Raw genomic sequence first — 57,671 nt, 5'->3', positions numbered from 1 at the left:
GCGGCCGGTCCTCGCCGCGGCTGAGGAGTTCGATCATGGTGGTGGTGGAGGCGATGGTTTCTAGGCAGCCGCGGTTGCCACATCGGCATACGAGGCCCTGTTCGTGGATGGTTGCATGGCCGATTTCACCGGTGATGCCGACGTTCCCGTAGTAGGGGGCGCCGTTGAGGATCAAGCCCGCACCGATGCCCGATCCGATCTTTAAAAACAGCAGGTTGCTGACCCCGGTGTGCTGCCCCCAGGTCACCTCGGACCACGCGCCCAGGTTGGCGTCGTTGTCAATAAACACAGGGATTCTCAAGGTTTCCTCAAGGTACTGGAGGATGTTGATCCCCACCCACTCAGGAAGGATGGCACCCTGCGCAACCGTCCCCGTCCGCCTGTCGATCGGCCCGGGAATTCCGACGCCGGCACCCACCACGGCTGACCGGTCAATGCCACTTTCGCGCAGCAGTTTGTCCAGCAGGACCACCGATGCCTGGATGCCCTCCTCTGCCTGGTGGCCGAGGGGGAGCATGACGGATTCCTCCGCAATGACGTGGTAGCTCAGGGAAGCCAGCACCACCCGGAGGTGGCGCCGGCCGAAGTCGATTCCCACAGCCACCGCCCCGTTGCTGTTGAGCCTGACGTTGAGTGCCCTCCGGCCCGAGCTGGTGATCGGTTCGGTGGAGGCCAGTCCGGAATCCAGCATGATTTTGACGATGTTGGAGACGGTGGCGGTGGAGAGTCCCGTCTGCCTGGCCAGCTCGGCCTGGGTGGAGGGTCCGCCCATGAGGGTCTCGATAATCCGTTGCTGGTTCAGCTGCCGCAAGGCGGACTGTGAACCGGGATTTTTCGGCTTGCTCCTCGTTGAGCGCGGGGTTGCGGACATGCTAAGAAGATTGCCCTATCGCTCACCTTGGAGTCAAGAAGTTAACGCATAAGGCATGCCAGGGCCGGTGATGGACGCCGGGACAATGTGGCCAGCTATTCGGCAAGTGAGGTGCAAATGGCCCCGAAAAGCGTCGCGGCCGCTGGCTACGCTGGTTGTAGGGCCCCGGCGAGGGGCCGCCCCAACGACGGAAGGTGGTAGCAGTGCTGCTGGCACTCCTGCAGGCGAACGCCGCGGTCCTTGATCCCGAAGCCAATTGTTCCGTCATTGACGCCGCTGCCCGCTCCGCGTCAGCGGCCGGCGCTGAAGTCCTGGTAACCCCGGAGCTCTTCCCGGTGGGATACGCTCCGCGCCGCGTCCGGGCCGGGCTGGATCCGGCACTCCTGCCGGTGCTCCACGAACGGCTCGCGGACATCGCCCGCCGAAACAGCATCGCGCTGGTGTACAGCCTTCCCCGCATCACCCCTGAGGGGGACTGGCAGATCAGCGCCACTCTTGTGGATACCGATGGCAGTAGCCTGTTCAGCTACGGCAAGGTTCACCTGTTTGGCCCGGATGAAAGGGCAGCCTTTACTCCGGCAACGGAACGCCCCGCTGTCGTGCACTTCCATGGGATACCGACGTCGATGGTGATTTGTTATGACGTGGAGTTTCCCGAAGCCGTGCGTGCCGCGGCTGCGGGCGGCGCTGAACTGCTGCTGGTCCCCACAGCCCTGGCCCACGGATTCGACGACGTTCCCCAGGTGCTGCTGCGGGCCAGGGCACTCGAAAGCCAGCTGACCATCGCCTACGCCAACCACTCAGGGATTGAGGATGACTGCCGTTTTCTGGGCGGCAGCGTGATCGCCGGTCCGGACGGGAAGCTGCTGGCCGCAGCCGGGGAAGCGCCTGAGCTGCTCTTCGCCGAGGTGGACCCGGATGCCGCCCGGCGTGAGCGGACCACCGTGCCGTACCTGGCCGAGCGCCGCCCGGACCTCTACCGGTCCTGGGACGCCTGACCGCCGCCCGCCACCTCATCCGAAGGCGCTGCGGCGTCGACAAACTGCAGGGCAATCCACAACTCGGCGCGGGCTGACGCCTGCCCCAGGTCCATGTCCAGGAGCTCCGCCAAGGCGTTGATCTGGCGGCGGACGCTGTTCCGGTGCAGGCCCAGGTCCTTTGCCGTGGCGTCCCAGTTACCGTTGGCGGCCAGCCAGGACCGGAGGACCTGGAGCTGGGAGTCCCGACGGTCGGGCTCCTGGTCCAGAACCGGTGCCAGGAGCCGGGCGGCCAGCATGGCGCCGGCATCGCCGCCCAGTAAGCCAGTGACGGACCACGTCAGTTCCTCTTCCCGCACAGACTTGCCGGTAGCCGAGACCCTGGGGCGCAGCGCCGTGGCACTGCGGTAGGCCGCGGCAAGACCCGGGAGTTCCGCGGGCTGCCCGACCACGAGCCGCCAGCCCAGCTGCTCCACCTCCGCCAGCAGCTGCTCATCCACCTTCAGCCGCGTTACCGCAGCGAACCCGTACCCCGTCAGCTCCACCATCTTCGTGTCGAACAGCCGCCGCCACTGGAGCAGCTCCCGGACCGGCCCGTCGGCGGCAGCTGCAGGATCAGTCCGAATGCCCTGCACCACCCGGACCGGCCCGGTCCGGGTTCCGGAAACACTTTGCGCCAACAGATCCCTCATGGCGTTCAGCTCCCTGTTGTTGCCCCCGGCCAGGCTTTCGGGGTGCAGCAGCAAGGCGGTGGCCAGCTGGCTCGGCGCCAGCGAACCGCTGGTCCGCTGCCGGACCAGGAGTTCCAACAGGCCAACCACAGAGGAGACCACGTTGTTTTGGGCGGGGGTGAGCGGCTTGTCCGCGCCCAGCACCAGGCCGCCGAGCGTTGCGTCCCTGCTGCTCCGCAGGGGATGGCCGAACACCAGCGCCGAGCCGGGTATATCGAATGCCTCTGTTTCCACGCGCGGGCCGCTTCCCGCCAGGAGCCTCTTGAGCAGGGGCTGGAGTGCGGAAAGTTCGACGGCGGCACCCGCCCGGGCGCGCGCCCTTCCGTCGGCGCCGGCCAGGACAGCCCACACCGGAACCCGCTGGGTCAGGGCCGCCAGCAGCTCATGCTCGGGCCGGGCCGAAAGGACGGCCCGCATCAGGTGCCGGTTGGTTTCTGCCAACTGCCTGAACACCTGGGCGTTGCCGGATTCCAACAGCTTGGAGAACTCGAGCCCCAGGGCGGCGAACGGGACGCTGGCGGGCACTTCGACCAGGGTGAGGCCATGCTCCCGGCACGCGGCCACAAGATCGCCGGGCACAGCATCGTAGTAAGGTTCCAGGCCGAACCCCAGTGCCGCAACCCCGGCAGCGACAAGCCGGCGGACGTAGGCGTCGGCCCCGCTGGCGCGGCTCCTGCCGCGGTCACTGCCGGCGGTGCCGCCGCCGTCGTTCCTTCCATTGCTGCCGCCGCGGAAAGGCAGGCCGGCGGTCAGCACAAACTCCCCATCCAGCAGGTACGGCGTGGGATCTTCCAGCTCGCTCGGCTCCACCCAGCGCAGGGGAGTGTGGCCGTTGCCGGCATCGTGCACCACGGCCACCGCCGGAGGCAGCGCGGCCAGGAACTGTCCCAGTGTCACTGCATCCAGCTGAGGGGCCGAATCATCGGCGGGGGCACTGATGGCTGGTGCATTGCGTCTCATGACCAATGACTATAGGTCACTTTGCACACCTCTGAGATACGGCTCACACCCCTACGCTGGGGGAGGGGAAACCAGTTCAACCACTCACCGACACGAACGGACGTCAACGATGACTGTGCCTACACTCTCCGGCCAGGCTCCGGCCCGCCCGGCCGGCCGTCCCACCCTCGGCGCTCAGTTGCTGCGCCGCAAACCGATCGCCCAAATGGTCAGCGAGGCTGAGTCCAGCCAGGGCGGGCCCCGCCTGGTCCGGAGCTTTGGCGTCCTGCAGCTGACCATGATCTCCGTGGGTGCGACGCTGGGCACCGGCATCCTGGTGATCCTGGGCGAATCCGTCCCGCTGGCGGGACCTGCCATCTGGATCTCCTTCGCCATCGCCGGCCTCGCTGCCCTGCTGTCAGCGGTCTCCTACGCCGAGATGGCGGGCCTGGTTCCGGTGTCGGGCTCAAGCTACTCCTACACCTACGCCACCATGGGCGAGGGGATGGCATGGATCTGCGGCTGGTGCCTGGTGCTGGAATACGCCGTGTCCGTTGCGGCCGTTGCAGTCGGCGCCGGACAGTACGTGAACGAAGCCCTGTCCGTGTTCGGCTCGGTGCTGCCGGACGCCTTCTCCCAGCCCCCGGGCGACGGCGGAATGGTCAACATCCCCGCCATGGTGATCGTGGTGCTTGCCACCGTCCTCCTGGTCCGGGGCGCCAAGGAAAGCGCCTGGATCAACACCTCCATCGTGGTGGTCAAGGTAGGAATCCTGCTCTTCTTCTGCGCCGTCGCCTTCAGCGCCTTCAACGCCGGAAACTTCGAGCCGCTGCTTCCCATGGGAGCCGCCGGCGTCTCGGCCGCAGCTTCACGCGTTTTCTTCTCCTACATCGGCTTCGACGCCGCCTCCACCGCGGGCGAAGAAGCACGCAACCCCAAGCGGGACCTGCCGCGCGCCATCATGCTCTCCATGCTGATCGTCACCACCATCTACGTCCTGGTGGCCGTGGCCGCGATCGGCGCCCGCCCCTGGGGCTGGTTCGACGGAACCGAAGCGGCCCTGGTGAAGATCCTGGAAGAGACCACCGGACAGCCCTGGATTGCCCTGGTCTTCGCGGTCGGCGCCGTCCTCGCCATCGCCAGCATCGTCCTGACGGTCCTCTACGGCCAGACCCGCATCCTGTTGTCCATGGCCCGCGACGGCCTCATCCCCGCGATCTTCGGCCGCGTCTCCCGCCGGACCGGCACCCCGGTGGCCGGCACGCTCCTGGTGGGAACCGCCGTCGCGCTCACCGCCGGACTGGTCCCGCTGGGCGCACTGGCGGATGCCACCAGCATCGGCACCCTGTTCGCGTTCGCGCTGGTGAATGTTGCGGTCATCTACCTCCGCCGGACGCGTCCGGAACTGGAGCGGACCTTCCGGGTGCCGTTCTTCCCGCTCACGCCGATTCTCGGCGCCCTGATGTGCGGCTACCTCATGGCAAACCTGGGAGCCGACACCTGGATGACCTTCGCCGTCTGGATGCTGGTGGGCCTGGCCGCCTACTTCGGCTACGGACGCCGCAACTCCAGGGTGGCGGCGCTGGGCAACGAGGAATACCTTGAGTTGTCCGCCCGGTCCGCCACGACCCAACCCGCCACGCCCCAAGCCTCCAAGTCCTGACCCTCCGCAGCAACCCATCGACGCCCCGAACCAACAAAGGCAGACATCTCCATGACCATCGCCACCGAACTTCCGGCCTCCGACCCGTCCAGCACCTCCACCCTGGCGCCGGGCGCGCCTGGCCGGCGTCCCGGAGAGCAGACGGCGCCCATCACCATGCTCAACCCGGACTTCCCGTTCAGCTACGACCACTACCTGGCACACCCGGACGGGCTGGGCTCGCTGCCGGACGACATGCTCGGAACCGAGGTTGCCGTTATTGGTGCGGGACTGTCCGGCCTGGTCACGGCGTATGAACTGATGAAGCTGGGACTGCGGCCGGTTGTGTATGAAGCCGACCGGATCGGCGGGCGCCTCCGTACAGCCGCCTTCCCCGCCGCGCCGGGCGTGGTGGCGGATCTGGGCGGCATGCGCTTCCCGGTCTCCGGCAGGGCCTTCTACCACTATGTGGACCTGCTGGGCCTGGACACCCAGGAATTCCCCAACCCGCTCGCCGACGCCACCTCCAGTACCGTGATCGAACTGGCCGGGCAGAAGCACTATGCGGAAAAGCCGAGCGACCTTCCGCCGTTCTTCCGCGAGGTTGCGGACGCCTGGAAGGCGGCCGTCAATGACGGCGCCAAATTCGCGGAGATGCAGGATGCCATCCGTGCCCGGGACGCAGGCCGGATCAAGGAACTCTGGAACGAACTGCTGCCGCTGATGGACGAGCAGACCTTCTACGGGTTCATCGCTGCCAGCGAGTCCTTTAAGAAGGCGGGGTTTGCGCACCGCGAAGCGTTCGGACAGGTTGGCTTCGGCACCGGCGGATGGGACACCGACTTCCCCAACTCCATCCTGGAGATCCTGCGCGTGGTCTACACGGATGCAGACGACCAGCACCGCCTCATCAGCGGGGGAGCGCAAAGGCTGCCCGAGGCACTCTGGCAGCACTCGCCGTCGGACATGCGCCACTGGCCGGAGGGAACGTCCCTGTCCTCACTGCACTCCGGGTCACCCCGCGGCGCCGTCGGGAAAATCAGCCGGGACCCGGACGGGAACCTGCGGGTCCGTGAACGCTGGGGCCGCGAAGCCAGCTACCCCGCTGTGGTGACAACGTGCCAGTCCTGGCTGCTGTCCACCCGGATCCACACCGAGGAAGCACTCTTCCCGGCCGAGCTGTGGACCGCCATCGAGCGCTCGCACTACATGCAGTCCTCCAAGACCTTCGTGATGGTGGACCGGCCGTTCTGGAAGGACATCGATCCGGAGACCGGCAACGAGGTCCTGTCCATGACCCTGACGGACCGCCTGAACCGGGCGACGTACCTGCTGGACAACGGACCGGACCAGCCCGCCGTCATCCTGCTGTCCTACACGTGGAACGACGACGCCCTGAAGTGGCTGGCGCTGGACGCCGATGAGCGCGTTGAACTGATGCTGCACTCGCTCGAGCAGATCTACCCCGGCGTGGACATCGCCAGCCACATCGTGGGCCAGCCCATCACCGTGTCCTGGGAAGCGGATCCCAACTTCATGGGCGCCTTCAAGGCCAACCTGCCGGGGCACTACCGCTACCAGCAGCGGCTCTTCACGCACTTCAAGCAGGATGCCCTGCCCGAATCCCAGCGTGGCATCTTCCTGGCCGGCGACGACGTGTCCTTCACCGCCGGCTGGGCCGAAGGGGCAGTGACCACCGGGCTGAACGCGGTGTGGGGCGTCGTGAACCACCTGGGCGGCTCTTCCGCGCCGGGCAATCCGGGACCGGGCGACCTGCTGGACGCGATCGGGCCTATCAGCCTCGATTAAGCGTGGAGCTCCCGGTGCGCTGCGGCCAGCTCAACGTACCGGGAAGCGTTGGCGCGCACGCCGTCGTACTCCTCGTCGGTCAGTTCGCGGCGCACCTTGCCGGGAACGCCGGCCACCAGTGAGCGGGGCGGCACAACCGTGCCCTCAAGGACGACGGCGCCGGCCGCCACGAGCGAGCCGGTGCCGATCACTGCGCCGTTGAGGACGGTTGCGCCCATGCCGATGAGGCAGTCGTCCTCCACCGTGCAGCCATGCACGACGGCGGCGTGCCCGACGCTGACCCGTTCGCCCACCGTGCAGGGGAAGCCGGGATCAGCGTGCAGCACCACGTTGTCCTGCAGGTTGCTGCCAGCCCCGACGGTGATGGCCGCGGTGTCGGCCCGGACGGAGACGCCGTAGAAGGCGCTCGATTCGGGGCCCAGGGTGGCGTTGCCGATGATCGAGGCAGTGGGCGCGACGAAAGCTGAATCGTGGACGGCCGGCGAGTTGCCGGCGAAGGGGTACAGGGGAGCCATGGGCCCAGCCTAGGGCATCCCCGCGCAGACCCAACTAGGTAGCGCTAACTGTCGTTGTGGGGTGTCTAAACGACACTTTGCGCTACTTACTTGGGTTTGGGGTTCGCAAGACAAGGAACTGGTAATGCTGCTTCCAGGCGCCCCGGCCCGGGCCTGACTCGTCACCGGTACCCTCCGGCCAGGTCTGGAAGTGCTCCACCTCGCCGTGTTCGCCGAAGATCCGCCGGACGGTCTCATCACTGCGACGGCTGAAAAACCGGCGCGGCTCCTCGTCGTCCTCCGGGTTCAGGACTTCCTCATCGTTCCCGGACCACAGTCCGACGGCGATCGGCGCGCCCGGTGCGCTGACCCGCACCAACTCGCTGACGACGTCGTGGATCCGGCCGTTGGGAACGTGCAGGAGCGTGCTCATGGTCCACGCCGCGGAAAACGAGTTGGCCGGGAAGGGCAGGCTCCGGCCGCTGGCCACGCTTACGTCGAGGCCCCTGCCGCGTGCCAGACGGACGCTCTCACTTGACAGGTCAACCCCGGTGTAATGCAGGCCGGCACGCACGAACTCCAGGCCTTCAACGCCGGTGCCGCACCCGAGCTCGAACAGCGAGTGCCGGTGTTCATTCTTCAGGAGTCGGATGAACCGGTCGCGGCACTGGACACGGTGCGGGGTCATGGCCCGGGTACTGCCAGCAGCTGCCGCCCGGTCATAGAACACGGCGAGGTCGGCCTCGTGGTCGGCGTGCTCCGGAATGCCCTGCATGATGTCCGCCCCCGGCTCCCGGTTGCTGGAGTGCTAGTTGAAGACCACTGTCCGGTTGCCGTCCAGCAGCACCCGGTGCTCCGCGTGCCACTGCACGGCCTGGACCAGCGTGCGGCCCTCCACATCGCGGCCCATCTGGACGAACTGCTCAGGAGTCCGGGCGTGGTCAACGCGGATGACTTCCTGCTCGATGATGGGGCCCTCGTCCAGCGCCGCCGTCACGTAGTGGGCCGTGGCGCCGATCAGCTTCACGCCGCGGGCGTGCGCCTGGTGGTACGGCTTGGCGCCCTTGAAGGACGGCAGGAATGAGTGGTGGATGTTGATGGCCTTGCCGGTCAGCTCGGTGCAGAGCTCGTCGGACAGGATCTGCATGTACCGGGCCAGGACCGTCAGCTCAATGTCGTGTTCGGCAATGATGGCGCGCAGCTTGTCCTCAGCCTGGACCTTGGTGTCTTTGGTCACGGGGATGTAATGGAACGGGATGCCGTAGAACTCGGCCAGCCCGGCCAGGTCCTGGTGGTTGGACACGATGGCAGGAATCTCAACGGGCAACGTGCCGGAGCGCTGCTGGAACAGCAGGTCGTTCAGGCAGTGGGCGGAGGTGCTGGCCATCACCAGGGTCCGTACTTTCTGGCCTACGGCGTTGAGGCTCCACTGCATGCTGAAGGCCTCGGCCACGGGCTCCAGGGCCCCGCGAAGCTCGGACGCGGAGGCAGGCGTGGTCACTTCCACCCGCATGAAGAAGTTGCCCGTGGCGGGGCTGCCGTACTGCTGCGAGTCCGTAATGTTGCAGCCTGCCACCAGCAGGGCACCGGCCACCGCGTGGACAATTCCGGGACGGTCCGGGCAGGACAGGGTTACTACGTACGCTTGGTTCAGCAGCTCTTCGTTCACGCGTACAAGCCTACCCGCGCACCGGGCGCCGGTTTTGATACGCTGGAAGCGTCGCAACTGGCGTTGGGTGGCTAACCACCAGGGAGCGGCAATCACGAAGACCACGGATCGTACGCCTGGGCCGAGGGTCATGTCTTGCCGGAAGTGGGGCTGCACTGCGTCAGTGCTGCAGCGCCATGCCCTGCGCTTTCACGCCCTGTCACCAACGCGGTACGAAAGTGCGCCAGCCGGTAGCCTGACCTAAGCAGTGCCCGCATCCCTAGCCAGGAGTTTTCCGTGACTACTACAGCCACCTCAACCACCGCCGTCAGCAACCAGCCGCTGGCCGAGCTCGACCCCGAAATCGCCGCAGTCCTCAACCAGGAGCTCGGCCGCCAGCGCGGCACCCTGGAAATGATTGCCTCCGAAAACTTCGCGCCCCGCGCCGTGATGGAAGCCCAGGGCTCCGTCCTCACCAACAAGTACGCCGAGGGCTACCCGGGCCGCCGCTACTACGGCGGCTGCGAGTACGTGGACGTCGCAGAGCAGCTGGCCATTGACCGGGTCAAGGCACTCTTCGGCGCCGAGTACGCCAACGTCCAGCCGCACTCCGGCGCGCAGGCCAACGCCGCAGCCCTCTCCGCCATGATCACCCCCGGCGACAAGATCCTGGGCCTGTCCCTGGCCCATGGCGGCCACCTGACCCACGGCATGAAGCTGAACTTCTCCGGCAAGCTCTACAACGTGGCTGCCTACCAGGTGGAAGAAGACACCTTCCGCGTGGACATGGACAAGCTCCGCGAGCAGGCCATCGCCGAGAAGCCCCAGGTCATCATCGCCGGCTGGTCCGCCTACCCGCGCCACCTGGACTTCGCAGCCTTCCGCTCCATCGCCGATGAAGTGGGCGCCCTCCTGTGGACGGACATGGCACACTTCGCGGGCCTGGTGGCCGCAGGCCTGCACCCCAGCCCGGTCCCGCACTCCGACGTCGTCACCTCCACCGTGCACAAGACCCTCGCAGGTCCCCGTTCCGGTGTGATCCTGGCCAAGCAGGAGTGGGCCAAGAAGCTGAACTCCAACGTGTTCCCGGGCCAGCAGGGCGGCCCGCTCATGCACGTCATCGCCGCCAAGGCAGTGGCCTTCAAGATCGCCGGCACCCAGGAATTCAAGGAGCGCCAGGAGCGCGTCCTGGAAGGCGCAAAGATCATCGCCGACCGCCTGAACCAGGCCGACGTCGCGGAGGCCGGCGTCTCGGTGCTCACCGGCGGCACCGACGTGCACCTGGTCCTTGTTGACCTGCGCAACTCCCAGCTGGACGGCCAGCAGGCCGAGGACCTCCTGCACTCCGTGGGCATCACCGTCAACCGCAACGCCGTGCCGTTCGACCCCCGCCCGCCGATGGTCACCTCCGGCCTGCGCATCGGCACCCCGGCCCTGGCCACCCGCGGATTCGGCGCCGCCGAGTTCACCGAGGTCGCCGAGATCATTGCCACCGCCCTCAAGGCAGGCAGCAGCGCCGACGTCGAGTCCCTGCAGGCACGCGTGGACAAGCTGGCCGCCGACTTCCCGCTGTACCCGCAGCACGAGCAGTGGTAATTCGTGACTGAAACCACGCAGACCGCAAAGATCCTTGACGGCAGGGCAGCAGCTGCCGCCATCAAGTCCGAGCTGAAAGACCGTGTCGCAGCCCTGAAGGCCCGCGGCGTCACGCCCGGGATCGCCACCGTGCTCGTGGGGGCGGACCCCGCCTCCCAGCTGTATGTGTCCATGAAGCACAAGCAGTCCGTGGAGATCGGGATGAACTCGATCCAGCGCGAGCTGCCTGCAGATGCCACCCAGGCGCAGGTCGAGGACCTCATTGACGAACTCAATGCGGACCCCGCCTGCCACGGGTACATCGTGCAGCTGCCGCTGCCCAAGCACCTGGATACCGACGCCATCCTCGAGCGGATTGACCCCGCCAAGGATGCCGACGGCCTGCACCCGACCAACCTCGGCCGCCTGGTGCTCAACGTCAACGGGGAGATCACCTCGCCGCTGCCGTGCACGCCCCGCGGCGTCATCGAGCTCCTGGAGCGCAACGGCTACAGCCTTTCAGGCAAGCATGTTGTGGTGGTAGGCCGTGGGGTTACCATCGGCCGCTCCATCGGGCTGCTGCTCACGCGGCGGGCCGTGAACGCCACCGTGACCCTGACGCACACCGGCACGAAAAACCTCTCCGAGCTGCTCCGGCAGGCGGACGTTATTGTGGGCGCGGCCGGTGCCAAGCACATCGTGAAGGCTTCGGACGTGAAGCCCGGCGCTGCCCTGCTGGACGTCGGAGTCACCCGGGAAACCGACCCGGAGACGGGCAAGAGCAGGGTCCATGGCGACATCGAACCGGCCGCTGCCGAGGTAGCCGGCTGGGTTTCGCCGAACCCCGGGGGCGTCGGCCCCATGACCGTGGCGCTGCTGATGACCAACGTGGTCGAAGCGGCCGAACGCCAGGCCGGCATCACCGGCTAGTCTCTCTCACGCCCGACGGCGGCACGCACCTTGCGCACGCAAGGGGCGGGCCGCCGTCGGACTTTAAGCGCGGAACGGAAGGAGCCCTTCCACAAGCCCGGCACCTCCATTAGTCTGCGGAGGGTGCACAACGAAGCCATCTTGCCCGCCGGCACCCGGCCAGGCAGCCCGCCGCCGTCCGGCACCGTCATTACGGCAGGGAACCTGACCAAGACGTATGGCGGGGTGGCAGCCGTGGACGGCATCTCGTTCACGGTTCCGGCGGGGGAGTCTTTCGGCCTGCTGGGGCCCAACGGCGCGGGGAAGTCCACCACGATGAAGATGATCGGCGGTGTCACCCGGCGCACGTCCGGCAGCCTGAGCATCATGGGGCTCGACCCGGACCAGCACGGTCCTGAGGTGCGTGCCCACCTGGGCGTGGTGCCGCAGCAGGACAACCTGGACGAGGAGCTGCGCGTCCGGGACAACCTCCTGGTGTACGGGCGCTACTTCGGCCTGCCGATGAGCTACCTGAAGCCCAAAGCCGATGAGCTGCTGGAATTCGCGCAGCTGACGGACAAGGCAAAGTCCAAGGTCGACGCCCTCTCCGGCGGCATGAAGCGGCGGCTGACCATCGCCAGGTCGCTGATCAACGAACCGCGCATCCTGCTGCTGGACGAGCCCACCACGGGACTTGACCCACAGGCACGGCACATCCTGTGGGACCGGCTGTTCCGGCTCAAGGAACAGGGCGTCACGCTGATCCTCACCACGCACTACATGGACGAGGCCGAGCAGCTGTGCGACCGGCTGATCGTGGTGGACAAGGGCCGGATCATGGCTGAGGGTTCCCCGGCGCAGCTGATCCGTGAACACTCGACCCGCGAGGTGGTGGAACTCCGGTTCGGTTCCGAACGGAACACCACCATCGCAACCGAACTGGGGGGCATAGGCGAGCGGCTGGAGGTCCTGCCGGACCGGGTGCTGATCTACGCGCACGACGGCGAGGGCGCACTTGAGCAGGTGGCGTCCCGCGGCCTGCGGCCACTGACATCGCTGGTCCGGAGGTCCTCGCTGGAGGACGTCTTCCTACGGCTGACAGGCAGGAGCCTCGTTGACTGAGCAGCGGGCGCCGCGGCCGGCCGGGGCGTTGCATGCCCACAGCCCGCAGGTGGCAGCCGCAAAGGCCCGGCGCTGGGGAGCATTCTACCACGCGGAGCAGGTGCTCCGGGTGATGAAGAACTACAGCTGGTCCATCCTGATGTACAGCGTGGGCCAGCCCGTGGCATACCTCTTCGCCATGGGGATCGGCCTGGCTTCCCTGGTGGACAGCCAGGGGGCAGCGGCTTTCGGCGGCGTCAGTTACCTGGCCTTCATTGCGCCGGCGCTGCTGGTGTCCGCCGCCGTGATGACCGCCGCCAACGAATTCACGTTTCCGGTGATGGCCGGCTTCAAATGGCGACGGACCTACTATGGTCCGCATGCCACGCCGCTGACACCGGAGCAAATCGCGGCCGGGCACATCATGGCCGTGACGCTGCGGCTGCTGGTGCAGTCAGCCATCTACTTCGCAGCCGTGGCCGTTTTTGGTGCGTCCTCAGGAAGCTGGGCGTGGGCCGGCATCCTGGTGGCCACCCTGGCGGGGCTGTCGTTTGGCCTGCCGCTCATGGCCTACTCGGCCTCAATCACCGAGGACAAGGGGCAGTTCGCCCTGGTAATGCGGCTCGTCGTCATGCCGCTGTTCCTGTTCTCCGGGACCTTCTTCCCGCTGGACACGCTTCCGCCGGGCGTCCGGTGGATCGGCTGGATCTCGCCCATCTGGCACGGCACCGAACTGGGCAGGGTGGTCAGCTACGGATACCAGGAGCCGCTGCTCCTCACCCTCGTCCACGTCGCCGTCCTGGCCGGGCTCGCCGTCCTGGGCTGGAACCTGACCCAGCGCCGCTTCACCAAAAGGATGGGGCAATGAGCTGGACCATCCGGCAGGGCGCCACCGAGGATGCACGGAACAGGACCTTCGGACCGCTGTACTCGCGCAACGCGAGGGCAGTGATCTCGCGCGGCCTGAAGGCCACGTTGGGCGGCCACTGGCTGGTGATGCTGTCCGGCTTCTTCGAGCCTGTCCTGTTCCTGGTGTCCATGGGTGTGGGCATGGGGGCGATTGTGGGTGCCGTGGAAGGGCCCGGCGGCACGCCCATCAGCTACGCCGCCTACATCGCGCCGGCCCTCCTTGCCGTCTCGGCGATGAACGGGGCGGTGTACGACTCAACCTGGAACGTCTTTTTCAAGATGCATTTCGGCAAGCTGTACCAGGGCATGCTGTACACGTCCCTGGGACCGCTGGACATCGCGCTGGGCGAGATTTTCCTGGCACTCCTGCGCGGGATGCTGTACGCCGCGGGCTTTACGGCCGTCATGGGGATGATGGGACTCATCACCACGCCGTGGGCGCTGTTGATGATCCCCGGCTCGGTGCTGATCGCCTTCGGCTTCGCGAGTATTGGAATGGCGATCACCAGCTTCATGAAGACGTTCCAGCAGATGGACTGGATCACCTTCATGATGCTTCCGATGTTCCTGTTCAGTGCCACGTTCTACCCGCTGAGCGTCTATCCGCAGTACATCCAGTGGCTCATCCAGGCCATGCCGCTGTGGCACGGGGTGGAACTGCTGCGCCAGATCAGCGTGGGAACCTTCACTGCGGCAACGCCCCTGCACATCGGCTACTACCTGGTGATGACCGCCGCCGGCATGCTGCTGACCACCATGCGGCTGCGGCAGCTGTTCCTGAAGTAGCGCCGACCCAACCAGGTAGCAGTAACTGCCGTTTTGAGGCCCCAGAGTGACACTTGGCGCTACCTGGTTGGGTGTTCGCCGCCGGTGGAAGCGGCGGGAGCATACACCGGGGTTTGAGACAATGGCTTCATGCAATCTCTGGGCAGCTCCAAGTCATCCTCCAAACCCGCCAGGGGCGGTTTCTCCATGTTCCGCATCAGCGGTCCGGGACTGATGGTCCTCGTGACGGCGTTTGTTGTCGCCGTCATCTTCGCCGCCAACCAGAATGACGTGGTGGGTTGGGTTGTGGCCGTCATCGCCCTCTTCTGGCTGCTGCTTGCCTGCTTTGTGGTCTTCAGCATCCAGAAGGCGGCCAAGAAAGCCGGCGCCAAGCTGAGCGAAGCCCAGAACGCCTTCACCACGGCTGCCGGCCGCGGACCGTCGTCCTCCGCTGACCACGGCGGCACGCGGGTGGTTTCCGAGCGGAGCCAGGCGGACGAAGTCCGCGACCTCAAGCTGGACCACTCCTTCAAGATTGTCCAGGTGCAGATCCGCGTGGTGGAGGAGGAGCGCGCCAAGGGAGCTGCCGCGAACCAGGACACCATCAACCGTGCCCTTGAAACCATCGAGATTACCGCCACCAATGCGAGGGACATGATCAAGTCCTCAGGCGGCAGCGGGGAGCCGGTCACCGGAACCATCATCGACTAGAGTGGAGCGGGTGAGCTCGGCATTGAAGAAGGACCACCTTCGCATCGCAACCGTCAACGTTAATGGCCTTCGGGCTGCCTACAAGAACGGTATGGCGGCATGGCTGGAGCCGCGCGAGGTGGATATCCTCTGCCTCCAGGAAGTCCGCGCCCCTGATGCCATTGTCCGGCAGCTGCTGGGCGACGGCTGGCACATCCTGCATGCGGAGGCCGAAGCCAAAGGCCGCGCCGGTGTGGCCATCGCATCGCGGGAAGAGCCACTGGCCACCCGCAACGGCATCGGTGATGACTACTTCGCCACGGCAGGCCGCTGGGTGGAAGCGGATTTCCGGTTCGCTGACGCTGCCGGGCATCCTGTCCAGCTGACCGTCGCAAGCGCCTACGTCCACTCCGGTGAGGTGGGCACGCCAAAGCAGGACGATAAATTCCGTTTCCTGGACGTCATGAGCACCCGGCTGCCTGAGCTGACCAAACACAGCGACCACGCACTGGTGGTGGGTGACCTTAATGTCGCCCACACTCCACTGGACATCCGGAACTGGAAGGGCAACGTCAAAAAGGCAGGGTTCCTGCCCGAAGAGCGCGCCTACTTTGACCGGTTCTTCGGCGAGGAGATCGGCTGGCAGGACGTCCATCGCAGCCTGGCGGGCGAGATGGACGGGCCCTACACGTGGTGGTCCCAGCGCGGCAAGGCCTTCGACAATGACACCGGCTGGCGCATTGACTACCAGCTGGCCACCCCGGCTTTGGCAGCTTCCGCTATCTCCGCCGTTGTTGACCGCGCAGCCTCGTGGGATACCCGCTTCTCCGACCATGCCCCGCTGGTAGTGGACTACCAGCTCTAAGCCCCCCGAAAGTTTCCTCCCCATGACTAGCCAGACATCCCCGGCCGCAAAGAAGCGCATCCTTTCCGGAGCCAAGCCCACCGCCGATTCGCTGCACCTGGGCAACTACATCGGTGCCGTTCGCAACTGGGTGGACATGCAGGCTGAGTACGACGCCGTGTTCTTCATCCCGGACCTGCACGCGATCACCGTGGACTTCGACCCCGCGGAACTGGCCAAGCGCACCCGCATCGTCGCGGCCCAGTACATCGCCGCCGGCATCGACCCGGACAAAAGCATCTTCTTTGTCCAGTCCCATGTACCCGAGCACGCGCAGCTTGCCTGGGCCCTGAACTGCATCACCGGCTTCGGCGAGGCTTCGCGGATGACCCAGTTCAAGGACAAAACCCAGAAGTCCGGCGCGGACGCCGCCACGCTGGGACTGTTCGCCTACCCAACGCTCATGGCCGCCGACATCCTGCTGTACCAGACAGACCTGGTGCCTGTGGGGGAGGACCAGCGCCAGCACCTGGAGCTCACCCGCAACCTGGCCCAGCGCTTCAACACCAGGTTCGGTGCCACGTTCACCGTTCCGGAGGCGACCATCGTCAAGGAACGCGCCAAGATCTACGATCTCCAGAACCCGAGCGCCAAGATGTCCAAGACCGGCGAATCGCCCAACGGCGCCATCCAGCTGCTGGAGGATCCCAAGATCGCCGCCAAGCGCATCAAGTCCGCAGTCACTGACGCCGGCACGGAGATCAGGTTCCACCCCGAAGAAAAACCGGGCGTCTCAAACCTGCTCACTATTTACTCATCCCTGACCGGAAAGTCAGTCGCCGACCTCGAGGCCGAGTACCAGGGCAAGATGTACGGCCACCTTAAGGTGGACCTCGCCGAGGTGGTGGTGGACTTCGTCACCCCGCTTCGGAACCGGACCAACGAGCTGATGGAGGACCCCGCGGAGCTGGACCGGCTGCTGGCCCACGGCGCCGAGCGCGCCCGTGAGATTGCGGCGGTTACCCTTGGCCAGGTGTATGAGCGCATGGGCTTCCTCCCGTCACTCAGCCTCGCAGGAGTCCGCTAGCGCCATGTCATCCAGCGTAGGCGTCATCCTGGGGTTCCCCCCTGACATAGCGGAGGAGCTCCAGCGCTGGCGGGCGTCCTTCGGCGACCCGCTGGCGGACGTGGTGCCGGCACACATCACGCTGGTGACCACCACCCCCACGCATGACTGGGAAGCCACCTGCGAGCACGTCCGCGAGGTGGCCCGCCGGCAGAGCCCGTTCATGGTCACCATTGCCGGCACCGGTACCTTCCGCCCCGTTTCCCCGGTGGTTTTCATCAACGTGGAGGACGGCTTTGAGCAGTGCGTCGACCTGCACGAAAAGCTCCAGCAGGGCCCGCTGGAGCGGGAATTGCCTTTTGCCTACCATCCCCACGTCACCATTGCCCACGACGTTGCCCCCGAAAGCCTTGATGAGGCCGAAACGGTCCTGAAGAACTACAAGGCCACCTTCCCCGTGGTTAGCATGGGACTTTACGAGCACGATGCCGACGGCATCTGGCAGCTACGGGAAGAGCTGGACTTTGGGACCGAAACTGACAACGCCGCCGGCACCCGATTCGCGGACGCCGCCGCGGACACAGCAGCCGAAGCAGGCTGAGCAGCAGCCACTTCCCACTGAACGCGCCCAGCTGCAGCTCGCCGTCATCCGGAAGCGGATGGAGTGGGGCAAGGCACGCAGGGCAGGCGGGGGGCCGTTTCCGGCGCTGATGGCGATGGTCCAATGGATACTTGCCCGGCTCAACGCTCTCCGGCCGATGCGCGCCTTCCGGCACTACAGCCTTCAGCGCGGCCCGCTGATGAGCGCAGGCATTGGCTTCAACATGTTTTTCTCCATCACAGGCCTCCTCACCACGGGCTTTTCCATCGCAGGCCTTGTGCTGCGGGGGCAGCCGGCCCTCCTGGACACCATCATCAGCAGTGTGGCGTCGAGTGCGCCCGGGCTCCTGAAACTGAACGGAGGGGCCGGGCTCGTGGATCCGCAGGACCTGCTGAATCCTGACGGACTGGGCTGGACAGCGGTGATCGGCTCCCTGGTCACTGTGGTCACCTCGCTGCGATGGATTTCCGGAATCAGGGAAGGGCTTCGCGGCGTCCTGGGGCTGCCGCCACTGCTGGTCAATCCCATCCTCCTGAAACTGCGGGATGCCGGAACCCTGCTGCTCCTGGGCGTGGCGCTGGTCATCAGCGCCGGCGCTTCCCTGGTGTTCGGAACCGCCGCAGGGTGGGTTTCGGATTTCCTCCGACTCGACGACGCGCTGGCGGGTCCCCTGGCCACGTCCGTCAAAATCACTGTTCCCCTGGTGCTGGGCTGGGCGACCGCCTTCATCATGTACAGGTTCGCCGCGAGCCTGAAGCTGTCACGCCGCGCGCTGCTGGAAGGCACCATCCTGGCGGCCCTTGGCACGGGCGTGCTCCAGATATTCAGCACGGAACTGCTGGCCGGAGCCGGCAGGAATCCCATCCTGGCGCCGTTCGCCATCATCATCGGCCTGCTGATCTGGTTCAACCTGGTCAGCCAGGTCTACCTGGTGTCGGCCGGCTGGGCGGCAGTGCGGGAGGCCGACCTGCGCAGCGCCCCCACGGGCCATGAGAAGGGCACGTGGGGTGCGCGCCAGGTCCAGCCGGGAAAGGTACCAGTCCAGCCGGGAAAGGTGCCGGTCCAGCCGGGAAAGGTGCCGGTCCAGCCCGGAAAGGTGCCGGTCCAGCAGGACGGGGGCGCTACTGCCCGGCGTCGAGGTATTGGTCGGCCCAGGCAGCGATAATCCGGGCGGCCCGGGCCGCCTGGCCCTTGCCTGTCAGCAGGTGGTCGCTCCCTTCGAGGGACACAAAGTTCCGCGGGTGCCGTGCCGTCTGGAAGATGGTGCTGGCGTTCTCGATGCCCACAGTGTTGTCCGTGGGGGAGTGGAGCACCATCAGCGGCTTGTGCAGCTGCTTGATGCAGTCCGTGAGGTCGGCGTTTTCGAGGTCCTCCACGAAATGCCGCCGGATCTCCACGCGCTTCCCGCCAAGATCCACCTCGGCGCTGCCTTCGCTGAGGATCTTGTCCAGCGCAGCGTCAAAAACGTGCGCCACGTGCTTGGGCGAGAAAGGGGCGCCAACGGTGGCGACGGCGTCGAGCTCCGGGATCTCCCGCGCCGCCGCCAGGACGGCCGCACCGCCGAAGGAGTGCCCCACCAGAAGGGAAATCTGCTTTCCCTCGCTGCGCATGAACTCTGCCGCCTTCACCGTGTCCGCAACCTTGTGGCTGAAGGAGCCCGCGGACCATTCGCCGGCGGATCCGCCCAGCCCCAGGTTGTCGAAGCGCAGCATTCCCACGCCGCTGTCCGCCAGCGCCTTGCACATCCGGGATGCGGAAGGGGCGTCCTTCCCCAAGGTGAAGCCGTGCGAAAAGACGCCCCAACCCTTCACCGGTCCATCCGGCACATCGATGATGCCGGAGAGCATTTCGCCGGTGGACCCGGCAAAGGAGACTTTTTCGGAGCGGGACACGGCGTCCCCTTTCGTTTGGTACGAATGGCTGTGGGCCCACGCCCGCCGGGTTCCCTGGCCGAGCTTGCGAGGTCAGGGGCGGGTGGGGAGAAACAACGACGGCGCCGTACCCCCTGAAGTGGGGGACGGCGCCGTCGTCTGTTTGATCCTTGGTCAGATCTTGCGGGACAGGATGGCCTGCTTGACCTCGGCAATGGCCTGGGTCACCTGGATGCCGCGGGGGCACGCCTCGGAGCAGTTGAAGGTGGTGCGGCAGCGCCACACGCCTTCCTTGTCGTTGAGGATCTCCAGGCGCATGTCTCCGGCATCATCACGGGAATCGAAGATGAAGCGGTGCGCGTTCACGATGGCTGCCGGGCCGAAGTACTGGCCGTCAGTCCAGAAGACGGGGCAGGACGACGTGCACGCGGCGCACAGGATGCACTTGGTGGTGTCGTCGAAACGCTCGCGGTCCTCGGCGGACTGCAGGCGTTCCCGGGTGGGCTCGTGGCCCTTGTTGATCAGGAACGGCATGACCTCGCGGTAGGACTGGAAGAACGGTTCCATGTCCACGATGAGGTCCTTCTCCACCGGCAGGCCCTTGATGGGTTCAACCAGGATGGGCTTGGACGTGTCCAGGTCCTTCAGCAGGGTCTTGCAGGCGAGGCGGTTGCGGCCGTTGATGCGCATGGCGTCGGAGCCGCACACACCGTGGGCGCAGGAGCGGCGGAAGGACAGGCTGCCGTCCATCTCCCACTTGACCTTGTGCAGGGCATCCAGGACGCGGTCCGTGCCGTACATGGTGAGGTGGAAGTCATCCCACGTGGCCTCCTCGGAGACCTCCGGGTTGTACCGGCGGACGCGCATGTGCACATCGAACGTGGGGATTTCGCCGCCACCGCCGACGCCGGCAGGCAGTTCAATCTTTGAGGCTGGCTCAGCGATTTCAGCGGTCATCTTAGTACTTCCTCACCATCGGCTCGTAGCGGGTAAAGACGACCGGCTTGGTGGCCAGGCGGATGCCGGCAATTGCTTCTGCCGATCCGTCAGCCGGGGCGTGGTCGTCCTTGTACGCCATGGAGTGCTTCATAAATTTCTCGTCGTCACGTTCCGGGAAGTCCTCGCGGAAGTGTCCGCCGCGGGATTCCTCACGGTGCAGTGCGGCCACGGTCATCACCTTGGCCAGTTCCAGCAGGAAGCCAAGCTCAACGGCCTCGAGCAGGTCCAGGTTGAAGCGCTTGCCCTTGTCCTGGACGTTGATGCGCTTGTAGCGCTCCTCGAAGGAGGCGATATCGCGCAGCACCTGGTTCAGCGTTTCCGCTGTGCGGAACACCTGCATGTTGGCGTCCATGGTGTCCTGCAGTTCCTTGCGGATCTGAGCCACCTTTTCGTCGCCGGTGCCGTTGCGGGCAATGTCCAGCAGTTCAGTGGTGTAAGCCAGCGGGTTCTCCGGCAGTTCCACGAAGTCGGCCGTCTTGGCATACTCGGCTGCGGCGATGCCGGCGCGCTTGCCGAAAACGTTGATGTCCAGCAGGGAGTTGGTGCCCAACCGGTTGGAGCCGTGCACGGAAACACAGGCCACTTCACCGGCAGCGTAAAGGCCCGGGACCACGGTGTCGTTGTCCTGCAGGACCTCGGTGGTGATGTTCGTGGGAATGCCGCCCATGGCGTAGTGGGCGGTGGGGAACACGGGAACCGGCTCGGTGTACGGTTCCACGCCCAGGTAGGTGCGGGCGAACTCGGTGATGTCCGGCAGCTTGGCATCGATGTGGGCCGGCTCCAGGTGGGTCAGGTCCAGGAGCACGTAGTCCTTGTTCGGGCCGCAGCCGCGGCCTTCACGTACCTCGTTGGCCATGGAGCGGGCCACGATGTCACGCGGCGCCAGGTCCTTGATGGTGGGGGCGTAGCGCTCCATGAAGCGTTCACCCTCCGAGTTACGGAGGATGGCGCCTTCACCGCGGGCGGCCTCGGACAGGAGGATGCCCAGGCCGGCGAGGCCGGTCGGGTGGAACTGGAAGAATTCCATGTCTTCCAGCGGGATGCCACGGCGGAAGGCGATGCCCATGCCGTCGCCGGTGAGGGTGTGGGCGTTGGAGGTGGTCTTGAAGACCTTGCCGGCGCCGCCGGAAGCGAAGACCACGGACTTGGCCTGGAAGACGTGCAGTTCACCGGAGGCGAGGTCGTAGGATACGACGCCGGCAACGCGCTTCTGCTTGTACGGCGTGCCGTCCGCGCGGACTGCGTCCTCTTCGACCGTCAGCAGGTCCAGGACGTAGTACTCGTTGTAGAACTCGACGTTGTGCTTGACGCAGTTCTGGTACAGGGTCTGGAGGATCATGTGGCCGGTGCGGTCGGCGGCGTAGCATGCGCGGCGGACCGGTGCCTTGCCGTGGTCGCGGGTGTGGCCACCGAAGCGGCGCTGGTCAATCCGGCCCTCGGGCGTGCGGTTGAACGGCAGGCCCATCTTTTCCAGGTCAAGCACAGCGTCGATGGCTTCCTTGGCCATGACCTCCGCGGCATCCTGGTCAACCAGGTAGTCGCCGCCCTTGACGGTGTCGAACGTGTGCCACTCCCAGTTGTCTTCCTCGACGTTGGCAAGGGCCGCACACATGCCACCCTGCGCCGCACCGGTGTGCGAGCGGGTGGGGTAGAGCTTGGTCAGTACTGCTGTGCGCGCGCGCTGACCGGATTCGATCGCGGCGCGCATGCCAGCGCCACCGGCACCGACGATGACGACGTCGTACTTATGGACCTGCATACCAGATGCTCTTTCTCTCAAAATTCGCTATAAAACAACGGGGCGGCTTCGCCTTCCCCGCAAAACAGGGCCCGCGGTAATGCCCGCGGGCCCGGGGTGGTGCTGGTGCTAGGCAGGGCAGAAGCCGCCAGGCAGGGGAACGCCGTCGACGACGGGGCACGGGTTGAAGGTGAAGATCACCAGGGTGCCCAGGACGATGATGACGACGGTGGCCGAGTAGAGGACCGTCTTCAGCCAGCGGCGGGTGGAGGTCTTTTCGGCGTAGTCATTGATGATGGTGCGGACGCCGTTGGTGCCGTGCAGCATGGCAAGCCACAGCATGGTCAGGTCCCAGAACTGCCAGAACGGATCCGCCCACTTGCCGGCAACGAAGCCGAAGTCGATGGCGTGGATGCCTTCGCCTACCAGGAGGTTCACGAAAAGGTGCCCGAAGATGAGGACCACCAGCACCACGCCGGAGAGGCGCATGAACAGCCAGGCGATCATCTCGAAGTTGCCCCGGGTGCCGCCGTTGCGGCGGTACTGGGGGGCGATCCGCCCGCTGCGGGGGCTCTCGATTGTTGCACTCATGGCTTAGTGACCTCCGAGGGCGAGGGACAGGTGGCGGATGGAGAATGCGACCATGGTGACGACCCAGAGACCCAGGACTGCCCACAGCATCTGACGCTGGTACTTGGCGCCGTTCTTCCAGAAGTCGACCGCGATGATCCGCAGGCCGTTGAAGGCGTGGAAGACGATGGCGGCAACAAGGCCCGTCTCACCCAGTGCCATCAGGGGATTCTTGTACGCGCCGATAACGGCGGTGTAAGCCTCGGGTGACACACGCACCAAGGAGGTGTCCAAGACATGGACCAACAAGAAGAAAAAGATCACTACACCGGTAATACGGTGTCCTACCCAAGACCACATGCCTTCACGGCCGCGGTACAAGGTGCCAGCTGGTTTTGTCGGCACTGATAAACCTCCCTGCAACACAGCGGCGCTGGCATGAGATCCACGCGGGGGGAACGCCTGCTGCGAGAGCACTCGTAGCTCAGGCCTAAATCTAGGCTCCGCTCACAGCTTATTCAATTTAGGAGCTCCTTGGTGCCCAGCAGTGGCGCGGTTTTTCGAATTTTTTGAGACGAACGCCACACGGGGTTGCCGCACTTGGACTGAACTGTGTCGTGGCGGCGGAGTCCGGAGGGGTCCGTTGCGGCCGGTCGGCTAAAGTAGGCGGTGATGAGTACAGACAAAGTGACAAGCCCGGCATCACCCCTTGACCGCTTCATCGCGGTGATCCCGGCCGGCGGAGTGGGGACCCGCCTCTGGCCCCTGTCGCGAGCCGCAGCTCCCAAGTTCCTTCATGACCTCACGGGTTCGGGCAGCACATTGCTGCGCGCCACCTACGACCGGCTGCACCCGCTTGCGGGGAGCCGGATGCTGGTGGTGACCGGCAAGGCCCACCGTGATGCCGTTTGCCGCCAGCTTCCCGAGGTTAAGGATTCGGACCTTGTCCTCGAGTCCGAACCCAAGGACTCGGCGGCAGCCATCGGACTCGCCGCCGCCATCCTGCACGAGCGTGATCCCGACACCATCATGGGTTCCTTCGCCGCGGACCAGGTCATCAGCCCGGACCACCTCTTCCAGGAGGCTGTCCGCGAAGCGATCCACACCGCAGCCGCCGGCAAGATCGTGACCATCGGCATCAAGCCCACGCACCCGTCCACAGGTTTCGGCTACATCCGTTCAGGCCAGGGGCTGCACATCGAGGGCGCGCCCAGCGCCCAGGACGTGGTGGAGTTTGTTGAAAAGCCGGATGAAGTAGTGGCCCAGCAGTATGTGGACAGCGGCAACTACGTCTGGAACGCCGGCATGTTCGTGGCGCCCGTGGCGCTGCTGCTTAAGCACCTGGAAGCCAACCAGCCCGAGCTGTTCCAGGGCCTGCAGGAAATCGCCCGCGCCTGGGACACCCCGGCCCGTGACGAAGTGACAAGCCGCGTGTGGCCCACGTTGCCCAAGATCGCCATCGACTACGCCGTGGCCGAACCCGCCGCCGAAGCCGGGGACGTCGCCGTCGTGCCCGGCTCCTTCCGGTGGGATGACGTTGGCGACTTCGCCTCCGTGGGCCGGCTGAACTCAGCCAAGGAAGTGGATGACGTCACGGTCCTGGGTGAAGGCGCCCGCGTCTTCACCGAGAACTCCAGCGGCGTTGTAGTCACTGACACCAAGCGGGTCATCGCCCTGATCGGGATCCAGGACGTGGTCATCGTGGACACTCCGGATGCCCTGCTGGTCACCACCATGGCCAACTCGCAGCGGGTTAAAGCAGCCGTTGATGCCCTCAAGGCCAGCGGCGACACGGACGTCCTCTAACCGGACGCCCCGCCGTCGGCATCCCGGGGCCCGTCCGGGCACCCGGGATGTAACGCGGCGACCGTGATGGCTGGTATTCCTGCCACCCTCGCTAGAGTGAAACAGTGCGCAATTACACTACTGAAGCCGAGCCCACCGCTTTGGTGGCTCCGTGGCTCGAGCCGCTCCTGCCGGAACTGATCGAATTCCGCCGGGACCTGCATGCGCATCCGGAGCTGTCCTTCAAGGAATTCCGCACCACTGACAAGCTGGCTGAGCGGCTCGAGGAGGCAGGCCTCACTCCGCGCCGCCTCGAGGGAACCGGACTCTCGGTGGACGTCGGGGAAGGCCCCATCGCCACTGCGCTGCGCGGGGACATCGACGCCCTGCCCATCATCGAGGAAACCGGCCTGCCGTTCGCCTCGAAAAACCACGGCGTAACCCACGCCTGCGGCCACGATGTGCACACCACCACCATGCTCGGCATCGCCCTGGTGCTGCACAGGATGCACCAGGAGTCCCCCCTGGGCGCCACCGTCCGCCTGATCTTCCAGCCGGCCGAGGAAACCATGCCCGGCGGCGCCCACTCCTGCATCGAGCAGGGCGTCCTGGAAGGCGTGCCCCGGATCCTGGCGCTGCACTGCGATCCCCGCATCGAGGTGGGCAAGATCGGCACGCGCATTGGGGCCATCACCTCGGCCTCGGACACCATCCGCATCGAGCTTTCCGGCCGGGGCGGCCACACCTCGCGGCCACACCTGACCGAGGATCTTGTGTTTGCCCTGGCGCAGATCGCGGTGAACGTGCCCGCGGTCCTGTCCCGCCGGGTGGATGTCCGCAGCGGCGTGTCCGTGGTGTGGGGCCAGATTTCCGCCGGGTCGGCGCCCAACGCCATCCCGGGCACCGGCTACATGGCCGGGACCATGCGCTGCCTGGACCGCGAGGCCTGGCACGCCGCCGGTGAACTCCTTGATGAAGTGGTCCACCAGGTGGCGGCACCGTACGGCGTGGACGTCAAGCTTGAGCACACCAGGGGAGTGCCTCCGGTGGTCAACTCTGAACATGAAACGGCCATTATCGAGGCGTCCGCACGTGCCGAGATCGGCGAAAGTGCCGTGGTGCTCACGCCGCAGTCCATGGGCGGTGAAGACTTCGCCTGGTTCCTGGCAGAGCTTCCCGGTGCCATGATGCGGCTGGGCACCAAAACTCCGGGCGGGGAGGAATATGACCTCCACCGCGGCGACTACATCCTGGACGAGCGTGCCCTTGGCCTCGGCATCCGGGTGCTCACCGCGGCGGCCCTGCGCACCATCCGCGACCTCTAAGCAGCGTTCTGCACCGGCTCTCCGGCGCAGGACAACTAAGTTGTGCACAACTTAGTTGTCCGTTACTGTTTGTGTTGTGACTGAAATTCCCCGCCTGGACCGGCAAGTATGCTTCGCGTTGTATTCGGCCTCCCGCGCCGCCACCGCCGTCTACCGTCCTGTCCTGGAGGACATGGGGCTGACCTACCCGCAGTACCTGGTGATGCTGGTGCTGTGGGAGAGCGAGCCGCGCGGCGTGAAGGAGCTGGGCGAGGAGCTCGGCCTGGATTCCGGCACCCTGTCGCCGTTGCTGAAGCGGCTTGAAGCCCTGGGCCTGGTGGAACGGCGCCGGTCAGGCGAGGATGAGCGCCGCGTCGCCGTCCACCTGACGCCGGCGGGAAGAAGCCTCAGCGCCAAGGCGGCCGCCATTCCCCAGCGTCTCGCGCAGTCCGCGGGACTGTCTCCCCGGGAACTCGAGCAGCTCCGCGAAACCCTTGGCAAATTGACGGCCGCCCTGCACAACGCGGTGTGACGCCGCCAACGTCTTACTGATCCCCAACAGAACGGATACCACTGTGAAGCCTCTTTACACTGCCGAAGCCCTCGCCTCCGGCGAAGGTCGCGACGGAAACGCCCGCTCCAGCGACGGCAAGCTGGAAGTCAACCTTGCCAGCCCTGTTGAACTCGGCGGCAGCGGCCAGGGCACCAACCCGGAGCAGCTCTTTGCCGCGGGATATGCTGCCTGCTTCCACTCGGCACTGCGCCTGGTGGCCGGCAGGGAACAGGCCGACCTCACCGATTCGGCCGTAGCTGCCAGGGTCCACCTCGGCAAGCTGGACGGCGGGACGGGCTTCGGCCTTGCCGCTGAACTGGAGATCGCGCTGCCGGCCCTCGACCTGGCCGCTGCCGAGGCTCTCGTGGCCAAAGCGCACGAGATCTGCCCATATTCGAACGCCACCCGTGGAAACATCAGCGTGGACATCAAGGTCCTGGAGTACGCAGCATGAGCGTTGCGACGCTGCCTGCCACCACCCGTGAAATCCAGCTGGTGTCCCGTCCGGTGGGCCGCCCGGGGCCGGAGAATTTCCGGCTCGCCGAGTCGCCGCTGCCTGAACTCGCAGATGGCCAGATCATGGTGAAGAACCTTTTTATCTCGGTTGACCCCTATATGCGCGGACGCATGAACGACGTCAAGTCCTACTCTGCGCCCTTTGCCTTGGGCGAAGCGCTCGACGGCGGCGCGGTGGGTGAGGTGATCGCGTCCCGTTCCGACGCGCATCAGGAGGGGGACGTCGTCGTGCATTCCCTCGGCTGGCGCGAATATGCGGTGCTGGACGCTGCCGCCGCCACCCCGGCCCGCACTGATCTGGCACCGGCCTCGGCATTCCTTGGCGCCCTGGGCATGACCGGCCTGACAGCCTATGCCGGGCTGCTCAAGGTGGCCAATTTTGCCCCGGGCGACGCCGTCTTCGTTTCCGGCGCGGCAGGCGCGGTTGGCTCGCTGGTGGGCCAGATCGCGAAAGCAATGGGCGCCTCGCGGGTGATCGGCTCGGCAGGCTCACCCGCCAAGGTGGCCCGCCTGCTGGAGCTCGGCTACGACGCGGCCTTCGATTACCACGACGGTCCGGTCCGTGAGCAGCTGGAAAAGGCAGCCGGCAGTGCCGGCATCGACGTCTACTTCGACAACGTGGGCGGCGAGCACCTGGAGGCTGCACTGGCCGTCCTCAATGTTGGCGGGCGGGTGGCGATGTGCGGTGCCATCGCACAATACAACTCCACCGAACCCACCCCCGCGCCGCGCAACCTCATGCAGGCCATCGGCAAGCAGCTCACCCTGCAGGGTTTCCTGGTGGGTGGCCAGCGGCAGCATGCCCGCGAGTTCGCCGAAAAAATGGCGGGCTGGCTGGCCGACGGCACTGTGCGCTACGACGAAACCATCGTCGACGGGCTCGAGAACGCCCCGCAGGCCTTCATGGACCTGCTCGATGGCGCGAACACGGGCAAAATGCTGGTCCGGCTCTAGCTCCCGCCCGCCGCGCAACCAGGAGGGGTGCCGCAGCAGAGCGGCACCCCTACTGGTTGGTAACAACTTGTAAACAATCTCCGGGAACCGGTTCTGGCATGCTATTGGGGCGTGGCGCAGGCCACTAAAGTAGGAGCCATCAGTGCGCTCCGGCGCAGTGCTGCGAGCCCTCAGTGAAAACAGAATTTCAGTGCAGAAACGGACACTCATTGAATTCGAGCCGTAGCGCCACTCTCTTCACCCTGGAGGAATCTTGATGACATCACTGCGTTCACACCTCAAGCGCGGTTCAGTTGCAGGCCTGGCTACCGTGGGTGCCACAGCACTCGTGCTGGCCGGTTGCGGCGCCCCGCCTGAAGCGGGAACCAACTCCACGGCCGGCGCCACCGATTACACCGGCTGCATCGTCTCCGACTCCGGCGGCTTCGATGACCAGTCCTTCAACCAGTCCTCCTACGAGGGGCTGAAGAAGGCCGAGGCTGACCTGGGCATCAAGGTCAACCAGGTGGAGTCCAAGACCAACAACGACTTTGAACCGAACCTGCGGGCCATGGTCACCGCCGGCTGCGACCTCACGCTGACGATCGGCTTCCTGCTGGGAGACTCCACCAAGGAGCAGGCCGCAGCCAACCCGGACAGCCACTTCGCCATTGTCGACTACCAGTACGATCCGGCCATCGCCAACGTCAAGCCGATCATCTACGACACCGCGCAGGCAGCGTTCCTCGCCGGCTACCTTGCCGCTGGAACCACCAAGACCGGCACGGTGGCCACCTTCGGCGGCGTCAAGATCCCCACAGTGACCATTTTCATGGACGGCTACGCCGACGGCGTGAAGTACTACAACGAGCAGAAGGGCAAGGACGTCAAGCTCCTTGGCTGGAACAAGGACGCCCAGGACGGCAGCTTCACCGGGGACTTCGAAAAGCAGGACGTGGGCAAGCAGCTCACCCAGAACTTCCTGGACCAGGGCGCCGATATCGTGATGCCGGTCGCCGGCCCGGTAGGCAAGGGCGCCGGTGCTGCCCTGAAGGAAGCCAAGGCCGCCGGCAAGGACGTTAAGCTCATCTGGGTTGATTCGGACGGCTACCTCACGGCACCTGACTACAAGGACATCATGCTGTCCTCCGTCATGAAGACGATGGGCGACGCCGTTGAGGCCGTTGTTAAGGATGACAAGGAAGGCAACTTCAGCAACACCCCCTATGTTGGCACGCTGGCCAACGAGGGCGTGAAGCTGGCTCCCTTCCACGACCTCGATTCCCAGGTCCCCGCCGAGCTGAAGTCCGAGCTGGAGCAGATCGAGAAGGACATCGTGGACGGCAAGCTGAAGGTTGAGTCCAAGGCAAGCCCGAAGGCCTGATTCCGCGTGCAGCGCCACCGCCCGGCTGGTCATTGACCGGCCGGGCGGTGGCGCTTTTTTGCTGGCTCCCTTTTCCGGGCCGGCGCCCGCTCATCCTCCTGCTGCAGCCACTAGGCTGGTGCTGCAGCCACATATCCCGTCCGGTGGATCACTGGACGCTTCGAGATTGGTCAGAGTTTTGAAACTTGAACTCAGAGGGATCACTAAACGCTTCGGTACCCTGCTCGCCAACGACCACATCGATGTGGTGGTTGAACCCGGACAAATCCACTGTCTGCTGGGCGAAAACGGGGCCGGTAAATCCACCCTCATGAATGTGCTGTACGGGCTGTATGAGCCCTCCGAAGGCGACATCCTCATCGATGACAAACCGGTGTCCTTCCGCGGCCCTGGCGATGCCATGGCCGCCGGCATCGGCATGGTGCACCAGCACTTCATGCTGGTTCCCGTTTTCACGGTCGCCGAAAATGTGGCGCTGGGAGCCGAACCCACCAAGGCGGCAGGCTTCCTCAACCTTGACGAGACGCGCCGCCGGATCAAGGAAATTTCGGACCAGTACGGGTTCGACGTCGACCCCGACGCCCTGGTGGAGGACCTGCCGGTGGGCGTCCAGCAGCGCGTGGAAATCATCAAGGCCCTAGTCCGAAACGCCAAGGTCCTCATCCTGGACGAACCCACAGCCGTGCTGACCCCGCAGGAAACCGACGAACTCCTGGACATCATGCGCCAGCTCAAGTCCGGGGGCACCTCGATCGTCTTCATCTCCCACAAGCTGCGGGAGGTCAAGGAGGTCTCCGACACCATCACCGTGATCAGGCGCGGAAAGGTGGTGGGATCCGCCGAGCCCTCGGCCCCCACCACCGATCTTGCCTCCATGATGGTGGGCCGCGCCGTAAACCTGACTTTGGACAAGGCCCCGGCCAAACCGCAGGAAAAGACCTTCGAGGTCCGGGACCTGACCGTCATCGCCCCCAACGGCCAGCACGTGGTGGACGGACTCAGTTTCGACATCGCGCGTGGGGAGATCCTGGCGATCGCCGGCGTCCAGGGCAACGGCCAGACCGAACTGACCGAAGCCATCCTGGGACTCCAGGAGCGTGTGTCCGGTTCCGTTCAACTCGATGGCAAGGAACTCCTGGGCCGCTCCGTCAAGGAGGTCCTGCAGGCCGGCGTCGGATTTGTTCCCGAGGACCGCAAGGTGGACGGACTGGTGGGCACCTTCTCCGTGGCGGAGAACCTGGTCCTCGACCTTTATGACAAGCCGCCGTTTGCCAAGGGAATCAGCATGAGTCCGGCAAAGGTCCTTGAGAACGCCAAGGCACGCATCGGTGAATTCGACGTCCGTACCCCCTCTGCCGCCGCAGCCGCCGGAACGCTCTCAGGCGGCAACCAGCAAAAAGTCGTGATGGCCCGTGAACTCTCCCGCCCCCTGCGGCTGTTCATCGCCTCCCAGCCAACCCGGGGCGTGGACGTGGGGTCCATCGAGTTCCTGCACCGCCGCATCGTCTCGGAGCGGGACCAGGGCACGCCGGTCATGATCATCTCCACGGAACTGGACGAGGTGATGGAACTCGCCGACCGCATCGCTGTGCTCTACAAGGGCAGGCTGGTGGGCGTTGTGCCCGCCGGCACCAGCCGCGACACCCTGGGCCTGATGATGGCCGGCATACCGCCGGAGGAACACGCACACACGTCCCAGGCCGGCCCTGCCACGGCCACCACCACAGCCTCCACCCCTGACGCCGAGGGAGACGACTATGTCTGAAAACCACCCCAAGCACGCAGCCGGGGAGCACGGCAGGCCGGACCACAAGGATCCACACCATCCCAGCCCTGCTGAGGAGGAAACTGCCGCCGTCGTCTCCGTTGATACGGCGGGCGGCGCCATGGAACCGTCCGCCGTCCCGGCCACCGCCCAAAGCGGGCAGCTTCCCGGTGGCCCGGACACGCTGCTCCGCAGGATCTTTACCGGGAGCGGCATGGTCTCGGTCCTCGCTGTGCTGCTGGCCCTCATTATCGGCGGCCTGCTGATTGCCAGCACGGACAAGCAGGTGGCCACCACTGCAACATACTTCTTCGCCCGGCCCACGGACTTCCTTTCGGCGGTCTGGACTGCGGCCACCCGCTCCTACATCGCCCTGTTCCAGGGCTCGGTATTCAACCCCCGGGGCAACAGCGTGGCGGCGCAGTTCGCGCCGTTCATGGAAACCCTCACCATCGCCACCCCGCTCATCACGGCCGGGTTGGGCGTGGCGCTGGCATTCCGCGCAGGCCTCTTCAACATCGGCGCGCAGGGCCAGATCATCGTGGCCGGCATCCTGGCCGCCTGGGTGGGCTTCGCCCTGAACCTGCCCCTGGGCCTGCACCTGCTGCTGGTCCTGGTGGCCGGCATCATCGGCGGCGCCCTGTGGGGCGGACTGGTTGGCGTGCTCAAAGCCCGCACCGGCGCCCATGAGGTGATCCTCACCATCATGTTCAACTACATCGCGCTGTACTTCCTGCGGTACCTCCTGAATACGCCGGCGTTCCAGCGGCCGGGGGAGTCGAACCCCATTTCGCCGATCCTCGATGCCACCGCCGTCTACCCGCAGATTTTCGGCAGCCAGTACCGGCTCCACCTGGGCTTCATCCTCGCCATCGGAGCCACTGTGCTGGTGTGGTGGCTCCTGAACCGCTCCACCCTCGGCTTCGAATTCCGGGCCGTCGGCGCCAACCCCAAGGCCGCCCAGACTGCCGGAATCAACGTCTCCCGCTCCACCATCCTGGTGATGGCCATCGCCGGCGGGCTGGCCGGAATGTCCGGTGTTGCCCAGGTGGCCGGCACCGAGAAGGTCCTCACGGACGGCGTCGCCGCCACCTACGGCTTTGACGCCATCACCGTTGCGCTGCTGGGACGTTCGACGCCGTGGGGCACGTTCGCCGCCGGCCTGCTGTTCGGCGCCTTCCGCGCCGGAGCCGTCCAGATGCAGATCCAGACCGGCACCCCCATCGACATCGTCCTGGTGGTCCAGTCCCTCATCGTCCTCTTCATCGCCGCGCCGCCACTGGTCCGTGCCGTGTTCGGCCTGAATCCGCGGCGCAAAAAGCCCGCCCGCGCCGCCAAGTCCCGGCAGGCAGCCACTACCGGAGGTGCAGCATGAGCACAACAGTTTCGTCCCCCCGGCCGGGGACCCCACAGCCGGCCGGAACGGACAACGGCACAGCCACCATGTCCGCAAAGCCGGTGGGCTGGAAGACGCCGGTGCTGCTCACCGCCTTCGGGCTGATTGCCCTGGTCTTTTTTGGGCTGCTGGCCCCCAATCAGACCGCCAGCTTCGGTATCTCCACCAGCGAGGACTTTTTCCAGCTGCCCGCCCTGGCGGTGAACGCCTTCGCCGGCGGCCTTGTGCTGTCCATCCTGCTGCTGGGGCTGGCAGGGTACGCCGTGTACCTCAAAACGAAGGGCCGGCCCGCACCCGGCTGGCTGACCATCACGTTCATCGTCCTGTTCGTGGCCGCGTTCCTGATCTGGGTGGTAGGCGGCGCCCGGACACCCACCATCTCCCTGGCCGGCCTCATCGCCGGCTCCGTCACCCTGGCCGTCCCCCTCGTGTTCGGCTCACTGTCCGGCGTCCTGTGCGAACGTGTGGGCGTGGTCAACATCGCCATTGAAGGGCAGCTTCTGGGCGGCGCCTTCACGGCCGCAATCGTGGCCAGCATGACCCAGAACCCCTTCATCGGGCTCCTGGCCGCTGCCGTGGCCGGGGCTGTTGTGTCCATGGTGCTGGCGTTGTTCAGCATCAAGTACCTGGTCAACCAGATCATCGTCGGCGTGGTCCTGAACGTTCTCGTCTCCGGCGTCACCGGCTTCCTGTTCAGCACCGTCATGCAGGCCAACAAAGCCCAGTTCAACTCACCGCCAGGGCTGGACATCATCGAGATTCCCGTCCTGTCCAGCATTCCGGTGATCGGGCCCATCCTGTTCCGCCAGTCCCTGGTGGGCTACCTCATGTACATCGCAGTCCTGGTGGTCTGGGTGGGGCTGTTCAAGACCAGGTGGGGCCTCCGGGTACGGGCAGTGGGGGAGCACCCGCAGGCTGCGGACACCATGGGCATCAACGTGAACGCCACCCGCTTCTGGAACGTCACCCTGGGCGGTGCCGTGGCCGGAATCGGCGGCTCCTTCTTCACACTGGTGGCGATCGACAGCTTCACCAAGGAGATCTCCGGCGGCCGCGGCTTCATCGCACTCGCCGCCCTGATCTTTGGCCGTTGGAACCCGATCGGGGCCTTTTTCGCGGCCCTGCTGTTCGGCTTCGCGGACAACCTGCAGAGCATCGTCACCATCATCGGGACGCCCGTCCCCAGCCAGTTCATGGCCATGCTGCCCTACCTGGTGACCGTCCTCGCCGTGGCGGGACTGGTCGGCAGGTCCCGGGGACCCGCTGCCAGCGGCATACCGTACGTCAAGGGTTGACGGCCGTGGAACCCGCAACCACCGTGGACTGGCAAGCCCTGGAGGCAGCCGCCGTCGCCGCAATGCAGAATGCCTACGCTCCGTACTCGAAGTTTCCCGTGGGGGCTGCGGCCCTCACCGGCGACGGCCGGATTGTCAGTGGCTGCAACGTGGAGAACGCGAGTTACGGCTTGACCCTCTGTGCGGAATGCGCCCTGGTGGGCAACCTGCACATGACCGGCGGCGGGCTGCTGCGGGCCTTCTATTGCGTGGACGGCAGCGGAAACATCCTGATGCCCTGCGGCCGCTGCCGCCAGCTGCTGTACGAATTCCGCGCCCCGGGCATGGAACTTATGACCACCCAAGGCATTAAAACCATGGACCAGGTGCTGCCTGACGCCTTCGGTCCCGAACACCTGGAGGAAACCCGGTGACAGACAAGAAAGCCGAAGCGTTCGACGCGGTGGACATCATCCGCGTCAAGCGCGACAAGGGGACGCTGACCCCGGAACAGATCGATTGGACCATCGACGCCTACACCCGGGGAGCGATTGCGGACGAGCAGATGGCTGCACTCAACATGGCCATCCTGCTCAACGGCATGAACCGCACCGAAATCGCACGTTGGACAGCGGCGATGATCGCCTCCGGCGAGACGATGGACTTTTCCAGCCTGCGCCGGCCGGACGGCGGCCTGAAGTACACCTCTGACAAGCACTCCACCGGCGGCGTGGGGGACAAGATCACGTTGCCCCTGGCCCCGCTGGTGGCGGTGTTCGGCGTCGCCGTCCCGCAGCTCTCCGGCCGGGGGCTGGGCCACACGGGCGGCACCCTTGACAAGCTCGAATCCATCCCCGGCTGGCGTGCCGCCCTGAGCAACGAGGAGATGCTGGCCCAGCTCCAGGACGTGGGCGCGGTGATCTGCGCAGCCGGCGCCGGCCTTGCGCCGGCGGACAAGAAGCTGTACGCCCTGCGGGACGTCACCGGAACCGTCGAAGCCATTCCGCTGATTGCCTCATCCATCATGAGCAAGAAAATCGCCGAGGGCACCGGCTCCCTGGTCCTGGACGTCAAGGTGGGCAGCGGCGCGTTCATGAAGGACGAAGCCTCGGCAAGGGAACTCGCTGAAACCATGGTGGCCCTGGGCAAGGACGCGGGCGTGAATACCGTTGCCCTGCTCACCAACATGGACACCCCGCTGGGCCTCACCGCGGGCAACGCCATCGAAGTTGAGGAATCCGTCGAGGTGCTTGCCGGCGGCGGGCCCTCCGATGTTGTGGAGCTGACCGTCCGGCTGGCGGAGGAGATGCTCGCCTGCGCCGGAGTCCACGACGCCGACCCCGCGGCCGCGTTGAAGGACGGACGGGCGATGGACGTGTGGAACCGGATGATTGAGGCCCAGGGCGGCGACCCGCATGCACAGCTGCCCGTCGCCCGGGAATCCGACGTGGTCTATGCCCCGGCGGACGGCGTGCTCGTGGAGCTCGACGCGCTCGCCGTCGGCGTGGCCGCATGGCGGCTGGGAGCAGGCCGGGCCCGCAAGGAAGACGCAGTGCAGGCCGGGGCCGGCGTCCGGATGCATGCCAAACCCGGTGCGGTGGTCCGCGCCGGCGAGCCCCTGATGACACTGCTCACCGATACCCCGGAACGGTTCGCCCGCGCCCGGGAAGCGCTCGAGCACGCAGTGGTCATCGCCCCCGAAGGATCCCGTCCGGCCCAGCGACTGATCATCGACCGAATAGCATAAGAACCCATGCAGGCCATCAATGACTTCATCCTTGCCGCAGCCGGACAACCCTGGGTGCTTTTCCTGGTTCTGGCATGCTGTGTCATTGACGGCTTTTTCCCGCCGATTCCGAGCGAGTCGGTGGTGGTGGGACTGGCGGCCGTGGCTGCCACGGCCGACGTCCCCAATCCCTGGGTCCTGATGCTGGTGGCCGCCCTGGGCGCCTTCTCCGGGGACAACATCGCCTATCTGATCGGTCGCCGGGTGGGTACCACCAGGTGGTCCTGGATGCGCGGTCCCCGGATGCAGAGCGCCTTCCGGTGGGCCGGCGCAGAATTGCGGAAACGTCCAGCCTCGCTGATCCTGGTGGCCCGGTTCGTCCCGATCGGCCGCGTGGCCGTCAACCTGACGGCGGGGGCCACGCGCTACCACCACGCGCGTTTCCTGGGTTTGACTGCCCTCTCGGCCGTTCTCTGGGGGGCGTACTCCGTGGGGATCGGGCTGTTCTTCGGGCAGTGGTTCGAGGAAAACCACCTTCTGGGAGCGGCCATCGCCATCGTCTGCGCCGTGGCACTGGGCATCGTGGTGGACCTGGTGATTAACCGGGTCCGGCGGAAAACCCCCGTCGTGGAACGGATGCGGGAACCCGAGGCCTGACGCGGTATGTCACCCCCTTGGCGGAGGCCCTTAAGCCCTGAAGATCACCCGCAGGGACGATGATGCCGCGGCGTCTTCCCCGATACCGTGAGGTGGGTGTTCCCGGGGCCGGGGCGTAGCGAACGACGCCCCGGCCGTGGGACACTTAGGAACGATTTCCGCTATGGCAGCGTCGCTTTGGCTGCGTCATCTTTGTCTAGGAGCAAGACCGCGTGGAGTTTATTAATGAGGCCGTGCTCCATGCAGCGGGCCAGTGGTGGATTTACCCCATCCTGCTGGTGTTTTTCTTCGTGGACGGCTTCGCGATGGTGGTCCCCAGCGAAACCCTCATCGTGGCCCTCGCGGCCTTCTCCAGGCACAGCGGGGAACCCAACCTGTGGATCCTCGGAACAACCGCCCTGATCGGCGCCATCGCCGGCGACAACATGGCCTTTATGCTGGGACGCCGGATCGGGCTTGACCGCTGGAAATGGATGCGCCGTCCCAAGGTCAAGAAGGCCTTCGGCTGGGCCCGCTATGAACTGGACAAGCGCGGGGCCGTGCTGATCTTCACCGCCCGCTACATTCCCTGGGGCCGGGTGGCTGTCAACTATGTTGCCGGAAGCACGGGCTTTGGCCACCGCCGCTTTTTCCTGCTGGACGCCTTTGCCTGTGTCACGTGGGTGGGCTACTCCATCGGCATTGGCCTGCTGGCCAGCTCCTTCCCCTGGCTGCACCACAACCCGCTGCTCAGTGCCGGCATCGCGGTAGTGTTCGCCATCGTCCTGGGCATCCTCATCGACCACCTGCTCCGCTGGTGGCATAAGCATCTTGCGCGCAACGACGCCGAAGAAGTGGACGAATGGCTCGACGGCGGCCCGTCCGGCGCGCGTGACGGCAAGGGCGGGTCAACGATTCTCGCCCCGTCCGCAGACGGCGGACCGGCAGCCTGACAGCGGCTGGCTTTGAGTCCCGGCCCACCCTAAGGTGGGAACGTGACTGAGCCTATTGTTGACGCTGCCCCTGCCCTCGATTTTGACCTGAAGAGCCTGCCCAAGGTTTCACTTCACGACCACCTGGACGGGGGCCTCCGTCCAGCCACCATCATCGAACTGGCTGAAGCCGTTGGCCACACCCTCCCCTCGACCGATCCCGTTGCCTTGGGCCAGTGGTTCCGCGAGTCTGCCGACTCAGGTTCCCTGGTCCGCTACCTGGAGACGTTCGACCACACCGTGGCCGTCATGCAGACGCGCGAAGGCCTGGTCCGGGTGGCCAAGGAATTCGTCGAGGACCTTGCCGATGACGGCGTGGTGTACGGCGAAGTAAGGTGGGCACCCGAACAGCACCTGCAGAAGGGGCTCACTCTGGACGAAGCCGTGGAAGCAGTCCAGGAAGGCCTCGAAGCCGGCGTCGAAGCAGTTGGCGAGAGCGGCCGCGAAATCCAGGTGGGCCAGCTCATCACGGCCATGCGCCACGCAGACCGCGGCCAGGAGATCGCCGAGCTCGCCGTCCGCCACCGCAACAAGGGTGCCGTGGGCTTTGACATCGCCGGAGCAGAGGACGGCTTCCTGCCGTCGCGCTTCAAGGACGCCTTCACGTACCTGGCACAGCAGAACTTCCCCGCCACCGTGCACGCCGGCGAGGCCGCCGGGCTGGAAAGCATCCAGTCAGCACTGGTGGACGGCCGCGCGCTGCGGCTGGGACACGGCGTCCGGATCGCTGAGGACATCATGGTGGAATTCGACGACGACGCCGAGGACACCATCGGCCTGGTCACCCTGGGGGATCTCTCCAGCTGGATCCGCGACCGCGGCATCGCACTGGAGATCTGCCCCTCCTCGAACCTGCAGACCGGTGCCATCGCCGCCTTCGGCGACGGCATCGACAGCCACCCCCTGGACATGCTCTACCAGCTGGGCTTCAACGTCACCATCAACACCGACAACCGGCTGATGAGCGGCGTCACCCTCACGGACGAGTTCGACCTCCTGGTGGAAACGTTCGACTACGACCTTGACGACCTGCTCGAGCTCACCCTGAACGCCGCCGAGGCTTCCTTCCTGCCCCTGGAGGAGAAGGAGGCGCTGGTGGAGTACATCAACGACGCCTACGCCAACCTTGGCTGACAATGCCGCCGGCGGCTCCTCCATCGGGGAGCCGCCGGGTAGTTCGCCGCTCGGGGAGCTGCTGGGGAAGATCGCGGCCCTGCGCGAACATTGTCCCTGGATGGGGGCGCTGACCCACGCCTCGCTGGTGGAATACCTCCTCGAGGAGGCCTACGAAGTAGCCGAAACCATCGAGACCGGAAATCCCAACGCCGAACTCCAGGGCGAGCTGGGCGATGTCCTGCTCCAGGTGGTGCTCCACGCCCGGCTCGCCGAGGAGCGCGGGGCGTTTACGTTCGACGACGTCGCGCGCGGCCTGGGTGCCAAAATGGTCCGCCGGAACCCGCATGTCTTCCGGCCGGACGGCTCGCTGCAGGACAGCTTTCCCGCGACGGTTGACCAGATTGTCCGTAAGTGGGACGCGGTCAAGCGGGCGGAGCATCCGGCACGCTCCAATCCCTTCGAGGGGATTCCCCAGGCGCTCCCGGCACTGGCACGGGCACAAAAGTCTGTGGACCGGGCGGCCCGCGCGGGCGCGCCGTTGCCTCCTCCGGCTCCCATTCCGGAAACGGAGGACGAGCTCGGGGAGCAGCTCCTCGCCGTCGTGCGTTCAGCCCACGCTGCCGGATTCGACGCAGAGCGCGCCCTGCGTGGCGCCGTGCGCCGCTACCAGCAGGGGCACCGTAGGCCCAACACGGCATCATCATGACGCAGTGGCTGGATAGGTTTCCGTAACCCGCACCACTCTCGACTACGCTGGTCTCTGACGAGTACGTCGAGTCTTTCTGCAAGATCCCCCCGTTAATCGCCCATAAGGAGCAAATTCATGGCGCTTATCGATGCCATCCACGCCCGCGAGATCCTCGATTCCCGTGGCAACCCGACCGTAGAAGTTGAAGTTCTGCTCTCCGACGGCCAGATCGGCCGCGCAGCAGTTCCCTCCGGCGCTTCCACCGGCGAGCACGAGGCCGTTGAACTGCGTGACGGCGACAAGGGCCGTTACCTCGGCAAGGGCGTCCAGAAGGCTGTTGACGCGATCATCGACCAGATCGCTCCGGCCCTGACCGGCTTCGACGCCACCGACCAGCGCAGCATTGACCAGGCCATGCTGGACCTGGACGGCACCCCCAACAAGGGCAAGCTGGGCGCCAACGCCATCCTGGGCGTTTCCCTGGCCGTTGCCAATGCTGCCGCAGCTTCCGCCGACCTGCCCCTCTACAAGTACCTGGGCGGTCCCAACGCCCACGTCCTGCCGGTCCCGCTGATGAACATCCTCAATGGCGGCTCCCACGCCGACTCCGACGTCGACATCCAGGAATTCATGGTTGTCCCGCTGGGTGCCGAGACCTTCTCCGAGGGCCTGCGCTGGGGCGTTGAGGTTTACCACGCCCTCAAGTCCGTCCTGAAGGAAAAGGGCCTGGCCACCGGCCTGGGCGACGAAGGCGGCTTCGCGCCGAACCTGCCGTCCAACCGTGCAGCATTGGACCTGATCCAGGAAGCCATCAAGAACGCGGGCTACACCCCGGGCAAGGACATCGCCCTGGCCCTTGACGTTGCCTCCTCCGAGTTCTTCACCGACGGTGCCTACCAGTTCGAAGGCAAGTCGCTGACCTCCGCCGAGATGAGCGCCTACTACACCGAACTCGTTGCCGACTACCCGCTGGTCTCCATCGAGGACCCGCTGGACGAAAACGACTGGGACGGCTGGAAGACCCTCACCGACTCCATCGGTGACAAGGTCCAGCTGGTTGGTGACGACCTGTTCGTCACCAACCCGTCCATCCTGCAGCGCGGCATCGACACCAAGACCGCCAACTCGCTGCTGGTCAAGGTCAACCAGATCGGCTCCCTCACGGAGACCCTGGACGCCGTCAGCCTGGCCCAGCGCGCCGGTTACACCACCATCACCTCGCACCGCTCCGGCGAGACCGAGGACACCACGATCGCCGACATCTCGGTGGCCACCAACGCCGGCCAGATCAAGACCGGCGCACCGGCACGCTCCGAGCGTGTTGCAAAGTACAACCAGCTTCTGCGCATCGAAGAGGAACTCGACGACGCCGCACGCTACGCAGGCCGCAGCGCGTTCCCGCGTTTCAAGGGCTAGTAGCCGCGTAAGCCAACAAACGGTGGCTATGGTTGAAAGACCATAGCCACCGTTGCTGTTTCAGGAGTGTCATGGCTACCCGCCGTCCCAAAGTCCCCAAGGTCGCCCCCACCCGCCAAGCCAGGGAAACCTCCGACGGCGCCGAAATCATCCAGGCGGACTTCCGCTCCGGCAAGGACAAGGCGGGGCAGGAGGTCCATGCCGGCAGGGCGGGCGGCGCCGCGACCGGCAGCGCCTCGACGGGGAAGGCCGGTTCAGTCACTGCCGGATCCCGCCCCAAAGCCGGAGCTCCGGCCGGGAGCAAGGGGAGCAGCGCGGCCGCCGGCGCCGCGGAACCTGCCGCCGGGGAGGACCAGCACCCCGTTCCGGCGAAGGCATTCTCGGGCCGGATGCTGGCACTGGCCGTGGTGATGATTGCCATCACCGTCATGCTGGCGCCCACCGTCAAGATCTTCTTCGACAAGAAGGCTGAGATCGACGCCCTGAACGCCGACATCGCTGCCCGTGAAGCTGAAGGTGACGTGCTGCGCCAGCAGGTTTCCCGCTGGCAGGACCCGAACTACGTGAAACAGCAGGCCCGCGACCGCATTAACATGGTTATGCCGGGCGAAACCGGCTACTGGGTTTTTGGCAGCGATGTGCCCGCCGGGGAAACCAGTGGCCAGTCCGGTGCAGCAGCACAAGACCCCGCCGATCTGCCGTGGGTGGATTCCCTGTGGGAGTCCATTACGCGCGCGGCCACAGACTGAACCGCAAAAGGAAGGACGGCCCGCGACAGTGGAACACAACACGGCAGCCGCCCGGGAGGAATCCCGCCAACCATCACCGCATGACCTTGAAGTACTGAGCCGGCAGCTGGGACGGCCGGTGCGTGACGTGGTGGAGATTCCTGCGCGCTGCGTCTGCGGCAACCCGCTCGTGGCGGCCACCGCTCCGCGCCTGAGTAACGGCACCCCGTTCCCCACCACGTTCTACCTCACACATCCGGTCATCACCTCCGCGGTGTCCCGGCTCGAGGCGGCCGGTGTCATGAACGACATGAACGGGCAGTTGACTGCTGACGCTGAACTCGCTGCGGCATACCGCTCCGCCCACGACGCCTACCTGGCCGCGCGCGACGCTATCGGCCAGCGCTCGGGCATCGGCGCTGTCCCCGAAATCGACGGAATTTCCGCCGGCGGCATGCCTACGCGCGTCAAATGCCTGCACGTCCTGGTAGGCCATTCATTGGCCGCCGGCCCGGGGGTCAATCCGCTGGGCGACGAGGCGCTGCTCCAGATCCGGGAATGGTGGACCACGGACAAATGCTATTGCGACGGCGCCTGGGACACCACCGGCGAGGCACCTTCACGGGACCTCAGCCGCCACGGACCGCAGGGCCTGCCGGACATCGTGGGCCGCCCCGCACCTGTCCGCAAGTCCGCCAACCCTGCCGAGGCACAACAATGACCCGCGCCGGAACCACCCGGGTGGCCGCCATCGACTGCGGCACCAACTCCATCCGCCTCCTCATCGCGGATATCGACCGCAGCGACGGCACCAGCACCCTCACGGATGTAGTACGCGAAATGCGGGTGGTGCGCCTTGGCCAGGGCGTTGACGCCACCGGCGAGCTCGCCCCCGAAGCACTCGAGCGAACGTTCGCGGCGACAGCCGACTACGCGCAGCTGATCCGCGAACACCGCGCCGAAGCTGTCCGCTTCGTGGCAACGTCTGCCAGCAGGGATGCCCGGAATCGGGACGTCTTCGTGGACGGCATCCGCGACCTACTGGGGGTGGAGCCGGAAGTGATTTCCGGCGACGAGGAAGCCTCTCTGTCCTTTGCCGGCGCCAGCAGCGTCCTGCCCATCCTGGACGGCCACGAAGTCCTGGTGGTGGACCTCGGCGGCGGAAGCACCGAGTTCGTCCTGGGCACCGCAGGAGGAGTCACGGCGGCCAAATCCGTGGACATCGGATGTGTCCGCCTGACGGAACGGCACCTGCGCAACGATCCGCCAACCGCCGAACAGATAGCAGCGGCGGAAGCCGACGTGGACGCTGCCATCGCCCGCGCCGGACAGGACGTTCCGCTGGAACGCGCCACCGCCGTCGTCGGCGTTGCCGGCTCCATCACCACCATCACAGCGCACGCTATGAAGCTGCCGGAATACTCGCCGGACGCGATTCACGGCACCGAGCTGCCCATCGACACCGTGCGAGCCGCCTCCACAGATCTTCTGGAAATGGTCCGCTCGGAGCGGGCCGCGCTGCCGTACATGCACCCGGGACGGGTGGACGTCATTGGGGCGGGCGGCCTGGTCTGGCGCAGGATCCTGGAACGGATGGGCGGGCTCAGCGGCGGGCGGATCACCACGGCAACGGCCAGCGAGCACGACATCCTCGACGGCATCGCCCTGAGCATCGGCTGATTTTAGATGCAGCCTTCCACGAAACCCATGCTGCAGAAAACAGGATCGGCGGCGCTTGCCCTGGTCCTCGCTGCCTGCTGCCTTTGTACCGGACTCTTCACTCCGCCCGCAGCGCACGCCGACGAATGGCGGGACAAACAGTACTGGCTGGCGGAATCCGGCATCAACAAGGCGTGGGAGGTGTCCAAGGGCGCCGGCGTTAAAGTAGCCATCATCGACAGCGGCGTGGACGCCCAGCACCCGGACCTCAAGGGAGCGGTGGCAGGCGGTTACGACGCTTCCGGCTCGGGCCAGCCCGACGGCCAGAAAAGCGTCGGCATCAAGCCCGAACACGGCACCCTGGTGGCCACCATGCTCGCCGGCCGCGGCCACCAGCCTGCAAACGCTACGCCCACCGCCACCCCCGGGCCGGCGCCGGTGGCTCCGGACGGAATCATGGGCGTTGCCCCGGAGGCACAGATCCTCTCTGTATCCACTTGGCTGGGTTCCCCGAATCCTTCCGGGAAAAGCGACCAGGACCAGATTCCGGAAGCAGTCCGCTGGGCGGTGGACAACGGTGCCAAGGTCATCAACATTTCGCTCGGCAGCACCACACCCCAGTGGCCGCAAAGCTGGGATGCAGCCTTCCTGTATGCAGAACAGAAGGACGTGGTGATCGTTGCCGCGGCCGGCAACCGGATCGGCGGAAACACCCAGGTGGGCGCTCCGGCCACCATCCCGGGCGTCCTCACCGTCGCAGGCCTGGACCGCAAGGGGGCCGCAAGTGTTGATGCGTCATCCCAGGGCATCAGCATCGGCGTCGCCGCGCCGGCCGAGAACCTCCTGGGCGGCCTGCCCGGCGGCAGCTATGCCGAGTGGGCGGGGACCTCAGGATCCGCCCCCATCGTGGCAGGAGTCGCAGCTCTGATCCGCTCCAAGTGGCCGGCCATGTCCGCCGAGCAGGTCATCAACCGCATCGTTTCCACGGCCAAGGACGCCGGAGCACCGGGCAAGGATCCCCTGTACGGATTCGGCGTCCTGAATGCCGAGGCCGCGCTCAAGGACGAGGTCCCCGAAGCCAAGAGCAACCCGCTGGGCTCCATCGCCGAATGGATCCGTGTCCACCGGCGGGGCAACCTGGCCACTCCCGCCCCGCTGCCCACGGCTGCTGTGCCCAGCGCAGTGCCGACGCTTCCGGAAGCCACCGTGCCTGCCGCGGAGGCGCCCTCACAGCGGGACAGTGCCATCGGCGCCGCCGTCGTGATCGGATTCGCCCTCCTGTTCGTGGCGATCATTGCGGCAGCGGTTGTCCAGTTGCGGCGGGCGGCCAGGGACCCGGCACTGGCTGCGGAGGAGCAGGAAACAGGCGTCATCGAAAAGGTGGATTCGGGCGGGAAAACGCAACAATAGGGGTCCTTCCCGCAGTTAGTGAAGATTTTCACAAACTGCGCTATCCTTAAACTATGGCAACCACCCCAGAGCTCCAGGACCGTCCCAGGGTACTCGTCGTCGGCGGCGGGTACGTCGGCCTGTACGTAGCACTCAAACTGCAGAAGAAGATCGCGAATGCCGGTGGCATCGTCACCCTCGTGGATCCACTGCCCTACATGACGTACCAGCCCTTCCTCCCCGAGGTAGCAGGCGGCAACATCGAGGCCCGCCACGCGGTTGTGTCCCACCGCCAGCACCTCAAGCAGACCGAACTGATCCAGGGCCGCGTCACCTCGATCGACCACGCCAACCGCACCGCGGTTGTGGCTCCGGCAGACGGCGGCGAGAACTTCGAGGTTCCCTACTTCGACGTCGTCCTGGCCGCAGGTGCCATCACCCGCACCTTCCCCATCAAGGGCCTCGCGGACAAGGGCATTGGCCTGAAGACCATCGAGGAAGCCGTTGCCCTGCGCAACAAGGTCCTGGAGCGCATCGAGGTTGCCTCCACCATGACCGACCCCGCTGCCCGCGCCAAGGCACTCACCTTCGTGGTGGTGGGCGGCGGCTTCGCCGGCATCGAATGCATCACCGAGATGGAGGACCTGGCCCGCGCCGCGGTCCGCAACAACCCCCGGATCAAGCAGGAGGAAGTCCGCTTCGTCCTGGTTGAAGCCATGGGCCGCATTATGCCCGAAGTTACCGCCAAGCAGGCCGAATGGGTTGTGGAGCACCTGCGCAGCCGCGGCATCGAGGTCCTGCTGAACACCTCGCTGGACAGCGCGGAAGGCACCCTCAAGCTCATCAACCTGCCGGACAAGACCCCCGCCCAGGAGTTCGAAGCCGACACCCTCGTATGGACTGCCGGCGTGCAGGCCAACCCCATGGTCCGCTCCACCGACTTCCCGCTGGAGCCCCGCGGCCGCGTCCGCGTCCTCCCGGACCTGCGCGTTGCCGGCGATGAAGGCATCGTGGACAACGCCTGGGCAGCCGGCGACATCGCTGCTGTTCCGGACCTCACCGGCAAGGGCCTGCCCGACGGCACCTGCGTCCCCAACGCCCAGCATGCACTCCGCCAGGCCAAGCGCCTCGCCAAGAACCTGTGGGCTTCGCGGTGGGAGAAGCAGCTGAAGGACTACAAGCACAAGAACCTCGGTGCTGTGGCCGGCTTCGGTGAATGGAAGGGCGTCGCCAACATCAACCTGGTGGGCAGCATCGGCCTCAAGGGCGGACTCGCCTGGCTGGCCCACCGCGGCTACCACGGCATGGCCATGCCCACGTTCGAGCGCAAGTTCCGCGTGATCTTCAACTGGATCATCAGCTTCTTCGCCGGACGCGACACCACCCAGCTGATGGACCTGGACAACCCGCGCGGCGCCTTCGTTGCTGCCGCCACGCCGGCTCCCAAGCCCGCAGCTGCTGCGCCTGCAGCCCCCGCCGCCCCCGCGGCCGGCGGCGGATCCACGGCCGTTGAATCGAAGGAAACGGTCACGGCCCCGGCCAAGTAGTTCTCGACGCCCGACGGCGGCTGTCCCCTTGCGGGGGCGGCCGCCGTTTTGCTTGTGCACGGGAAGATGTCCCGTTGCCGCCTGGCCTGCCTCTTAGACTGGCCTCATGACTGGCGATAGGAACCTGCAGACCCTGCTGGCCGGAATGCGGCCCGTACAGCGAGGCGGGGAGTACGTCTACGTCCTCTGGCCGCACGGGCGCCCGCTGGCAGGCGGCATTGAGGCGGCAGTACGCGAAGCGGAAGGCCTCACTGTGGTGCTGCCCCGGGCCGAGGCGGACAGGCAGGGACTGGCCTACGACTTCGTGGGCGCGTGGATCACGCTGGAGATCCACTCGGCCCTTGAAGCGGTGGGTTTGACCGCCGCCGTCAGCAAAGCCCTGACCGACGCAAGGATCAGTTGCAATGTCCTGGCCGGTTTCCACCATGACCACCTCCTGGTGCCGGTGGCTGACGCACCCCGGGCCCTTGAAGTGCTGGCCGAGCTCTCGGCGCAATACAGTGATGTGCCCCGGCCCGAACTGCTGCTGCGGAACGAAACTCCGGAGGACCGCGATGCCATCCTGGCCCTGACCGCTGAAGCCTTCGCCATATCGCCGGCCACGGGACTGCCGGCAGAGGGCGAGCCGGTGGAAGTGAAAGTGCTTCATGCACTCTTCGATGCCACGGAGTACCTCCCCGGGTTCAGCGTGGTGGCAGTCCTGGACGGGGAAATCGTTGGCCACGTGATCAGCACCCGCGGCTGGGTGGGGGAGCACGAACTCCTGGGACTCGGCCCCATCGGCGTAACTCCCAGGCTGCAGCGGCAGGGGATAGGTTCAGCACTGATGAAGGAGACCATCGCCAGGGCGAATGCTGCGGGGGAGAGCGGAATCGCCCTGCTGGGCAGTCCTGACTACTACTCCCGGTTCGGGTTTGTTCCCGCAGCCTCCTTCGGCGTGGAGTCACCGGAAGCCGCGTGGGGGGATCACTTCCAGCTCCTGCCGCTCGCCCTCTGGCCAGGCGGCGTCCACGGGACGTTCCGGTATGCCGAACCGTTCATGCTCCTCTGACGGGATACCATTGACCCGTTGCCCCAGTAGCCCAATTGGCAGAGGCAGCGGACTTAAAATCCGCGTGTTGTGGGTTCGAGTCCCACCTGGGGTACTTAGGAGATGCCGGCGGCCAAGGCGCTGCCTGGCAGGAGGCCGTCCGCGCTGCGGGCGGCTTCCCCCGTTTAATTCCACATATGCAACGACTGTTATAAGGATGTGACCTCAGTCACTTATCTTCGCCGGGGATATGCATTAGCTTGAAGCTAAATCAGGAACACCTGATTTTTCGCGTCAAAGGCCGTTCGCACCTTTAGATCGAGGAGCTTGTAAATGACTTTATTCCCCCAGGCGGGAACCCGTGTTGCCAAGCTGACAGCGCTTGGCATCGGCGTCGCCTTCATGGTGACGGCTTGCGGCGGTTCGTCCACACCAACGGCGTCCGAAACCGCCACCGGATCAGCGGGCGGAATCGCCTGCCCGGCACCTGAAGGCGGCGGAGGCGCAGCCGCCAGCCAGACTGCGGAATCAGGCTCCGTCCCGGCCTCCACCGGCACCACCGAAACCCCGCTTCGGCTGGGTTCACTGCTGCCCACCACCGGATCCCTGGCCTTCCTCGGCCCGCCCGAAATTGCCGGCGTCAACCTTGGTGTTGACGAGGTCAACAAGGCCGGCGGCGTGCTGGGCAAGCCGATCGAAGTGATCCACCGCGACTCCGGTGACACCAAGACCGACATCGCCACCCAGTCCACGTCCGCGTTGCTGGGCCAGGGCGTCAGCGCCATCATCGGTGCCGCCTCCTCCGGCGTCTCCAAGACGGTCATCAACCAGATCACCGGCGCCGGCGTCGTTCACTTCTCGCCGGCCAACACCTCGCCGGACTTCACCACCTGGGACGACAAGGGCCTGTACTGGCGTACGGCTCCCTCCGACGTCCTCCAGGGCAAGGTGCTGGGCAACTACATGGCTACATGTGGTGCGCAGACCGTTGGCATGATCGTCCTGAACGATGCCTACGGCACGGGCCTGGCGTCCAACGTCAAGTCCGCCTTCGAGGCTGCCGGCGGCCAGGTTGTGGCGGAGGAGCTCTTCAATGAGGGCGACACCCAGTTCAGCAGCCAGGTGGACAAGATCATCGCCGCGAAGCCTGATGCCATCGCCCTGATCACATTCGACCAGGCCAAGAGCATCGTTCCGCTGATGACCGGCAAGGGTGTCCTGCCCACCCAGATGTTCCTCGTGGACGGCAACACGTCCGATTACAGCAAGGACTTCCAGCCGGGCACCCTGAAGGGCGCGCGGGGCACCATCCCGGGCACGTTTGCCCAGGAGGAGTTCAAGAAGAAGCTGCTGGCCATTGACCCGGCACTGAAGGACTACAGCTACGCAGGCGAGTCCTACGACGCCGTCAACCTCATCGCACTGGCAGCGGAATCCGCCGGAAGCACCAAGGGCGTGGATATCGCCGGCAAGCTCAAGGAAGTCTCCGAGGGCGGCGAGAAATGCACCTCCTTCGCAGCCTGCGTCACGCTGATCCGTGAGGGCAAGGACGCCGACTACGACGGCCAGTCCGGACCCGTCACCTTCTCCGACGCCGGCGACCCGACGGAAGCCTACATCGGCATCTACGAGTACCAGGATGACAACAAGTACACCGCAGTCAAGGAAGAGTTCGGCAAGCTCTAGGAATCCTTCCTGAACCAAAGGGAGCCCCCGTCCAACCGGACGGGGGCTCCCTTGTGTTGTGATGTGTGGCGCTACTCGACGGTGTCGGCCAGGGTACCCAGGTAGAGCTGGATGACCTTGGGGTCCTTCATCAGTTCACGGCCGGTGCCGGTGTAGGCATCCCGGCCCTGGTCCAGGACGTAGCCGCGGTCGCAGATCTGCAGGCAGCGGCGGGCGTTCTGTTCCACCATGATCACGGACACGCCGGCACGGTTGATCTCGTGCACGCGCAGGAACGTCTCGTCCTGCTTGACGGGGGAGAGGCCTGCCGAGGGCTCATCCAGCAGCAGCACGGCCGGATCCATCATCAGGGCCCGTCCCATCGCCACCATCTGCCGCTCGCCGCCGGAGAGCGACCCGGCCCGCTGGGCACGGCGCTTTCCAAGCTCAGGGAACAGGCCGGTGACAAAGTCGAACCGCTCGGCGAAGTCCTTGGGCCTCTGGAACATGCCCATCTGGAGGTTCTCCTCGATGGTCAGCGTGGCAAACACGTTGTTGGTCTGCGGGACGAAGCCCACCCCGCGGGAAACCAGTTTGTTTGCCTTCAGCCCCGTGATGTCCTGCCCGCGGACCACGACCGTGCCCGAATGGACCTTCACCAGGCCGAACATGGCCTTCAGGAGTGTTGACTTGCCGGCGCCGTTCGGTCCGATGATGCCGATCAGCTCGCCTTTGCGGGCCTCGATGCTGCAGCCGTTGAGGATGTTGACGCCGGGCAGGTAACCCGCCACGAGGTCCGTGACCTTGACCACGGCCCCGCCGTCGGCGACGGGCTGGGCGGCGGGTGCCGCGCTGGTGCTGCTGCTCATTGGCTGTCCCTCTCTGTGCGGTCTTTCCCGCTGATGTCCCTGTCCGTACTTCCATGCCGGCCGCCGGACGCTTCGCCCTCCGGGACGCCACGCCTCCGCTGGTTTTCGGCCTCGTCGGCCACAACGTCCAGGGAGATGATTCCGGCGTTTTCGGTTCCGACAACGGACTCTTCGTCAGCCACCAGTTCGGCAGCCAGCTCCTTGATGCCCTCGGAGTCGCCCAGGTCGACGTCATGGTGGGCGCCCAGGTAGGCGTCGATGACGGCAGGGTTCTTCATCACCTCGCCCGGGGGACCTTCGGCGACGACTTTTCCTTCCGCCATGACCACAACCCAATCCGCGATGTGCCGGACCATGTGCATGTCGTGTTCGACGAACAGGACAGTCATGCCCTCAGCCTTCAGGTTCTTGATGTGGTCCAGCAGCGACTGCGTCAACGCCGGGTTGACGCCTGCCATGGGCTCGTCCAGCATCACCAGCCTGGGCCGGACCATGAGGGACCGCGCCATCTCCAGAAGCTTGCGCTGGCCGCCGGAAAGGGAGGCCGCGTAATCATCCTTTTTGGCGTCGAGCTTGAACTTCTCCAGCAGGACGTTGGCCTGGGCGGTGATCTCTTTCTCGCGGCCGCCCCACATGCCCTTGAAAAGGGCCTTGGAAAGGCGTTCACCGGGCTGGTTGGAGGCGCCGAGCCGCATGTTTTCCATGACCGTCAACTTGCCCATGACCTTGGTGAGCTGGAAAGTGCGCACCATGCCCATGCGTGCCACCTTGTAGGGCGATACGCCGGCGATGCTTTGGCCCTCGAACTGCCACTTGCCGCTGTTGGGCGTATCAAATCCGGTGAGCAGGTTGAAGAGGGTGGTTTTGCCTGCACCGTTGGGACCAATCAGTGCCGTGATTTTGTGCCGGGGAATTTCCAGGTATTCGACGTCCACGGCGTTGATGCCGCCGAAGCTTCGCGTCACGTTCTCCGCGACGACAATGGGATCCCGCTTCTTGCACCCGGGACCGGTTTCGCCGGCCGCGATGGGCCGGTTGTCTGTCATGTAATCCGGCTCGCCCCCGCCGGCAGTTGTTCGTTCTTCGCTGTGCATGCTCATGCGAACGCCAGCTCCTTCTTGTTTCCGAAGACGCCCTGGGGTCTGAAAATCATCAGTAGCATCAGGGCGACGCCAACCAGGATGTAGCGCAGCTGTCCCGCCTGGACGGTGTTCAGCCACGTGACGGCGCCCGACTCGATCAGGCCATACAGGATGCCCTGGGTCAGTGACAGGACAACCCAGAAGATCATGGCGCCGATGACGGGGCCAAGGACGGTGCCCAGGCCGCCCAGGAGGAGGCACGTATAGAGGAAGAACGTCAGCTCGGTGCCGTAGTTCGCCGGCTGCACTGCTCCGCGGGGAAGGGTGAAGATCATGCCTGCGAGGGCTCCGAGCACACCGCCGATGATCAGTGCCTGCATCTTGTAGGCGTAGACGTTCTTGCCCAGGGACCGTACGGCGTTCTCATCCTCGCGGATGCCCTTCAGGACACGGCCCCAGGGGCTGCGCATCAACAGCCACACGAGGGTGCAGCACAGGGCAACCAGTGCCCAGCCCACCACGCGGATGAAGAAGTCGCGGTTGTTCATGCCGAAGTAGGAGCCCTCGGGGAAGGGGTTCATGGCGTAGAAGCCGCCTTCGAACGCCGCCAGCCCGTTGGCGGAACCGGTCACGGATGTGAGCTGGTTGGTGGTGACGATGTACCGGACAATTTCCGCGGCCGCGATGGTAACGATGGCCAGGTAGTCTGCCCGGAGCCTCAGCGTGGGGATACCGAGCAGCAGGGCAAAGATTGCCGAGGCGATGATGGCAATCAGCAGCCCAACGAAGAACGGCACGCCGAAGGTCAGGGTGGAGATGGCAAATCCGTAGGCCCCCACCGCCATAAAGCCGGCCTGGCCAAAGTTCAGCAGGCCGGAATAGCCGAAGTGCACGGCGAGGCCCAGGGCAGCCAGTGCATAGGCGGCCGTTGTCGGGCTGAAAATTTCGCTGGCAGCGCTGGCAAGAATGAATCCAAAATCCATGGCTGTCTCCTAACCCACGCGCTCGCGTCGGCCCAGGATTCCCTGTGGCCGGAACAAGAGGACAACGATCATGATGAACAGGGCTCCCACGTACTTAAGGTCGGCGGCGAGGCCGAACACGGTTGTCAGCTCCACGAAGATGCCCACGATGATGGATCCGATCAGTGCGCCAAAGACGGTTCCGAGTCCGCCGAGGGTGACGCCGGCGAAGATCAGGAGGAGGATGGCGGAGCCCATATCGAAGGTGACGCCGGGCCGGTAGTAGGCCCACAGGATGCCGCCAAGGGATGCGAGCATGCCGCCGGTGATCCATACCAGCCGGATCACGCCGTCCACATCGATGCCCGAGGCCGCGGCGAGTGCGGGGTTGTCCGCCACGGCACGGGTGGCCTTGCCGAGCCTGGTCTTGAGCAGCACAATGCCGATGAGTGCGATCACCACTGCGCTGATGCCCAGCGACCAGAGGTTGTTGGGCGAGATGGATACCGGGCCCAGCTGGATTTCGGGGCTCTGGGCAAACGGCAGCTGTTGGGTGGCGCCGCCGAAGTAGAACTGGATCACGTAGCGGACGGCCAGGGCGAGGCCGATACTGACAATCATCATGGGCACGAGGCCCGTACCGCGCCGACGCAGCGGCCGCCACAAGCCCCTGTCCTGGGCATACCCGAAAAGGCCGCCGCCCAGCAGGGACAGGATCAGTGCCAGCCAGAACGGAAGGCCGATGGCGTTGAACGCGAACACCAGAACGGCACCCAGCGTCACCATCTCGCCGTGGGCGAAGTTGGTCAGGCCGGTGGTGCCGAAAATCAGCGACAGCCCAACTGAGGCCAGGGCGAGGAGGAGCCCGAAGCTCAACCCCGCCACAAGGCGGTTGAGGAGGTTCTGTCCAAAGTCCTGCTGCTGGACCACGATGCCTTTGCCAAACGCAAAAATCACCGACAGGTTGGAGGTCTGGCTGAAGGTGACATCGCGCGGGTTTTCCTGGCCTTCGGCCAGCGTGATGCCTTCAGGCAGGGTGGATTCGTCCAGCTCAACGGTGTACGTGCCCTGTTCGGGTACGCCGATGTTCCAGGAGCCATTCACCGCTGACTTGGCAGTGCCCGTGAAGTCGCCCTTTGTTGCGGTGATGGTCACGTCCGCCAGGGGAGCGCGGGTGTCATCGCGGAGGAATCCACTGATGTTGTTCTGGAAGGTCTGGTTCGACGGGGATGGTGTCGGTGACGGGGAAGTGGCCTGGGACGCCGGGGCGGCCACCAGGAGGATTGCCAGGATGGAAGCACTGATGGCTCCCAACAGTCTCAGCAACCCTCGGCGTCCTCTTGCCGGCAGGCCTTGGGGTGTACTTCTCAAATTGATAACCTCCACTTGGGGGCGGTCCCGGCTGCGCCGTTGCAGCCGCTGCGAACGGATGCAAGGTTGGGAGGCGCCATCTGGCCCGGCGCCGTCACGCGTGTGAGTTCCGTCACCCTGCTTGGCTTATGCTACAGCGCGCAAGAACCCGCAAATGCCTTGGTCAGGGCGTTGATGGTAGCGATCGGATAACAACTGTGCAGCCCTTTACGGCAGCAGCGGGCGGAACTCCCCAAGAAACCTTTGTTGAGTCACGGTGTTTTCCGGGCAGCCTCCGAGCCCGTTTGATCCACACGGGCAGCTGCTCCTGCCGCGAACAGGGTCACGGTTGCATTGCACCGGGATGAATTCGGGAACTTTCAAGGGTGCATCGACGTGGAAATTGGTAGCGTAAACCTTAAGGTTCACATCACACCCACAATGGAGGAATCCCGCAATGGCACTTGGCGGCAACCCGATCTTCAACGGAAAGAGCTTCCGTGGAGCCACCCAGACACCGCCTGTCCCGCAGGCTCCCTACGGCAACGCTCCCTACGGCCAGGCCCCTTATGGACGGCCTTACGGCCAGCAGCCCTATGGCCAGGTTCCCTACGGCCAGCCTGCATACGGCCAGCAGGGCTGGAACGCCCAGCCGCAGAACATGACCGACGAACAGCTGCAGCAGATGTACAACCAGCCTGCTGCAGGCCCGGCGGACACCGGCCGGATGACCTTCGACGACGTCATCGTCAAGACCGCAGCCTGCCTCGGCGTGCTGCTCGTCGGCGCCGCGGTGACAATGTTCGTCAGCATGGGCCTCGCGTCACTCCTCATGATCGTCGGCGCCTTGGGCGGCTTCGTTCTGGCCCTCGTCAACACGTTCAAGAAGCAGCCCTCACCGGCACTGATCCTTGCTTATGCAGGCCTGGAAGGCCTCTTCCTTGGCGGCCTCACCCGGGTCCTGGACACCATGTACCCGGGGGTGGGGCTTCAGGCCGTCCTCGGCACGCTGTCCGTCTTCACCGTGACGCTCCTCCTCTTCAAGAGCGGCAAGGTACGCGCCACGCCAAAGGCCATGAAGTTCTTTATGATCGCCATTGTTGGCTACGCGCTGTTCTCCGTGGTGAACCTCGTCATGATGATGACGGGTCTGACCACTGAGCCGTTCGGGCTGCGAAGTGGCATCATCGGCATCGCCATCGGCATCCTGGCCATCGGCCTCGCGGCCTTCTCGTTGGTCATGGACTTCACCAGCATTGAAGCCGGCGTCCGAAGCGGTGCTCCGCAGCGCTTCTCCTGGACGGCCGCTTTCGGCCTGACCGTCACGCTGGTCTGGCTGTACGTAGAGATCATTCGCCTGCTGGCCATCCTGCGCGGGGACGACTAGCACCCAGGCGGCGCCGCCGTCGTCGTCTGTTCCTTAACAATGAAGGCCCCACCTCACGGTGGGGCCTTCATTAGTTCCTGCGCCAGTGTCTTGGCGCCTACGCGATGCGCGTGGCACCCGCGGCAGGCGAAACCGTGAAAATGTCCGGTGCCGTGAAGCCCGCCCGGGCAAAGGCCTGTACGACGGCGTCGCGCACCTTTTGCTCGGAGCCGGCAGGGGTGAGCGCGATCGCCGCTCCACCGAAACCGCCGCCGGTCATTCGGGCGCCAAGTGCGCCACTGGCCCGCGACGTATCCACGGCGAGGTCCAGCTCGGGGCAGGAGATCTCAAAGTCGTCGCGCATGGAAGCGTGGCTCGCATCCAGCAGGTGTCCGATGGCTGACGGGCCCTGCTCCGCGAGAAGTTCCACGGTTTGGAGGACCCGGTCGTTTTCGGTGACAACATGCCGAACCCGCCGGAACGTCACTTCGTCCAGGAGTCCGCTGGCTTCCTCCAAGTCTCCCACCTGTACATCACGCAGTGCCTTAACACCCAGGACCTGGGCGCCGAGCTCGCATGACGCACGCCGCGAGGCATAGCCGCCGTCAGAGTGCGAGTGTGAAACCTTGGTGTCGATGACGAGCAATACCAGGCCGGCGGGCTCCGTCTCGAAGGGAACCAGCCGGGCGGTCTGGTCCCGGCAGTCCAGGAACACCGCATGGCCCTGTGAACCGCGCAGTGACGCTGACTGGTCCATGATTCCGGTGGGGGCTCCCACGAAGTCATTTTCGGCCTGCTGGGTGGCCAGGACCATCTCCTGCGCCTCCAGTCCTGCGCCGGTCAGTTCGTTCAGGGCGGTGATGACGGCGCATTCGATGGCGTGGGACGAGGAAAGCCCGGCCCCGAGGGGGACGTTCGAGTCCAGCAGGAGGTCGATGCCCGGCACATCGATACCGCGCCTGCGGAGCGCCCAGATGACGCCGAGCGGGTACTTTGTCCAGCCCTTGGCGGCGCCGGGCTCGAGGGAGTCAAGCGTGGTGGTGACAATGCCCTGGTCGCCGTAGGTGGACAGCAACCGGGCCGTGGAATCGGAGCGCACTCCAACGGCCACCCGGGCAGTGCGGTCGATGGCAAAAGGCAGGACAAAGCCGTCGTTGTAGTCCGTATGCTCGCCGATCAGGTTGACGCGCCCCGGTGCCTGCCAGATGCCGGCAGGAGCGCTCCCGAACTCGTGCGTGAACCGGGCGGCGAGGTCCTGGGTGCCGGCTGCGGCGGCGAGGGGGTCAGGTGCAGTGCTCACGCGGGGGCTCCTTCGGGCGCGGCGGCCAGGACGGCCGGGAAGGCGGCGGACGGCGGAACGGAGACGGCGCGCAGGCGTTCGGCCACGCTTTCCGGGGTGGTGTCATTGATGAAAGCACCCATCGCTGCCTCCGAACCGGCAAGGTACTTCAGCTTATCGGCAGCACGCCGGGGTGAGGTGAGCTGCAGGTGCAGATAGCCCGCAGCGCGCAGCGCCGGCTCCAGGGGAGCCTGGTGCCAGGCGGAAATGTACGGCGTGGGAGTGGGATACAGGGCATCCAGGCGTTTGAGCAGATCGAGGTAGACGTGCGCCAGTTCATCCTTCTCTTCTCCGCTCAGGGCCGCCAGGTCCGGAACGTGGCGGTGCGGAACCAGATGGATTTCCAGCGGCCAGCGGGCCGCGAACGGGACGTAGGCACTGAAGTTCTCGCCTTCCATGACCATCCTGCTGCCATCCTCGCGCTCCGCCCTCAGCAGTGAGCCGGTCAGGGTCTCCCGGCCGTCCTGCGCATCGTAGAACTTGCGTGCAGCTGCGCCCAGGACGCCCGCCCGGGGAGTGACATAGGGGTAGGCGTAGATCTGGCCGTGGGGATGGTGCAGGGTGACACCGATATCCGCGCCACGGTTTTCAAACGGGAATACCTGTTTGATCCCGGGCAATGCGCTCAGGGCGGCGGTCCGCTGTGCCCAGGCCTCGATCACCGTGCGGGAGCGGACCTCGCTGAGCCCGCTGAAGGAACCTGTGTGCTCGGGCGTAAAGGACACCACCTCGCAGCGGCCATAGGCCGGACCCTTTGTTCCCCACGCGGCCTGGTCCGGGACGGGGCCGACGGCCGGGCCGAGGGACGGGAAGCGGTTCTCGAAGACCACCACATCGTAATCGGCAGCCGGAATTTCCGAGGGGTTGCTGCCGGTGGTGGGGCAGATGGGGCACTGGTCTGCGGGAGGAAGGTGGGTCCGGGACTGCCGGTGGGCAGCGACGGCCACCCATTCTTCAGTCAAAGCGTCGAAGCGGATTTCTCCCGGTTCACCGCGCGGAGGCAGGCCACGGTGGTCGGTGGTGAACTCGGCTGCACGCGGGGTGCTGGTGCCGGCGTCATCGAAATAAATCAGCTCCCGGCCGTCCGAAAGTCTGGTGCTGGTGGTCCCTGTCATAGAAGAAGTGTCGCACATTCGCTCAAAAAAGAATAGTTAACAACAAAAGACAACATGTTGGGCTGGAGGGACCCGGCGTGGCCGCGGTACGGTAATGCCCATGACATCGACTTCCTCCCAGGATTCCCTTGCCGGTTCCAACGCCCAGGCCTACGCGACGGGCCGGCAGTACGAGCTCCGGCGCGGCGACGCATTGGCTGTCGTCACCGAACTTGCCGCCGGCCTCCGCTCGTTCACCAGGGGAAATGTGCTCCTGACGGAGACTTACGGCGATGACCAGATCCCGCCCGGCGCAACGGGAATTACGCTGGCGCCCTGGGCCAACCGGGTGGAGGACGGAACGTGGTTCCTTGATGGCAAGAAGCAGCAGCTGGACATCACCGAAGTGTCCCGGAACAACGCAAGCCACGGCCTGCTCCGCAATGCCGCCTACGCTCTGGTAGACGAGTCACAGCACTCCGTCTCCCTGGAAGCAACCATCTTTCCGCAGCACGGCTACCCCTTCCTGGCGCGGCACCGCGTCCAGTACCTGATAAACGATGACCTGGGGCTGGTGGTGCGCCAGACCCTGACCAACCACGCCAAGGCATCCGCCCCCTTTGTCCTGGGCGCCCACCCGTACCTCCGCCTGGGTGACTCGCCCATCGAGGAACTGGTGCTGACGGTTGCCGCCGATACCCAACTGCTGGTGGATGAACGCCTCATTCCCCGCAGCAGCGCTCCCGTAGAGGGGGATACGGACTTCCGGGCGGGCAAGAATATCGCCGACCTCAGTGTTGATGTTGCCCTCACGGACCTGCAGCGTGAAGCAGGCAAAGCCCGGCACACCCTTGCCTCGGCTGACGGGCAGAGCGTGAGCCTCTGGCAGGACGAAGCATGCGGATATGTCCACGTCTATGTGAGCACCCTGTACCCCGGCCGCAGCCGCGCAGTCGCCGTCGAACCCATGACCGGACCTGCCAACGCCTTCAACTCCGGCGACGGCCTCCGCTGGCTGGCGCCGGGCGAATCCTTCACCATTGAGTGGGGAATTGACTACAGCCCTGGTGGGGCCGGATAGCAGTTTCCCATTAGGGGACGGCTGGGGAAGTATTAGGCTATGACGCCAACCGGGGATCCCGTACCGCCCACCAGCCCATCCCCATTGCAGCAACAGCCTGCTGCCGTGCCGCCGTTGAGGGTTCGAACGGACCGTGAACTGGACCAGGACATTCCCTATGGAATCCGGATCGCCGCATCGTGGGCATGGCGGCTTGGACTCATCCTCCTGGTGGGCGGGGCCCTGGTTTGGCTGCTGAGGGGGATCAGCTTCCTCATCATCCCCGTCATGGTGGCCG

The 57,671-nt window shown here is 65.6% G+C and carries 55 protein-coding genes and 1 tRNA gene (2 of these 56 running past the window's edge); 40 read left to right on the top strand and 16 right to left on the bottom strand.

Annotation, left to right across the window (positions count from 1 at the left end; all coding sequences use genetic code 11):
• A protein-coding gene (locus tag B5520_RS04085) for an ROK family transcriptional regulator (RefSeq protein WP_079595751.1) crosses the window boundary here: on the bottom strand, positions 1-871 show its 5' portion. It extends 320 nt beyond the left edge of the window; the window shows 871 of its 1,191 coding nt (coding positions 1-871); its start codon is at positions 869-871; its stop codon lies off the left edge, out of view.
• 203 nt (positions 872-1,074) lie between these two features.
• Here B5520_RS04085 and B5520_RS04080 point away from each other — a divergent pair, with 203 nt between their 5' ends.
• Positions 1,075-1,869 (top strand): nitrilase-related carbon-nitrogen hydrolase, encoded by a 795-nt coding sequence (locus B5520_RS04080; protein ID WP_079595750.1) that lies wholly within the window; start codon positions 1,075-1,077, stop codon positions 1,867-1,869.
• On the opposite strand, the gene B5520_RS04075 is transcribed toward B5520_RS04080, so the two are convergent.
• The gene (locus B5520_RS04075) at positions 1,848-3,539 is read right to left on the bottom strand and encodes a PucR family transcriptional regulator (protein ID WP_079595749.1); all 1,692 of its coding nucleotides are present in this window, start codon (positions 3,537-3,539) and stop codon (positions 1,848-1,850) included. The two genes, B5520_RS04080 and B5520_RS04075, sit on opposite strands and share 22 nt — an antisense overlap.
• A 109-nt stretch (positions 3,540-3,648) precedes the next feature.
• Between B5520_RS04075 and B5520_RS04070 the strand changes: the two genes are divergently transcribed.
• Positions 3,649-5,181, top strand: a complete 1,533-nt coding sequence (locus B5520_RS04070; RefSeq protein ID WP_079595748.1) for an amino acid permease — start codon at positions 3,649-3,651, stop codon at positions 5,179-5,181.
• 51 nt (positions 5,182-5,232) lie between these two features.
• Positions 5,233-6,969, top strand: a complete 1,737-nt coding sequence (locus B5520_RS04065; protein WP_176156759.1) for a flavin monoamine oxidase family protein — start codon at positions 5,233-5,235, stop codon at positions 6,967-6,969.
• On the opposite strand, the gene B5520_RS04060 is transcribed toward B5520_RS04065, so the two are convergent.
• The 3 genes from B5520_RS04060 to purU all read right to left on the bottom strand — a co-directional run bounded on the left by B5520_RS04060 (position 6,966) and on the right by purU (position 9,132).
• Positions 6,966-7,484: a gamma carbonic anhydrase family protein gene (locus B5520_RS04060; RefSeq protein ID WP_079595747.1), complete on the bottom strand. Its 519-nt coding sequence runs from the start codon at positions 7,482-7,484 to the stop codon at positions 6,966-6,968. The two genes, B5520_RS04065 and B5520_RS04060, sit on opposite strands and share 4 nt — an antisense overlap.
• Positions 7,485-7,566: 82 nt before the next feature.
• Positions 7,567-8,238, bottom strand: a complete 672-nt coding sequence (locus B5520_RS04055; protein ID WP_079595746.1) for a class I SAM-dependent methyltransferase — start codon at positions 8,236-8,238, stop codon at positions 7,567-7,569.
• 33 nt (positions 8,239-8,271) lie between these two features.
• On the bottom strand, positions 8,272-9,132 hold the full coding sequence (gene purU / locus B5520_RS04050) for a formyltetrahydrofolate deformylase (RefSeq protein WP_079595745.1): 861 nt from the start codon (positions 9,130-9,132) through the stop codon (positions 8,272-8,274).
• A 276-nt stretch (positions 9,133-9,408) separates the two neighbouring features.
• Between purU and glyA the strand changes: the two genes are divergently transcribed.
• The 10 genes from glyA to B5520_RS04000 all read left to right on the top strand — a co-directional run bounded on the left by glyA (position 9,409) and on the right by B5520_RS04000 (position 18,736).
• Positions 9,409-10,707 (top strand): serine hydroxymethyltransferase, encoded by a 1,299-nt coding sequence (gene glyA, locus B5520_RS04045; protein WP_079595744.1) that lies wholly within the window; start codon positions 9,409-9,411, stop codon positions 10,705-10,707.
• 3 nt (positions 10,708-10,710) lie between these two features.
• Positions 10,711-11,616 (top strand): bifunctional methylenetetrahydrofolate dehydrogenase/methenyltetrahydrofolate cyclohydrolase, encoded by a 906-nt coding sequence (locus B5520_RS04040; RefSeq protein WP_079595743.1) that lies wholly within the window; start codon positions 10,711-10,713, stop codon positions 11,614-11,616.
• 123 nt (positions 11,617-11,739) lie between these two features.
• Positions 11,740-12,717 (top strand): ABC transporter ATP-binding protein, encoded by a 978-nt coding sequence (locus tag B5520_RS04035; protein ID WP_079595742.1) that lies wholly within the window; start codon positions 11,740-11,742, stop codon positions 12,715-12,717.
• Entirely contained in the window at positions 12,710-13,564 is an 855-nt protein-coding gene (locus B5520_RS04030; RefSeq protein WP_079595741.1) for an ABC transporter permease, read from the top strand. Before B5520_RS04035 ends, B5520_RS04030 begins: the two co-directional genes overlap by 8 nt.
• Positions 13,561-14,391, top strand: a complete 831-nt coding sequence (locus B5520_RS04025) for an ABC transporter permease (RefSeq protein WP_079595740.1) — start codon at positions 13,561-13,563, stop codon at positions 14,389-14,391. Before B5520_RS04030 ends, B5520_RS04025 begins: the two co-directional genes overlap by 4 nt.
• 129 nt (positions 14,392-14,520) lie before the next feature.
• Positions 14,521-15,081, top strand: coding sequence for a hypothetical protein (locus B5520_RS04020; protein ID WP_079595739.1), 561 nt, complete (start codon positions 14,521-14,523; stop codon positions 15,079-15,081).
• 10 nt (positions 15,082-15,091) lie between these two features.
• Positions 15,092-15,925 (top strand): exodeoxyribonuclease III, encoded by an 834-nt coding sequence (locus B5520_RS04015; RefSeq protein WP_079595894.1) that lies wholly within the window; start codon positions 15,092-15,094, stop codon positions 15,923-15,925.
• Between the two features lie 22 nt (positions 15,926-15,947).
• Positions 15,948-16,991: a tryptophan--tRNA ligase gene (gene trpS, locus B5520_RS04010; RefSeq protein WP_079595738.1), complete on the top strand. Its 1,044-nt coding sequence runs from the start codon at positions 15,948-15,950 to the stop codon at positions 16,989-16,991.
• Between the two features lie 4 nt (positions 16,992-16,995).
• Complete coding sequence (locus B5520_RS04005; protein ID WP_079595737.1) at positions 16,996-17,571, top strand: 2'-5' RNA ligase family protein; 576 nt, start codon at positions 16,996-16,998, stop codon at positions 17,569-17,571.
• Between the two features lie 58 nt (positions 17,572-17,629).
• Positions 17,630-18,736, top strand: a complete 1,107-nt coding sequence (locus B5520_RS04000; protein ID WP_079595736.1) for a YihY/virulence factor BrkB family protein — start codon at positions 17,630-17,632, stop codon at positions 18,734-18,736.
• Here B5520_RS04000 and B5520_RS03995 read toward each other — a convergent pair.
• From B5520_RS03995 to sdhC, 5 genes are all read right to left on the bottom strand, one after another.
• Positions 18,693-19,463 carry an alpha/beta hydrolase family protein gene (locus tag B5520_RS03995; protein WP_079595735.1) on the bottom strand — a complete coding sequence of 257 codons (771 nt, stop codon included), beginning with the start codon at positions 19,461-19,463 and terminating at the stop codon, positions 18,693-18,695. The two genes, B5520_RS04000 and B5520_RS03995, sit on opposite strands and share 44 nt — an antisense overlap.
• A 153-nt stretch (positions 19,464-19,616) precedes the next feature.
• The gene (locus B5520_RS03990) at positions 19,617-20,399 is read right to left on the bottom strand and encodes a succinate dehydrogenase iron-sulfur subunit (protein ID WP_079595734.1); all 783 of its coding nucleotides are present in this window, start codon (positions 20,397-20,399) and stop codon (positions 19,617-19,619) included.
• Position 20,400: 1 nt separating this feature from the next.
• Positions 20,401-22,200, bottom strand: a complete 1,800-nt coding sequence (sdhA, locus tag B5520_RS03985) for a succinate dehydrogenase flavoprotein subunit (RefSeq protein WP_079595733.1) — start codon at positions 22,198-22,200, stop codon at positions 20,401-20,403.
• 108 nt (positions 22,201-22,308) lie between these two features.
• Entirely contained in the window at positions 22,309-22,770 is a 462-nt protein-coding gene (locus tag B5520_RS03980) for a succinate dehydrogenase hydrophobic membrane anchor subunit (protein WP_079595732.1), read from the bottom strand.
• Between the two features lie 3 nt (positions 22,771-22,773).
• Positions 22,774-23,154: a succinate dehydrogenase, cytochrome b556 subunit gene (gene sdhC / locus B5520_RS03975; protein WP_079595731.1), complete on the bottom strand. Its 381-nt coding sequence runs from the start codon at positions 23,152-23,154 to the stop codon at positions 22,774-22,776.
• A 267-nt stretch (positions 23,155-23,421) separates the two neighbouring features.
• Here sdhC and B5520_RS03970 point away from each other — a divergent pair, with 267 nt between their 5' ends.
• The 24 genes from B5520_RS03970 (at position 23,422) to B5520_RS03855 (ending at position 48,272) form a co-directional block, all read left to right on the top strand.
• Positions 23,422-24,555, top strand: coding sequence for a mannose-1-phosphate guanylyltransferase (locus tag B5520_RS03970; RefSeq protein WP_079595730.1), 1,134 nt, complete (start codon positions 23,422-23,424; stop codon positions 24,553-24,555).
• 104 nt (positions 24,556-24,659) lie between these two features.
• Positions 24,660-25,859: an amidohydrolase gene (locus B5520_RS03965; RefSeq protein ID WP_079595729.1), complete on the top strand. Its 1,200-nt coding sequence runs from the start codon at positions 24,660-24,662 to the stop codon at positions 25,857-25,859.
• Between the two features lie 76 nt (positions 25,860-25,935).
• On the top strand, positions 25,936-26,370 hold the full coding sequence (locus tag B5520_RS03960) for a MarR family winged helix-turn-helix transcriptional regulator (protein WP_079595728.1): 435 nt from the start codon (positions 25,936-25,938) through the stop codon (positions 26,368-26,370).
• Positions 26,371-26,413: 43 nt separating this feature from the next.
• A complete protein-coding gene (locus B5520_RS03955) occupies positions 26,414-26,845 on the top strand; it encodes an organic hydroperoxide resistance protein (protein ID WP_079595727.1) in 432 nt (143 codons plus the stop codon).
• The gene (locus tag B5520_RS03950) at positions 26,842-27,861 is read left to right on the top strand and encodes an NADP-dependent oxidoreductase (protein WP_079595726.1); all 1,020 of its coding nucleotides are present in this window, start codon (positions 26,842-26,844) and stop codon (positions 27,859-27,861) included. The genes B5520_RS03955 and B5520_RS03950 overlap by 4 nt, the downstream gene beginning before the upstream one ends.
• 256 nt (positions 27,862-28,117) lie before the next feature.
• Positions 28,118-29,224, top strand: coding sequence for a BMP family lipoprotein (locus B5520_RS03945; RefSeq protein ID WP_079595725.1), 1,107 nt, complete (start codon positions 28,118-28,120; stop codon positions 29,222-29,224).
• Between the two features lie 178 nt (positions 29,225-29,402).
• Positions 29,403-30,989 (top strand): ABC transporter ATP-binding protein, encoded by a 1,587-nt coding sequence (locus tag B5520_RS03940; protein ID WP_079595724.1) that lies wholly within the window; start codon positions 29,403-29,405, stop codon positions 30,987-30,989.
• Positions 30,982-32,364 carry an ABC transporter permease gene (locus B5520_RS03935; protein WP_079595723.1) on the top strand — a complete coding sequence of 461 codons (1,383 nt, stop codon included), beginning with the start codon at positions 30,982-30,984 and terminating at the stop codon, positions 32,362-32,364. The genes B5520_RS03940 and B5520_RS03935 overlap by 8 nt, the downstream gene beginning before the upstream one ends.
• Positions 32,361-33,680 (top strand): ABC transporter permease, encoded by a 1,320-nt coding sequence (locus B5520_RS03930; RefSeq protein ID WP_079595722.1) that lies wholly within the window; start codon positions 32,361-32,363, stop codon positions 33,678-33,680. The genes B5520_RS03935 and B5520_RS03930 overlap by 4 nt, the downstream gene beginning before the upstream one ends.
• 5 nt (positions 33,681-33,685) lie before the next feature.
• Positions 33,686-34,093, top strand: a complete 408-nt coding sequence (locus B5520_RS03925) for a cytidine deaminase (RefSeq protein ID WP_176156756.1) — start codon at positions 33,686-33,688, stop codon at positions 34,091-34,093.
• On the top strand, positions 34,090-35,406 hold the full coding sequence (locus B5520_RS03920; RefSeq protein WP_079595720.1) for a thymidine phosphorylase: 1,317 nt from the start codon (positions 34,090-34,092) through the stop codon (positions 35,404-35,406). Before B5520_RS03925 ends, B5520_RS03920 begins: the two co-directional genes overlap by 4 nt.
• A gap of 6 nt (positions 35,407-35,412) precedes the next feature.
• Entirely contained in the window at positions 35,413-36,042 is a 630-nt protein-coding gene (locus tag B5520_RS03915; RefSeq protein ID WP_079595719.1) for a DedA family protein, read from the top strand.
• A 212-nt stretch (positions 36,043-36,254) separates the two neighbouring features.
• Positions 36,255-36,974, top strand: coding sequence for a DedA family protein (locus tag B5520_RS03910; RefSeq protein ID WP_079595718.1), 720 nt, complete (start codon positions 36,255-36,257; stop codon positions 36,972-36,974).
• Positions 36,975-37,016: 42 nt separating this feature from the next.
• Positions 37,017-38,147, top strand: a complete 1,131-nt coding sequence (locus B5520_RS03905; protein ID WP_079595717.1) for an adenosine deaminase — start codon at positions 37,017-37,019, stop codon at positions 38,145-38,147.
• Between the two features lie 100 nt (positions 38,148-38,247).
• Complete coding sequence (locus B5520_RS03900) at positions 38,248-38,835, top strand: MazG nucleotide pyrophosphohydrolase domain-containing protein (protein ID WP_079595893.1); 588 nt, start codon at positions 38,248-38,250, stop codon at positions 38,833-38,835.
• A 117-nt stretch (positions 38,836-38,952) separates the two neighbouring features.
• Positions 38,953-40,233 (top strand): phosphopyruvate hydratase, encoded by a 1,281-nt coding sequence (eno, locus tag B5520_RS03895; RefSeq protein ID WP_079595716.1) that lies wholly within the window; start codon positions 38,953-38,955, stop codon positions 40,231-40,233.
• 71 nt (positions 40,234-40,304) lie between these two features.
• The gene (locus B5520_RS03890) at positions 40,305-40,982 is read left to right on the top strand and encodes an FtsB family cell division protein (protein ID WP_079595715.1); all 678 of its coding nucleotides are present in this window, start codon (positions 40,305-40,307) and stop codon (positions 40,980-40,982) included.
• Positions 40,983-41,010: 28 nt separating this feature from the next.
• A complete protein-coding gene (locus B5520_RS03885) occupies positions 41,011-41,682 on the top strand; it encodes a DUF501 domain-containing protein (protein ID WP_079595714.1) in 672 nt (223 codons plus the stop codon).
• The gene (locus B5520_RS03880; RefSeq protein WP_079595713.1) at positions 41,679-42,641 is read left to right on the top strand and encodes a Ppx/GppA phosphatase family protein; all 963 of its coding nucleotides are present in this window, start codon (positions 41,679-41,681) and stop codon (positions 42,639-42,641) included. Before B5520_RS03885 ends, B5520_RS03880 begins: the two co-directional genes overlap by 4 nt.
• Before the next feature lie 6 nt (positions 42,642-42,647).
• Entirely contained in the window at positions 42,648-44,030 is a 1,383-nt protein-coding gene (locus tag B5520_RS03875; protein ID WP_079595712.1) for a S8 family serine peptidase, read from the top strand.
• Between the two features lie 53 nt (positions 44,031-44,083).
• Positions 44,084-45,556, top strand: coding sequence for an NAD(P)/FAD-dependent oxidoreductase (locus B5520_RS03870; protein WP_079595711.1), 1,473 nt, complete (start codon positions 44,084-44,086; stop codon positions 45,554-45,556).
• A 106-nt stretch (positions 45,557-45,662) separates the two neighbouring features.
• The gene (locus B5520_RS03865; protein WP_079595710.1) at positions 45,663-46,607 is read left to right on the top strand and encodes an N-acetyltransferase; all 945 of its coding nucleotides are present in this window, start codon (positions 45,663-45,665) and stop codon (positions 46,605-46,607) included.
• 20 nt (positions 46,608-46,627) lie between these two features.
• Positions 46,628-46,701, top strand: a tRNA-Leu gene (locus B5520_RS03860).
• Between the two features lie 218 nt (positions 46,702-46,919).
• On the top strand, positions 46,920-48,272 hold the full coding sequence (locus B5520_RS03855) for an ABC transporter substrate-binding protein (RefSeq protein WP_079595709.1): 1,353 nt from the start codon (positions 46,920-46,922) through the stop codon (positions 48,270-48,272).
• A 71-nt stretch (positions 48,273-48,343) separates the two neighbouring features.
• Here the strand turns inward: B5520_RS03855 and B5520_RS03850 are convergent, their stop codons facing one another.
• From B5520_RS03850 to B5520_RS03835, 4 genes are read right to left on the bottom strand one after another with little or no spacing between them, the layout of a single operon-like run.
• Positions 48,344-49,120, bottom strand: a complete 777-nt coding sequence (locus B5520_RS03850) for an ABC transporter ATP-binding protein (RefSeq protein ID WP_079595708.1) — start codon at positions 49,118-49,120, stop codon at positions 48,344-48,346.
• Complete coding sequence (locus B5520_RS03845; protein WP_079595707.1) at positions 49,117-50,220, bottom strand: ABC transporter ATP-binding protein; 1,104 nt, start codon at positions 50,218-50,220, stop codon at positions 49,117-49,119. Before B5520_RS03845 ends, B5520_RS03850 begins: the two co-directional genes overlap by 4 nt.
• Positions 50,217-51,185, bottom strand: a complete 969-nt coding sequence (locus B5520_RS03840) for a branched-chain amino acid ABC transporter permease (protein ID WP_079595706.1) — start codon at positions 51,183-51,185, stop codon at positions 50,217-50,219. The genes B5520_RS03845 and B5520_RS03840 overlap by 4 nt, the downstream gene beginning before the upstream one ends.
• 9 nt (positions 51,186-51,194) lie before the next feature.
• Positions 51,195-52,490, bottom strand: coding sequence for a branched-chain amino acid ABC transporter permease (locus B5520_RS03835; protein WP_254865451.1), 1,296 nt, complete (start codon positions 52,488-52,490; stop codon positions 51,195-51,197).
• A gap of 481 nt (positions 52,491-52,971) precedes the next feature.
• On the opposite strand from B5520_RS03835, the gene B5520_RS03830 reads away from it, so the two are divergent.
• Complete coding sequence (locus B5520_RS03830; protein ID WP_079595704.1) at positions 52,972-53,901, top strand: Bax inhibitor-1/YccA family protein; 930 nt, start codon at positions 52,972-52,974, stop codon at positions 53,899-53,901.
• 97 nt (positions 53,902-53,998) lie between these two features.
• Here B5520_RS03830 and galK read toward each other — a convergent pair whose 3' ends face one another.
• Together galK and galT are read right to left on the bottom strand one after the other, a co-directional pair.
• Positions 53,999-55,180 carry a galactokinase gene (gene galK, locus B5520_RS03825; protein WP_079595703.1) on the bottom strand — a complete coding sequence of 394 codons (1,182 nt, stop codon included), beginning with the start codon at positions 55,178-55,180 and terminating at the stop codon, positions 53,999-54,001.
• Positions 55,177-56,334 (bottom strand): galactose-1-phosphate uridylyltransferase, encoded by a 1,158-nt coding sequence (gene galT, locus B5520_RS03820; RefSeq protein WP_079595702.1) that lies wholly within the window; start codon positions 56,332-56,334, stop codon positions 55,177-55,179. Before galT ends, galK begins: the two co-directional genes overlap by 4 nt.
• 100 nt (positions 56,335-56,434) lie before the next feature.
• On the opposite strand from galT, the gene B5520_RS03815 reads away from it, so the two are divergent.
• Positions 56,435-57,394, top strand: coding sequence for an aldose 1-epimerase family protein (locus B5520_RS03815; protein WP_079595892.1), 960 nt, complete (start codon positions 56,435-56,437; stop codon positions 57,392-57,394).
• A gap of 39 nt (positions 57,395-57,433) precedes the next feature.
• Positions 57,434-57,671, top strand: the 5' portion of a protein-coding gene (locus B5520_RS03810; RefSeq protein ID WP_079595701.1) for an AI-2E family transporter. Its footprint extends 1,088 nt past the window's final position; only the first 238 of its 1,326 coding nucleotides appear in the window; it begins with the start codon at positions 57,434-57,436; the stop codon falls past the right edge of the window.

Source organism: Arthrobacter sp. P2b, from assembly GCF_900168295.1.
In the GTDB taxonomy this organism is placed as follows: domain Bacteria; phylum Actinomycetota; class Actinomycetes; order Actinomycetales; family Micrococcaceae; genus Arthrobacter.
This window is presented reverse-complemented; position numbering and strand designations above follow the sequence as displayed.

Excerpts from the sequence above, each read along its gene's own strand:
- B5520_RS03970 (WP_079595730.1), top strand. The coding sequence starts at position 23,422 with ATGAGTACAGACAAAGTGACAAGCCCGGCATCACCCCTTGACCGCTTC.
- B5520_RS03935 (WP_079595723.1), top strand. The coding sequence starts at position 30,982 with ATGTCTGAAAACCACCCCAAGCACGCAGCCGGGGAGCACGGCAGGCCG.
- B5520_RS03950 (WP_079595726.1), top strand. The coding sequence starts at position 26,842 with ATGAGCGTTGCGACGCTGCCTGCCACCACCCGTGAAATCCAGCTGGTG.
- B5520_RS03855 (WP_079595709.1), top strand. The coding sequence starts at position 46,920 with ATGACTTTATTCCCCCAGGCGGGAACCCGTGTTGCCAAGCTGACAGCG.
- B5520_RS03980 (WP_079595732.1), bottom strand. The coding sequence starts at position 22,770 with ATGAGTGCAACAATCGAGAGCCCCCGCAGCGGGCGGATCGCCCCCCAG.
- B5520_RS03830 (WP_079595704.1), top strand. The coding sequence starts at position 52,972 with ATGGCACTTGGCGGCAACCCGATCTTCAACGGAAAGAGCTTCCGTGGA.
- B5520_RS03845 (WP_079595707.1), bottom strand. The coding sequence starts at position 50,220 with ATGAGCATGCACAGCGAAGAACGAACAACTGCCGGCGGGGGCGAGCCG.
- B5520_RS03840 (WP_079595706.1), bottom strand. The coding sequence starts at position 51,185 with ATGGATTTTGGATTCATTCTTGCCAGCGCTGCCAGCGAAATTTTCAGC.
- B5520_RS04005 (WP_079595737.1), top strand. The coding sequence starts at position 16,996 with ATGTCATCCAGCGTAGGCGTCATCCTGGGGTTCCCCCCTGACATAGCG.
- B5520_RS03990 (WP_079595734.1), bottom strand. The coding sequence starts at position 20,399 with ATGACCGCTGAAATCGCTGAGCCAGCCTCAAAGATTGAACTGCCTGCC.
- B5520_RS04000 (WP_079595736.1), top strand. The coding sequence starts at position 17,630 with ATGGAGTGGGGCAAGGCACGCAGGGCAGGCGGGGGGCCGTTTCCGGCG.
- B5520_RS04070 (WP_079595748.1), top strand. The coding sequence starts at position 3,649 with ATGACTGTGCCTACACTCTCCGGCCAGGCTCCGGCCCGCCCGGCCGGC.
- B5520_RS03870 (WP_079595711.1), top strand. The coding sequence starts at position 44,084 with ATGGCAACCACCCCAGAGCTCCAGGACCGTCCCAGGGTACTCGTCGTC.
- B5520_RS03865 (WP_079595710.1), top strand. The coding sequence starts at position 45,663 with ATGACTGGCGATAGGAACCTGCAGACCCTGCTGGCCGGAATGCGGCCC.
- B5520_RS04060 (WP_079595747.1), bottom strand. The coding sequence starts at position 7,484 with ATGGCTCCCCTGTACCCCTTCGCCGGCAACTCGCCGGCCGTCCACGAT.
- B5520_RS03930 (WP_079595722.1), top strand. The coding sequence starts at position 32,361 with ATGAGCACAACAGTTTCGTCCCCCCGGCCGGGGACCCCACAGCCGGCC.
- B5520_RS03945 (WP_079595725.1), top strand. The coding sequence starts at position 28,118 with ATGACATCACTGCGTTCACACCTCAAGCGCGGTTCAGTTGCAGGCCTG.
- eno (WP_079595716.1), top strand. The coding sequence starts at position 38,953 with ATGGCGCTTATCGATGCCATCCACGCCCGCGAGATCCTCGATTCCCGT.
- B5520_RS03915 (WP_079595719.1), top strand. The coding sequence starts at position 35,413 with ATGCAGGCCATCAATGACTTCATCCTTGCCGCAGCCGGACAACCCTGG.
- trpS (WP_079595738.1), top strand. The coding sequence starts at position 15,948 with ATGACTAGCCAGACATCCCCGGCCGCAAAGAAGCGCATCCTTTCCGGA.
- B5520_RS04025 (WP_079595740.1), top strand. The coding sequence starts at position 13,561 with ATGAGCTGGACCATCCGGCAGGGCGCCACCGAGGATGCACGGAACAGG.
- B5520_RS03880 (WP_079595713.1), top strand. The coding sequence starts at position 41,679 with ATGACCCGCGCCGGAACCACCCGGGTGGCCGCCATCGACTGCGGCACC.
- B5520_RS03850 (WP_079595708.1), bottom strand. The coding sequence starts at position 49,120 with ATGAGCAGCAGCACCAGCGCGGCACCCGCCGCCCAGCCCGTCGCCGAC.
- B5520_RS04075 (WP_079595749.1), bottom strand. The coding sequence starts at position 3,539 with ATGAGACGCAATGCACCAGCCATCAGTGCCCCCGCCGATGATTCGGCC.
- B5520_RS04065 (WP_176156759.1), top strand. The coding sequence starts at position 5,233 with ATGACCATCGCCACCGAACTTCCGGCCTCCGACCCGTCCAGCACCTCC.
- B5520_RS04055 (WP_079595746.1), bottom strand. The coding sequence starts at position 8,238 with ATGCAGGGCATTCCGGAGCACGCCGACCACGAGGCCGACCTCGCCGTG.
- galT (WP_079595702.1), bottom strand. The coding sequence starts at position 56,334 with ATGACAGGGACCACCAGCACCAGACTTTCGGACGGCCGGGAGCTGATT.
- B5520_RS03875 (WP_079595712.1), top strand. The coding sequence starts at position 42,648 with ATGCAGCCTTCCACGAAACCCATGCTGCAGAAAACAGGATCGGCGGCG.
- B5520_RS03900 (WP_079595893.1), top strand. The coding sequence starts at position 38,248 with ATGGGGGCGCTGACCCACGCCTCGCTGGTGGAATACCTCCTCGAGGAG.
- B5520_RS03890 (WP_079595715.1), top strand. The coding sequence starts at position 40,305 with ATGGCTACCCGCCGTCCCAAAGTCCCCAAGGTCGCCCCCACCCGCCAA.
- B5520_RS03815 (WP_079595892.1), top strand. The coding sequence starts at position 56,435 with ATGACATCGACTTCCTCCCAGGATTCCCTTGCCGGTTCCAACGCCCAG.
- sdhA (WP_079595733.1), bottom strand. The coding sequence starts at position 22,200 with ATGCAGGTCCATAAGTACGACGTCGTCATCGTCGGTGCCGGTGGCGCT.
- B5520_RS04020 (WP_079595739.1), top strand. The coding sequence starts at position 14,521 with ATGCAATCTCTGGGCAGCTCCAAGTCATCCTCCAAACCCGCCAGGGGC.